Genomic DNA, 57,671 nt, shown 5'->3' with positions numbered 1-57,671 from the left:
AGGTCAGTTCGTATTACGACCCGCTGCTGGCCAAGGTGATCAGCGCGGGCGAGAGCCGAGCCGACGCCTTCGCCGCGCTGCGCACCGCGCTCGGCGCGACCCGCGTCTACGGTGTGCAGACGAATCTGCCGCAACTGCGCCAGGCCGCGGCCGACGGCCGGGTCCTGCGCACCGAGCACACCACGACCACGCTGGCCGAGATCCGCCCGGTCGGCCGCCGCATCGACGTGCTGCGCGGCGGAACGATGACCACGGTGCAGGACCATCCGGGCCGGATCGGCTTGTGGGAGGTCGGCATTCCGCCGTCCGGTCCGATGGACGACCTCTCCTTCACCCTCGCCAACACAGCGGTCGGCAACCCGGTGGGCGTCCCCGCGCTCGAATGCACCTTGCAGGGACCGCAATTGCGCTTCTCCGACACCACGGTCGTGTGCGTGACCGGTGCGCAGGCTCCGGTGACGGTGGACGGCCGCCCGGTGGCCATGTGGGAGCCGGTCACCGTGGCCGCGGGCGCGGTGCTGGACATCGGCGCACCGGCCGACACCGGCCTGCGCACCTATCTGGCGGTACGCGGCGGCATCGACGCGCCGCTCTATCACGGCAGCGCGTCCACCTTCACCCTCGGCGGATTCGGAGGTGTGACCGGTAAGGCGGTGGCCACCGGCGACGTGCTCGGAATCGCCCCGGCGCCCGCCGACACGCTCGGCGCGCCGGCCGCGGTACCGCCGGGTGACCGGCCCGAGTTCACCCACGAGTGGCAGCTCGCGGTCGGTGTCGGTCCGCAGACATCGCCCGCGTACTTCACCGACGCCGACATGACCCAGTTCTGCACGCACCCATGGCGGGTCGGCAGCCACGCCAACCGCACCGGCATCCGGCTGGAGGGCCCGAAACCGGCCTGGTCGCGCACCGACGGCGGTGAGGCCGGGCTGCACCCGTCCAATCTGCACGACAACCCCTACAGCGTGGGCGCGTTGAACGTCTCCGGCGACACGCCCATCCTGCTCGGTCCCGACGGCCCGAGCCTCGGCGGCTTCGCCTGTCCGCTCACCGTGGTGTCCGCGCATCGCTGGCGGATGGGCCAGTTGCGTCCCGGCGACTCGGTGCGGTTCGTGCCGGTCGACGACGACAAGGCGGCCGCGTTGCGCGCGTCCAACGGCAGCCGCGTGCCGGATCTGGTCACCGATACCCGCGCCGCCCTGCGTGATCGCGGCGTACTCGGCAGTGTCGAGGCGTCGCAGGACCGCCCGCGCGTGCGCTATCTGCGCGGCGGGGACGACAACGTGTTGGTCGAATACGGGGAGATGGTCCTCGATCTGGGGCTGCGCATGCGGGTGCACGCACTGGCCGAAGCTCTCGCGGCCGTGCGGCTGCCCGGCATTCTCGACGTGACTCCGGGCGTCCGGTCGCTGCACGTCCACTTCGACCCGGAGGTGCTGCCGCAGCATCGGTTGCTCGGGACGTTGGCCGAACTCGAACTCGACCTGCCCGCCACGACCGACCTGGTGGTGCCGAGCCGCACCATCCGGCTGCCGCTGTCGTTCGACGATCCCTCCATCGCCGAAGCGATCGACCGCTACCGCAGCGGCGTGCGCGACGCCGCGCCCTGGCTGCCGTCGAACATCGAGTTCATCCGCCGCATCAACGGGCTCGACAGCGTGGACGATGTGCGCGCCACCGTCTTCGACGCCGAGTATCTGGTGCTCGGCCTCGGAGACGTGTATCTCGGTGCGCCGCTGGCGGTTCCGCTCGATCCGCGGCACCGCCTGGTCACCACCAAGTACAACCCGGCGCGCACCTGGACTCCCTCCGACGCGGTCGGCATCGGCGGCAAGTACCTGTGCGTCTACGGCATGGCATCACCGGGCGGTTACCAGCTGATCGGCCGCACCGTGCCGATCTGGTCCAGCTACCGGCAGTCCGCGCCGTTCGAACCGGGCACGCCCTGGCTGTTCCGGTTCTTCGATCGCATCGTCTGGGAACCCGTCGGCGCGGAGCAGTTGCTCGAACACCGTGCCGCGGCCGAGGCGGGCAGATTCGACGCCGAGGTCAGTGAGGGCAGTTTCGCGCTCGCCGACCATCTGCGGCTGCTGCGCACGGAGGCCGATTCGATCGCCGAGTTCGAGACCAGGCAGGCCGCCGCGTTCGAGGCGGAGAAGGAAGCCTGGCGGGCGGCGGGTGAGTTCGAACGCGGCACCGTCGCGCCCGTCGCCGCGCCGATCGAAGACCCGTTGGCCGGGCTGCCCGCCGACGCGACGGTGGTGTCCGCGCCGATGATCGGCAATGTGTGGCGCGTGGAAGTCCAGCCGGGGCAGCGCGTCACGGCCGATGCGCCGGTTGCCGTCCTGGAGGCGATGAAGCTCGAACTACCTGTGCACAGCCCGAGCGCGGGCACCGTGCTGAAGGTATTGACCGCGCCCGGCGCCAAGGTGGAGCCGGGCACGCCCCTAGTAGTGATCGGAGTCGACTGAATGCCCGTTCCAGGCAACACGGCAGCCGACCCCGTCGAACGCGTCGCGGCCGCCTATCGGCGGATCGTCGAGGTCGATCGGCCGGAGGTGTGGATCACCCTGCGACCGGAGCACGAGGTCGCCGCCGAAGCGGCCGCCCTCGCGCGACGGCTCGCCGCCGGAGAGATCTTGCCGCTGGCGGGAGTCCTGGTGGCGGTGAAGGACAACATCGATGTGGCGGGGCTGCCGACCACCGCGGCCTGCCCCGAGTTCGCCTACCAGCCGGAGGTGACCGCGGCGGCGATCGAGCGGTTGCTCGCGGCCGGGGCGCTGGTGCTGGGCAAGACGAATCTGGACCAGTTCGCCACCGGGCTGGTCGGGACGCGCAGCCCGTACGGCGCGGTGCGCAACGCTTTCGATCCGGAGTTGGTGTCGGGCGGGTCGAGTTCCGGTTCCGCGGTGGCGGTCGCGCTCGGCATCGCGGATATCGGAATCGGCACCGACACCGCCGGATCCGGCCGCGTGCCCGCCGCACTGCACGGGATCGTCGGCATCAAAGCCACGCTGGGCGTGATCCCGGCGCACGGGACCGTGCCTGCCTGCGCGGACTACGACGCCGTGACGGTCTTCGCCGCCGACCTCGCCTCGGCGGTGGCCGCGGCGGCGGTGATGGCGGGCCCGGAGCCGCGTGACTCGCGCAGCCGAAGCTGGCCCGCCGACGTCCGGTTGGCCGCCCCGCTCGCGCCGCGCATCGCCGTGCCGCGCCCCGAGGACCTGGCCGCGCTCAGCGAGCCATATCGGGAAGCGTTCGCGCGCACCGTCGCCGCTGTCGGCGAAACCGGTGCGAAGACCGAGGAGATCGACATCTCCGCCCTGCTCGACGCCGCGCTGTTGCTCTACGACGGCGCGCTCGTCGCCGAACGCTATGCCGCGGTGGGCGCGTTCCTGGACACCGCCCCCGCGGGCGCCGATCCCACGGTCGCCGCCATCATCGGCGCGGCGCGGCACAAGACCGGTTCCGCGTTCGCCGCCGACCTCGACACCCTCGCCCGCGCCAAGGCGGCGGCCGCCGAACTCCTGCACGGCTTCGACGCACTGCTGTTGCCGACGACCACCGAGCACCCGAGCATCGCGGCGGTGCGGGCCGATCCGATCGGCATCAATCGGCGAATGGGCACGTACACCAACTTCTGCAACCTGCTGGACATGGCCGCCGTCGCCGTCCCCGGCGCCCCTACCGCCGAGGGCGCGCCGTTCGGCGTCATGCTGGTCACTCCCGCCTTCGCCGATCAGGTGGCCGTCGATCTCGCCGCCCGTCTGGTCGGTCTCGACAGCGCTCCGCTGTTCGTCGATCGCGGTGTCGACCTGGCCGTCTTCGGCGCGCACCTGCGCGGGCAGCCGCTGCACTGGCAGCTCGAGCAACTGGGCGCCCGCTTCCTCGGTGACATCCGGACCACCGACGCCTACCGCCTGACCGCACTGGACACCACGCCGCCCAAGCCGGGCTTGGTGCGACACGGACCCGGCCGCGGCGCTCCGATCGAAGGGGAACTGTTCCGCGTCTCCCCGGCGGGGCTGGGTGGCTTCCTCGCCGAGTTGCCAGCTCCCATGGCGCTGACCAGCATCGAACTCGCCGATGGCCGCGACGTCGTCGGGTTCGCCTGTACCTACGACGCCGCGAGCGCCGCAACCGACATCACCCACCACGCGAGCTGGCGCGGATACCTCCGACACCGCGCCTAGCTCCTGCGATCCACCAGTGGCCCATGGCCGCGAGAACCCCCTCGCCGCCATGGGCCTTTCTCATACGGGGCCGTTTAGACATTTGTACTAGACATTCGTGCAAGTGCTGTGTTAGACATATGTCTAAGACATTTGGACAAACCCCATGGGAGTCGAGGAAAGTCATGAGCGCCAAGTCCGTAAGCAGCCAGCTCCGCGTGCTCGTCGCCGGCGGCGGCATCGGCGGCAATGCCGTCGCGCTGCAACTGCTCCGGTCCGGCATCCGGGCCACCGTGGTGGAGCGCGCCGCGGCGCCGCGACCGGGCGGGCAGGCCGTCGACCTGCGCGGACCCAGCCGCGAGGTGGCCGAGCGGATGGGCATGATGCCCGGCATCCGCGATTATCAGCTCGACGAGCGCGGCATGAAGTACGTCGACGACGCGGGCCGCGAAATCCTCCGCATGCCCGCCGAACTCTTCGACGGCAAGGGCGCCGTCGCCGAAATCGAGATCACCCGCGGGGACCTCAACCAGGTGCTGCTCGACCTGCTCGACGCCGAAGGCGGCGTCGACTACCGCTACGGCGAGTGGATCACCGACATCCGGCAGGACGACGCGGGCGTCGACGTGACCTTCGCTTCCGGAGCGGCCGGGCGATTCGACATCGTGATCGGCGCGGATGGGCTGCACTCCGCTACCCGCGGAATGGTGTTCGGCCCCGAGGAGCAGTTCGCGACGTACCTGGGCGGATACATGTCGTTCTTCACGCTGCCGCGACCGGAAGACCTGGAACCGCACTGGTTCACGATGCATTCGATGGTCGGAGCCACCGGCTTGGGCATGCGCCCCGACGCCGACCCGGCCACCTGCAAAGCGCTCGTCGTGATCCGCGCGGCGGCGGATCCCGCGCTGCGCCGGGACGTCACGGCACAGCAGCAGTTCATCCGCGAGCGCCTGGCCGGCGGCGGCTGGGAGTCCGCTCGCATCGCGGCGGCGATGACCGATGCGCCGGACTTCTACTTCGACGAGCTGGCCCGCATCGACATGCCGAGCTGGGTCCAGGGCCGGGTGGTCCTGCTCGGCGACGCCGGGTACTGCGGTTCCCCGCTCACCGGGCAGGGCACCGCGATGGCACTGGTGGGCGCGTACGTGCTCGCCGGTGAACTCGCCGCGCACGCCGACAACCCCGGACAGGGCCTGGCCCGCTACGAGGAGGTCCTGCGCCCCTTCGTGAAGACGGCCCAGCAGTTGCAGCCGGGCGGCTTGAACGCGATGACGCCCAAGTCGCGCTTCGGTATCCGCGCGGGCCACACCCTCAGCAAACTGATGCTTTCGAAGGCGATGCGACCGGTCATGATGCGGATGCTGAGCAAGACCGAGACCTACGACCTGCCCGACTACTCGGCAGCGACCGTCTGAACCCGTGGCCCGCGCTTCGACCGGAGTCCCGTAGGGCTCCGGTCGACGACCGGCGTCAGTCGATCACGGTCCGGTCGTCGAGCAGGAACGGCAGCACGAAGGTGCGCAACATCGCCCGTTCCTCGTCTTCTCCCGCGCCGGGCAGCGTCAGCAACGACACCATCGCGCGCACCACCCACCGGCCGACGCGCTCGGCCGCGAGCGGGGGCAACCCAGGACGGAATCCGGCGACGAAATCCGTGGCGAGCGCGTCGACCACACCCGGCGAATTGGCCAGCTGGGCCACGATTCCCGCGTTGGACGGTTCCAACCAGACCGCCAGATGCGGCGTCTTGCGCACCTCGGCCAACAGTGCGGTCAACGTGTCGAGCAGTTGCTCCCCCGGCTCCGCGCTCGCGGACTCCGCCCGGTCCCGCCAGACCCGCTCGACCAGCTGCCGCGCCTCCCGGCCCGCGAACGCCACGTAGAGCGCCTGCCGATTCTCGAAATAGCGATACAGCGTCGCCCTGGAACAGCCCGCGGCGTCGGCGACTTCGGCCATGCCGACCCCGCTGACGCCCTTGTCGATGAACAGCGCGCGCACCGCGTCGAGAATGCGCTCACCGGCCAGTTCGGCGCGACCGTCGGCCAGCCAATCGCCACTCATGCCGTGTCCCTTCCGGCGCGAACGAGGTCTTCCGTGGTCACGCCCCGCACCGGAACGGCACAGTAGTCGGCCTGCGGACGTACGGACCGCTCGCGTACTCGACCGCGTCGACGTCGACGGCGTACTCCGGGAAGCGATCGAGCAACTCTTCGAGCGCGACACGGGCTTGCATCCGCGCGGCCGCCGCGCCGAGACAGTGATGCGGCCCGTGCCCGAAGGTGAGGATGCGCTGCGGATTCCGGTCGATATCCAGCTCGGCGGCGTCGGCGCCGAACGCCCGCTCGTCCCGGTTGGCCGACCCGAACACCAGTAACACCTTCCGCCCCGCGGGCACCGTCTTCCCGGCCAGTTCCACATCGCGCGTCGCGGTCCGCGCCAACCCTTGCACCGGTGCGGTGAGCCGGGCGAACTCCTCCACCGCGACGCGAATGCGATCGGGTTCCGCGGCGAGCGCCGCGCGCTGGTCCGGGTGCTGTTGCAGTAGTTGCACGGCGCCGCCGAGCAGGCCCGTGGTGGTGTCGTTGCCGCCCGCGACCATGGTCCAGGCGTAGGCGAGGATCTGGATCAACCCGCGCACGTCCGTGTCGTCGGCCGCCATTCCCGCCTGGACCAGCAGGGACACGGTGTCGTCGCCGGGGTCGGTGCGCCTGCGTTCGATCAGCTCGGCGAAGTAGCCCATCATCTCCGCCGACGCCGCCTGCGCCTTGGTGTTCGTCCGGTCGATGCTGCCCGCGACGACGGCATCGGTCCAGCCGTCGAACCTCGCCCGGTCCTGTTCCGGCACCCCGAGGTAATACGCCACCACCATGCTCGGCAGCGGCTTGAACAATTGCTCGACGATGTCCCCGCCGCCCTGGGCCGCGATGGCGTCGAGCCGGTCGCGCACGAAGCGGCGGACCACCGGCTCCACCTCCTCGACCTGGCGCGGGGTGAATCCGCGAGCGACCAGTTTGCGGAAGTCGGTGTGCTGCGGCGGGTCCTGCATCACCAGCGGAGGGTTGTCGGTCAGGCCGAGTTCGTCGAGCTCGCCGTATTCCACCGTCAGCCCGTCGCGGGAGGAGAACGCGTCGCTGTCGCGCGCCGCCGCGTAGACGTGCTCGTGCCGGGTGAGCACCCAGTAGTCGTTCTCCGGTCGCGCGGCCGGTACGACGTGCTGCACCGGATCGTGCTCACGCAGTGCCGCGTACATCTCCCACGGCGAGGCCCAAGTAGGACCGGAACGAAGTTCGAAAACCGGAGCCGTCCGATACGCAACATCCGCCATGTATCGACCGTAAGACAAATTAAGCAACCTGTCTAGAACTGGTTTCAGGTCGACCGGCCGGTCACCATTCACTACCAGCCCAGCCGCGCCTGCCTCGCGTCGGGCCCGGCGCCGCACACTCGTGGGTTACCTTCGGCAGCGGCAACACCGTCTCGTTGCCGGTCAGCTCCAGGAAGAGCCAGCGCGAGCGACCGCTCCGCGTCCCGCGTCCGCCGGGCCGGCCACCCCTCGTAGACCGGCCCGGCGGACACCACCCCCGAGTCCCGACCTGTCACCCCTCGAGACAGGTCGTTCCTCGGTTCGCACCTGCGGTGCTGGGTATGTCCCTCCCGCGAGACAAAGAATGCAGGGGCGGGCTTGGCGCGCACTTAAGAACACCTTGCAAGATCGAAATCGCAGATGAGCGGGTTGACCGAGCGGTGACCCCGCTAGCGCCTATCGCCCGGCCCCGGATCGCGGGATGATGGTCATAAGTGCGCCAAGAAGATTGGGAGCGACGATGGAAACCGTGGTGGTCTGGATTCTGGCGACCCTGCTCTACTGGTGGGGCCTGCTGTAGCTGACCGGAGCCTGGCCGCCCGATCCGGCCAGGTCTACTACAAGTCGTCGTAATCTTCGTCCTCCGGACGCCACCGAGTTCGTCCTCGACGAGCCGAGGGTGCCGCCACGGTCCCCGTCCCCGGCCTCGCTATCGGCGTCCGCTTCGGCCGACACACCCGGCGAGTGTCACCGGAGCCGGTCTACGGCCACCTTCGTCACTTCCGCCAGCAGGTCGTTGTTCACCTCGGCGTCCTCGGCCGGTTTGCGGCTCATGATCGCGATCACGATCGGCGCCCGCCCGCCTTCGGGCCAGACGATCGCGACGTCGTTGGCGGAACCGTAGGAGCCGGTGCCCGTCTTGTCGCCGGTGACCCACTCGGCGGGCAACCCCGCCCGGATGCGCTTGCCACCCGTCGTGTTCGCCTTCAGCCAGACGGCCAACTGGTCGCGTTCCCGGGCGCCGAGCGCGTCGCCCAACGCCAAGACGCGGTAGTCCGCGGCCAGTGCGGCCGGAGTGGTGGTGTCGCGCTCGTCACCGGGGATCGCGGTGTTGAGTTCGGTCTCCCAGCGGTCGAGCCTGCTGGTCGGATCACCGAGCGTGCGAAGAAACGCCGTGAGCCCCGCCGGGCCGCCGATCTCACGCAGCAACAGGTTGCCCGCGGTGTTGTCGCTGCGGGTGATCGCGGCCTCGGCCACGCGCGCCAGCGTCATCCCGTCGGCCAGTTCGGCGCTGGTCACCGGCGAGTTGTCGACCAGATCAGCCTCGTGGAAGCGGATCACTTGATCGAAGTATCCCGTGTCGAGCGGATGCGCTCGCAGCACCGCGGCCGCCGCGAGCGTCTTGAAGGTGGACAGGAACGGGAAACGCTCGTCGGCGCGGTGGGTCACCGTCCTGCCGGTGCCGGTGTCTACCGCGAACAGCCCGATCTGCGCCCCGTACCGAGCCTCCAGATCCGCCACGCGCGCGTTCGCGGCGGGACCGGCCTCGACGCTCGTCGTGATCGGCTGCGTCGCATCGGTTTCGGCACCGCAACCGGCCAGCAGCGCCAATGCGGCGGCCAGCGCCACCCGGTAGTCGCGTGTCAGCCGAGACATGTCTTCACTCTGACATCCGAGCACCCACCGGGCAAACAGGATCGGCCGGACACGCCGAAGGCAGGTGCGCGACGCCACACACCTGCCTTCGATGCGGATTTCTCAGCTCTGCGAGCCGTCGAGCCCCGCGCGCACGCCCTCTTCGACACGCTTGCCGAGATCGGCGTCCACGTTCTTCCAGTACTGGAAGACCCGGCTCAGCACCGGCTCCCGAACACCGCCGAGTACGTGGCCGACGATGTTGTCCACCAACCGCTTCCGCTGCGCGTCATCGAGTACCTCGCGCACGAGAATGCCCGCCTGGGTGAAATCGCCGTCCTCGGCATGCTGGAGGTAACCGGCTCGCACGATGGCCGGATCGAAGTCCCAGATGCCGTCGTCCTGAGACTTTTCCGGGTCGGCGTGCGGTCCACCGAACGAATTCGGTGCGTACACCGGCACATTCGGTTCGTTGTAGTAGTACCGCATGGCGCCCTCCTTGGAATAGGAGTTCACCTCCGCCGCCCTTGCCTGGTTCGGCGGCAGCTGCGCGTAGTTCGTGCCGATGCGGTAGCGGTGCGCGTCCGCGTAGGCGAAGACGCGGCCGAGCAGCATCTTGTCCGGCGAGAAGCCGATGCCGGGAACGACATTCGAGGGCTCGAACGCGGCCTGCTCGATGTCGACGAAGTAGTTGCGCGGGTTGCGGTTCAGCGTCCACTTGCCGACCTCGATCAGGGGGTAGTCCTTGTGCGACCACACCTTGGTCAGGTCGAACGGGTTGAACCGGTAGCCCTCGGCCTCCGCCACCGGCATGACCTGCACGTAGACCGTCCAGCTCGGGAAGTCGCCGCGCTCGATCGCCTCCCACAGGTCCTTGCGGTGGTAATCGGCGTCCTCCCCCGCGATCCGGTCGGCCTCGGCCTGGGTCAGGAACTCGATGCCTTGGTCGGTCTTGAAGTGGTATTTGACCCAGAAACGCTCGCCCGCGGCGTTGATCCACTGGTAGGTGTGCGAACCGTAGCCGTTCATGTGCCGGTAGCTCTTCGGGATGCCGCGATCGCCCATCAACCAGGTCACCTGGTGCGCGGTCTCCGGACGCAGGGTCCAGAAATCCCACTGCATATTGTGGTCGCGAAGCCCGTTACCGGGCAGGCGCTTCTGCGAGCGGATGAAGTCGGGGAACTTGATCGGGTCCTTGATGAAGAAGATCGGCGTGTTATTGCCGACGAGGTCGTAGTTGCCGTCCTCGGTGTAGAACTTCACCGCGAATCCGCGCGGATCACGCCAGGTGTCCGGGCTGCCCTGCTCACCGGCCACAGTGGAGAACCGCGCCAGCGACTCGGTGCGCGCACCGGGCTGGAACAGCTTCGCCTTGGTGTATCGGCTGACGTCGTTGGTCACGACCAGCTCACCGTATGCGCCCGAGCCCTTCGCGTGCACGATGCGTTCCGGCACCCGTTCGCGGTTGAACTGGGCCAGCTTCTCGATGAGGTAGTGGTCGTGCAGCAGGATCGGGCCCTGCGCGCCCGCGGTGAGCGATTCGTCGTCGCTTTGGACCGGGATGCCGGTGTTCGTGGTTGTCGGTTCGGTCACAGGAGACTCCTCGGCTGGTGAACATCGTTTCCCGGGATGGGACCGACCCGGGTGTATGGACCGCTACTCGGAACGGCAGGACGGGCACCGTCCCCAGAAGACGACCTCGGCTTCATCGACCACGAACCCGTGCGCGTCCGAAGGGGCCAGGCATGGGGCTCGGCCCACGGCGCAGTCGACATCCACGACCGCACCGCAGCTGCGGCACACCAGATGGTGGTGATTGTCGCCGATGCGGGTCTCGTACAGCGCGGACGAACCCGCGGGCTCGATCCGCCGCAGGATTCCGGCGCGCACGCAAGCGTGCAACACGTCGTAGACAGCCTGAGTGGATACCGAGCCGAGCTTTTGCCGGACGGTGGCGGCTACCGCGTCGGCATCCGAATGCGGGCGTGCCGCGACCGCGTCCAGTACCGCGAGCCGCGGGGCGGTGACCCGCAAACCCGCTGCTCGCAACCACTCGCGGGGAGCAGTGCCGTTGGTGTGCATACTTCGATTCTGGCCGCTTTCTGGAATCAGTCAAGAAAAGCGATTGGAATCACTCCAGAAAATTGCTCCACAACGGGTGGCACCGCGCGGCACACCACATCGACGCATCGAGTGGCGAGCGTCACAAAATTCTCCCGGAATAGCTTCCGCGAGTGCGTGGTTGAACCCCCTGTCGGCGTCCGGACAGCCCCGGGCCGCACCCTTTGTCGCTGCGAGCGACCACCCGCCGAGAGGCGCTTGTGGGGCGTCGACACCCACCGTCGGCGTCCGGACAGCCCCGGGCCGCACCCTTTGTCGCTACGAGCGACCACCCGCCGAGAGGCGCTTGTGGGGCGTCGACGGTTACAGACACCAGCACGGTGTCCCAGCCCACAGCGCCGCCAGGTCATTCCGACCTGGCGGCGCTGTCGCTTCCAGCGGTCTCCACCCCACGAGTGGGACATGGTTGTGCGGGCTTCTCGCGTTCTGCCGCGACCATGTGCCACTCGCGGAGTCGCGCTGCGAGGGCGGGGGTGGTGAGGGAGGATGCGGTGATGGCGTCGCGAGATGGGGTTTTGCGTCGACGGCTCGGGCTCGCCGATTCGGTGGTCATCGGGTTGGGGGCGATGGTGGGTGCGGGGATATTCGCGGCGCTCGCGCCTGCGGCCGCGTCGGCTGGGAGTTGGTTGCTGGTGGCGCTCGCGGTGGCGGCGGTGCTGGCGTATTGCAACGCGACGTCGTCCGCGCGGCTGGCGGCGCGATACCCCGTTTCCGGCGGCACCTATGTGTATGGGCGGGAGCGGCTCGGACCGTTCTGGGGATATCTCGCGGGGTGGGGGTTCGTCGTAGGGAAGACGGCCTCTTGTGCGGCGATGGCGCTGACGGTCGGTAGCTATGCCTGGCCCGAGCGGGCGCACGCCGTGGCGGTGGGCGCGGTGGTGGCGATCACCGCGATCAATTACACGGGCGTGCAGAAGTCGGCGTTCGCGACTCGGGTGCTCGTCGCGGTAGTGCTCGCGGTGCTCGCCGTGGTGGTCGTGATCGGGCTGTTCGGAACGCATTCGGCGGCAACCGCCTTGCCCGGCCGGGTCGGTCCGCGCGACGTGCTCACGGCGGCGGGACTGCTGTTCTTCGCGTTCGCTGGGTACGCACGCATCGCCACGCTCGGTGAGGAGGTGCGCGAACCGCAACGCACCATCCCCCGCGCCATCATGATCGCGCTCGCACTCGCGCTCGCGGTCTACACGCTGGTCGCGGTCGCGACGCTGAGCGTGCTCGGCTCCGCCGGACTAGCCGAGGCGGCCGACCCGCTGGCGCGAATGGTCAGCGCGGCGGGCGTTCCCGCTGCCGCGCCGGTGGTGCGAATCGGCGCGGTGCTCGCGGCGGCCGGATCGCTGCTCGCCCTGATCCTCGGCGTATCCCGCACGATGCTGGCCATGGCGCGGGACCGCTATCTGCCGGGGGCGCTCGCCGCCGTGCATCCGCGGTTCGGGGTGCCGCACCGCGCCGAACTGGTGGTCGGCGCGATCGTCGCCGTGGTCGCCGCGCTCTTCGATGTACGCGCGGCCATCGGGTTCTCCTCGTTCACGGTGCTCTTCTACTACTTGATCGCCAACCTCTCCGCCGCCACACTGACCGTCGAGGAGAATCGGCCGCCCCGGTGGATTCCCGTGGTCGGCGCGGTGGGGTGCGTCGTCGTCGGATTCGCGCTGCCCCTCGGCTCCGTTCTCTCCGGGCTCGGCGCGCTCCTCGTCGGCGCGGCGCTGTATGTGCCGGGCAAGCGCTACCGCTGAAGATCGGGCCGTCCACCGAGCCGCTCGACTGGCCCGCCGACCTCCCTTGGCCTTGCGCTGTAGACATCGGGTGAGCACCACCGCCGAAACGGCCGCACAGCGGGCCGTCGTCGCCCAACCATGGCGAATGGCGCGATATGCCAGTCCCCTACCGATAGCTTGCCGACCGGAGAGACGCGACGCAGTCGACCGAGCCATCCGACCGACAACGGCTCCTCGCGCCCGGCTCGGCAGGCTCCGCTTGTGCCGCGCCCCATCTGTCCGGCACCGACCCGGCAAGCGCCCCTGTCCCGTCAGCGTCTCGTTGCGAAGATCAGATGTCCAGTTCCCCGCCTGTTTACCGCGTGAACAGGCCAAAGGGCGCTAGCCTTTTGCACATGGGGCGTTTCGGTGGATTCCTGGCGGGAATCGCGGCGGTTTCGCTGGTGGCGGGCAACGTCTTCGCCGGAGGCGCGGCCGCCGCGACCGGCGACGAGGTGCGGTGCGCGGTCACCTCGGGGCGCGATCTGGAGCGGGCGGCACCCGAACAAGTCGGTTTGGATTCCGCGAAACTGCGGGATGCGCTGACCTTCGCGAACGGCCGAAACCGCTTCAATGTGCAGGTGTTCCGGCACAACTGCCTCATCGGCGAGGGACCGACGAACGACCAGACCGGCAACGTGGCGTGGAATATCTGGAGTGCGACCAAGAGCGTCGTCTCGCTGCTCGCCGGAATCGGATGGGACCAAGGAAAACTCGATCTCCACGCGCCCATCGACCGCTATCTGCCCGCCGGGCTCGGTGATGCGGAGCACCGGTCGATCACCGTCGAGAATCTGCTCACCGAGACCTCGGGCATGCGGGTCGGCGTGCTGACCGAGGGCGTCACCGGCGTGATCCCGGTCGACCCGGACAGCGCGGTGCAGGCGCTGGGCGTGCCGCTGGACAACCCGCCGGGCACCGTCTTCACCTACAGCCAGCGCAATGTCGATCTCTTGGCCTACGTGCTGGAGCTGGCCGTCGGCGAACCTCTGCAAGATTTCGCGCAGCGCGAACTGTTCGATCCGCTCGGAATTCCTCGCGGGGACTATTACTGGGCTCAGGACCGATCCGGGCACACCTACGGCTACGCGCACTTGATGATCCCGCCGAACGATTTCGCGAAGCTCGGACTCCTGGTGAGCAACGACGGGCACTGGGGAGCGCAGCAGATCGTCTCCCGCGACTACCTGCGCAAGGCGCGCACGCCCTCACCCACGAACGCGTGCTACGGCTACCTGTTCTGGCTCGGTGGCGGTTGCGCCGAAATCGCCGACTTCCTGCCCCACGACGTGTACGCGATGGCCGGCCTCGGCATGCAGAACGTCTTCGTCATACCCAGCCTCGACCTCACCGTGGTGTGGACCGGCGTCTTCGGGAACGTCAGCAGCCAGGGCGTGTCCGGAGTCGTGCAGAACACCCAGGAATTGCCCTACGAGTTCTTCCGCAAAGTGTTCGACGCGTTCTACGACCGGCCGGTACCCGACCCGGGACCGTACGTCGAGCCGCCGCTGCGGCTGGACCCACGCCGTTTCGTCGACACGGACATCCTGATCGCGGTATTCGGCCTCGGTCCCGCCGCCTATCCGGGCTGCAACGTCTTCGCTTGCCTGAGCCACCCGCTGGATCCGCCGTTCGCGGACGTCCCGCCGGGCTGCGCCATCCTGGTCTGCCTGGGACCCGACCCGCGCACCCCGGCCATCCGCTGAACGAGCCGCTACCTGGTCGCGGACAGATCCGTGACCCAGCCGTGCACGTCGTCGGTGCGCAATGCCGCATGGTGGCGTTTGCGCAGCGCCTGGGAGATCGGGCCGGGGACGCCCTCGGCGACCAGGCGGCCGTCCACCTCGACGACCGGCGCGGCACCGGATGATGTGCCGGTGACGAACACTTCGTCGGCGATGTACAACTCGGTGAGATCCACGGTGCGTTCCACCACCGGGATGCCGTCCTCCGCCGCCAAGGTGAGAACGGTCCTGCGGTTGATGCCGTCGAGGATGTCGCAGGAGACGTCGGGCGTGATCAACGTGCCGTTGCGGACCAGGAAGATGTTCGCCGCGCTGAGTTCGCAGACGTGCCCGTTGCCGTCGAGGAAGACACAGTCGTCGTAGCCGCTGTCGATCGCGTCCTGCTTGGCCAGCACCGAGTTCACGTACGCGCCGTTGACTTTCGCGCGGGAGGGAATCGCGTTGTCCGGAATGCGCCGCCACGGACTGGATTTCAGGCGCATACCGTCCTGCGGCACGATGGGCACCGCGTCGTAGACGAAGATGCTGACCCGAATGGCGCAGCCCCGCACCCGCGTGCCCGGAATGGACTCGACCACGTGCACCGTCGCACGCACGAAAACGTCCTCACGCGGAGCATTCGCGGCGATCAACTCCACGACGGCCGCACGGAAACGCGCGTAATCCCACTCCTGCGCGAATCGATCGATCCCGATGATCTTGCAGGACTCCTCGAGCCGACGGAAATGGTCGTCCAAACGAAACGCCGTACGCGCTGCCCCATCGACGTGCACCGGGAACACGGTGTAGACGCTGAGTCCGTACAACACCGCCGACGATGCGACGCCCACCGTGGCCGCTTCGGCCGCGACGATCCGGTCGCCGAGATACACGTGAGGATGAGGATTCGCCATCGGCGCAGGCTAACAGCCCCGCCCCGCGCCGAGCGAGGCCTTTTCGGCGCGCATGCCGACATCAGTCGTAATGCTTGCCGACCTTGGCGATCCAGACCGCATCGTCGACGACTCGGTAAACGATGCGGTGCTCCTGCGTGATCCGGCGTGACCAATACCCCGCCAGGTCGTGCTTCAGGGGCTCAGGCTTACCGATGCCGTCGAATGGGTCGGAAAGAATGGCTTGGATCAGCACATTGGCCTTTTTCAGCACGAGACGGTCACGCTGCGACCACGCCGAGTATTCCTCCCACGCGGATTCAGAGAATACGACCTTCATTCGATGAGGTCGCGTTCGACGCCGCCACCGCCCTCGAGTTCTTGAATCGATCGGCGTAGGCGCGCCCCGTCACGCCCGCTCAGCAGCTCCACGGTCGTCATCAGCGAGTCGTAGTCCTCTTTGGACATCAACACCGCGTTCCCCCCTTTCGACACGATCTCGATCGTGTCGTGATCTTCGTTGACCTTCCGGACCAAAGGAAACAGGTTTTTACGCGCCTCGCTCGCAGTAATCGCAGCAGCCATGATTCCTCCAGCCAGTAGTACGACATATGGTACCACCAGCCCGACGGTCGCCCACGAGCTTGGACGCGCAGACAGCGCCGTTCTGCCGAGCGCGAGTTCAGTCCGCGGCCAGGCGGGCGAAGCGGGCGGTGTCCATGTAGTCGCGGAAGAGCACCACTTGGCCGTCGCGGACCCGGACGACGTTGACGGAGGTGCGCCTTCGGGCGCGGCCGGATCCAGGAATGGTCATGTCGACCTCGTTCTCCACGAGCAGCACTTCGGGATCGGTGGTCTCGTAGACCTGCGGGTGGATCGCGTGCACTTCGATTCCGGACAGGCCCGACCATCGTTGCGCCAGGTGCTCGCGGATCGCTTCGCGGCCCTCCAAGTGGGTCGGGTGGCCGGGGATCGCGAACGGGATTTCGAACACCGCGTCGGGAGCGAGCAGCGCGACGAACGCATCGGGGTCACGGGCCGGTAGCTCACCGAACAACCGCTCGATCAACTCGCGCGGGCTTCGCACGGACGAATCAGCAGCCATCACAAACCTCCAGATAAGCGGAACGCAGGACCCGCTTATTTTCGGAACGAGCGCCCCGTTTGTCAACAGTAGACTCGGTCCTCGTGACCGAACCCGAGCGCCGACCGCTGCGCGCCGACGCTCGCCGTAACCGCGAGCGGGTCCTGGCAGCCGCGCAGGAAGCGTTCGCGGCGGAAGGACTCTCGGTGCCGCTGGACGAGATCGCGCGGCGGGCCGGCGTAGGCGCGGGCACCGTCTACCGACACTTCCCCACCAAGGAAGCGCTGTTCGAGGCGGCGATCGTGGATCGGGTCGACCGGATCATCGCGCTGGCAAGGGAATCGGCCGACGCCGCGGAACCGGTGACCGCGTTCTTCGACTTCTTGGCCCGGCTCGTGGCGGAGGGCAGCGTCAAGCGTGATCTCGCCGATGCCGTAGGCGGGCAGGACGCCCCGGAATATCTCCGGCCGGTGCACGAACTGAATTCGGCCATCGGCACGCTGCTCACCCGCGCGCAGGAGGCGGGCGGCGTGCGCACCGACATCGAGGTCGAGGACCTGATGCGCCTCATCAAGGGCGCCTTCCTCGCCACCCACGGCACCGCCGCTACTCCAGCGCAGCGCGAACGCGCCTTCGCCGTCGTCTTCGACGGACTGCGGGCCCGCTGATCCGTCGCCGAAGCGCCTCCGGCAGGCCGCTCGATCGGCCGACCAGGACAGCGCGGATACCAGCGACATGAAGCCGCCCACCGCACCGGCAGCATCATCCACGCTGGGCGCGGTCGCGCGAATGCGGGAAACGACGAACGGGCCGCGGAAAGTCCACGGCCCGTTCGATCGAGAAACGTCTCAGCGGTCGCTGAGCAGTACCTCGGCAATCTGAATGGTGTTGAGCGCAGCGCCCTTTCGCAGGTTGTCGCCGGAGATGAACAGCGCTAGCCCGCGACCGTCCGGCACGCCAGGGTCCTGGCGGATGCGGCCGACGAGCGAATCGTCGACGCCCGCCGCGGCGAGCGGGGTAGGCACGTCGACCAGCTTCACGCCGGGAGCCTTGGCCAGGATCTCCTTGGCGTGCTCGACCGAGAGCGGCTCGGCGAATTCGGCGTTCACCGAGAGCGAGTGGCCGGTGAAGACCGGCACGCGCACGCAGGTGCCGCTCACCGCGAGATCCGGGATGCCGAGGATCTTGCGGCTCTCGTTGCGCAGCTTCTGGTCCTCGTCGGTCTCGCCAGAGCCGTCGTCGACCAGCGAACCGGCGAGCGGAAGCACGTTGAACGCGATCGGCGCGACGTACTTGTTCGGCGCGGGGAAGTCGACGGCGCGGCCGTCGTGGGTCAGCTTCTCGGCGTCATCGATCACCGCGCGGGCCTGGCTCGCCAGCTCTTCGACACCGGCCAGTCCGCTGCCGGAGACCGCCTGGTAGCTGGAGACGATCAAGCGGCGCAGACCGGCGATGTCGTGCAGCGGCTTGAGCACCGGCATGGCGGCCATCGTGGTGCAGTTCGGGTTGGCGATGATGCCCTTGACCAGGTTGCGCGCCTGCTCCGGGTTGACCTCGCTGACCACTAGCGGGACCTCGGGATCCTTGCGCCACGCCGAGGAGTTGTCGATCACCGTGACGCCCGCGGCGGCGAAGCGCGGCGCCTGCACGCGGGACATGGTGGCGCCCGCGGAGAACAAGGCGATGTCCAAGCCGGACGGATCGGCGGTCTCGGTGTCCTCGACGACGATCTCGCGGCCGCGCCAGGGCAGCGTCTTGCCCGCCGAACGAGCCGAGGCGAAGAACCGCACCTCGTCGGCCGGGAAGTTGCGCTCCTCCAGCAGTTTCCGCATCACGGCGCCGACCTGCCCGGTCGCGCCGACGACTCCTACGCGAATACCCATGACCTATCGCCCCGTTCCCGCGTGGACCACCGCGACCTCGTCGCCGCCCAGGTCGAACGCCCTGTGCAGCACCTTGACCGCCTCGTCCAGCTCGGTGTCCTTGACCAGCACGGAGATCCGGATCTCGGAGGTGGAGATGAGATCGATGTTGACGCCCGCCTTGGCCAGCGCCTCACAGAACGTGGCGGTGACGCCGGGATGGCTCTTCATGCCCGCGCCGACCAGCGACACCTTGCCGATGTGGTCGTCGTAGAGCACCTGGGAGAAACCGATCTCGGACTGGCGCTTGGTCAGCATCTCGACCGCGCGGGCGCCCTCGGTCTTCGGCAGCGTGAAAGTGATGTCGGTCTTGCCCGTCTCGACCTTCGAGATGTTCTGCAGGACCATGTCGATGTTGATCTCCGCGTCGGCCACGGCGCGGAACACCTTGGCGGCGTAGCCCGGTTCGTCCGGCAGGCCGACCACGGTCACCTTGGCCTCGCTGCGGTCGTGCGCGACGCCAGTGAGGATTGCTTGCTCCAAGGGGATGTCCTCCATCGATCCGTAAACGTAGGTGCCCTGCTTGTCGGTGTAGGACGAGCGCACATGCACGGGCACGTTGTAGCGGCGGGCGTATTCGACGCAGCGCAGCATCAGCACCTTGGCCCCGCAGGCCGCCAGTTCCAGCATCTCCTCGTAGGAGACCTGCTCGAGCCGCTGCGCGTCGGGCACGATCCGCGGGTCGGCGGTGAAGACGCCGTCCACGTCGGTGTAGATCTCGCAGACGTCCGCGTCCAGCGCGGCGGCCAGCGCGACCGCCGTGGTGTCGGAGCCACCGCGGCCCAGCGTGGTGACGTCCCTGCTGTCCTGGCTCACGCCCTGGAAGCCTGCGACCAGCACCACGAGGCCCTCGTCCAGTGCGTCGCGGACGCGGCCGGGGGTCACGTCGATGATCTTCGCGTTGCCGTGCGCGCCCGTCGTGATCACGCCCGCCTGCGAGCCGGTGAACGAGCGGGCCTCCGCGCCGAGGGAGTGGATGGCCATGGCGACCAGCGCGTTGGAGATGCGCTCACCCGAGGTGAGCAGCATGTCCATCTCGCGGGCAGGCGGCGACGGCGCCACCTGCTGAGCGAGATCGAGCAGCTCGTCGGTGGTGTCACCCATGGCGGAGCAGACCACCACCACGTCGTGGCCTTGCTTCTTGGTCTCCACGATCCGTTCAGCGACGCGCCGGATCCGCTCGGCGGTCGCTACCGAGGATCCTCCGTACTTCTGAACCACGAGAGCCACGACAGGGTCCTCCAAGATCGACAACAAACTGGTAACAGTCATCCAGGGTACCGGCCGGGGCCAGCGGTTTTGCCGCTACCTACCCGGCTTGTGGAAAAGCACACAGCCGCATCCGATCCCGATCGCGCCGCGCGGGCCGCCGCGGATGGGGGACGATGGGCGCATGAAGAGCACGCTGCTCGAGGTGAGAACGGGCCACAGTGAAGTGGTACAGGACATCACGCCGCAGTGCGCGACATTCGCGCGAGAAGCGGGCGGTGACGGGCTGCTGCACGTCTTCGTGCCGCATGCCACGGCCGGAATCGCGATCATGGAACTCGGCGCGCGCAGCGACGACGATCTGCTGGCCGCGCTGCGTGATCTCCTGCCCGCCGACGACCGGTGGCGGCACGCGCACGGCTCGCGCGGACACGGGCGTTCGCACGTGATGCCCGCCCTCATCCCGCCCTACGCGACCGTTCCGGTACTCGGCGGAAAGCTCGCCCTTGGTACTTGGCAGTCGATCGCGCTGGTCGATCTCAATGTCGACAACCCGGACCGGCAGGTGCGGCTGTCGTTCCTCACCGACGCGAGCTGACCGGGCCCCTCCGGCCGAGGCGACGAATGTCCGGGGCAGACCGCGGCCCGGACAAGCCCATCCCCGGCGTGATGACCCGGCCCGACTCCGCCGGGCCGACGTGTGGCCGCGCGGGCGTGGGCAGCGTCCCGGGGGGACTCCGCCGCAGCGCTTGACACGTAGTACTACAAGCGGAGTTCTTTCAACTGCCGAGCGGTCCGCCGTGGTCACCACGGAGCGGAGCCGGGCACTGATCGAAGCCGCGGTCGACCGTGTGATGAGCGCGGATGACCGTGATCGGATCCCGTGCGCCTTCGCTGAGTGGTTGTGACGCGCAGCACTCCGTTCGATAATGGGGCGATGATCGCACATGTAGGAGATCGACTCTGCGTGCACGGACACGTGGTGGGAGAAGTGGATCACCTGGCCGAGATCATCGAGGTCCGCGGGCCGGACGGGACGCCGCCCTACGTGGTGCGCTTCTCCGACGGTCACGAGTCACTGGTGTATCCAGGGCCCGACGCGATCGTCGAGCCCGCCACGTCGGAATGACCGCCGCGCCGGACCGAGCGCTGGGCGGCCTCGCCCGCGCCCGGCCCGGCGCTCACCGACGGGGAACTGCGCCCGCCTCGCTCAGGCGCTTCGTTTGGCGCGCCGGGCCAGCGCGAAAGCCAGGATGGCCGCGATCAGCACCTTGCCCGCCGTCTCGATGATCGCGTTGACGTCGACGGCCGGATGCCAGGTCAGCCGACCATCGCGCAGCACGTAAGCGCCGACCGGCTTGGCGCCTACACCGAACGCCACGCCTTCGCCGGAGCCGTCCCCGTCGGCGCTGTTCCCGGTACCGCCGCCGCCACCACCGCCACCCCCGACCGAGGCGGCGGGAATGACTATCGCGCCGCCGGATTCGTAGGGGTCGCCGTAAACCCGGCGCACCGTGATCGCGTCGCGCGCCTGCGCCAGCAGTTCGGCGTATTTCATGACATCCTCCCGCCCGTACCGAAGGCGCCGGATCCCGGCGCCCATTCGGATCCGATCGTAGGCGCGCGAACCTCGGCCGAGCCCGTCCTTCCGGACGGAAGTTGTTCCGGCGGTTGCCCGATCGCCGATCTCGAGCAGATAACGGCACGTTATCCCGGTAACCGAGATGTGGTCTGGCACAGTCAGGTTGACGAACCGGACAAATCACGGAGACAATCGGCCGGACTTGTCCATCCGGGTGTCGGAGGTATGCCATGCGCACCAAAACGGATATCCGATTCTTCGTCGACACCGATCCCGGACAGGTCATGGACGCCCTGACCGACGTCGAAGCGCTTCCGGAATGGTCGTCGTCCTACAGCGACGTCCGGGTCGCGACCCGCGACGCACGACGCAGACCCCGGCGGGTCTTCCTCAAGGCGGAGCTGCTCGGCAGCTCGGATTTGCAAGTGCTGGAATATGATTGGACCGACGACCGGTCCTCCTGGATCGTCGCCGACAGCACCAGGGGCGTGCGGGGCGGCGGTTTTTTCGAGGTGACCGACAGCGTCGACGGCACGCACGTCTGGTACCACGTCGAGCTCTATCTGCCCCTCCCGGTTCCCGGATTTCTGCTCAAACGCACTTTCCGCAAGGCCAACGAGGTGGTCGTGGAGTGCTTCATAGATTTCGCCGAGCGGTTCCCCGAAACGGAGACCTATCAACCCGTATAGCGCGGACGGCTGCGCTCTGCGCGAAATCGGCCGCCGGGCGAAGCAGCGGACCGGCGCGGAATCGGCCGGGGTGCGACGATGAGCGCATGATCGGTTCCAAACGGGTGCGGTTCCAGCCGATGGCCGAAGGCGCGTCGGTGACCCAGCTCGAGTTGTTCTTCGACCTGGTGCTCGTCTTCGCGTTCACCATGGTCACCGGCTTGGTCGCGGAGGAGACCAGCGCGAAGAACATGCTGCGCGGGCTGCTGGTGCTCGCGGTGATGTGGTGGCTGTGGATCGCCTATTCCTGGCTCGGCAACGTGGTCCGCGCCGACGAGGGCATCGCGCGGGTCGCGATGTTCGCCGCGATGGGCGGCGCCTTCCTCGCCGCGCTCACCATCCCGGAGGCGTTCCGAGATCTGGCCGGAGGATGGTTCGGTCCGCTGGTCTTCGCCGTCGCGTACCTGATCGTGCGGTTGGTGCATTTCGGGATGTTCTGGCTGGCCAGTTCCGAGGATGCGCAATTGCGCGGCCAGCTGCTGCGCTGGGCGCTCGGGTCGATCACCCTCGGCACCACATTGCTCGTCGTCGCCGCCATGACCACCGGTCGCGTGCAGATCGCGCTGTGGATAGCCGCGATCGCGGGCGACTACCTCTGGACACTGTTCGCGGGCACCGATTGGCGGTTGAATTCGGCCACCCATTTCGTCGAGCGATACGGGCTGATCATCATCGTCGCGCTCGGTGAATCGATCGTCTCGATCGGTATCGGGGTGGCCGGCCTGCCGATCTCCTGGCCGATCGCGCTCGGCTCGCTGCTCGGCCTCGCCATTTCCGGTCTGCTGTGGTGGGCGTATTTCGACGTCGCGGCCCTGGCGGTGGAGCACGAACTGGTCCACGCCGAGGGCAAGCGGCAGATCAAGATCGCGCAGGCGTCCTACACCTTCTGGCATTTCCCGATGATCGTCGGGATCATCGCGCTGTCGCTGGGGCTGAAGAAGGTCCTGTACTACGTCGGGGATTCCGCACACCACACTTTGAAGGACGCGCTGTACGGAATTCCGCTCTACGCCCTCTACGGCGGCGTCGTGCTGTATCTGATCGCGCTGGTGGGTTTCAAGCACTACGCCACGCGCACCGTCACGGCGCCGCGCGTGGTCGCCATCGTGGTGCTGCTGGCGCTCATCCCGTTGGCCTGCGCCTTGCCCGCGCTGGCTTCGCTGGCCCTGCTGTGCGGCGTCATGGTCGCGCTGATCGCTTGGGAGACCGTGCGTTTGGCACAGCCGCGGGACGCGATCAGGCACGCGGTACCTGATTGAGCCGATGCCGCACGCAGTCCTCGTCGGGCGTGGGCCCGTACGCGGACGGCGGCACCCGCACACCGTCGCGAACCGCGTCGCGGATCTGATCGATGTTCTCCCGCAGCACGTCCGCGACGAGTTCGTCGGTGCGCGGATCCTCCAGCACCTGGAACACGATGCGGAACGTGGTGTCGGCGATCAGCCGGATGATCTCGTCGTGGAACGGGATGTAGCGCACCCGTCCCGCCTGCGGGTCCTTCTTGATCAATTCCACGATCATCTCGTCCAGTTCGGCGCGGTTCTCCTCCAGGGCGGCCGCGATGTTGCGGGTGTAGTGGCCGGTGCGCAGCACCTCGGCCACCTCGTCCATCACCGCGATCGTCATCGGACGGCGGATGGTGTCGACGATGGTCGCCACGAACCGGTTCACCACCGCGGCGGTCACCCGGTCGCCGAACACCCGGTCGGCCACCCGGGCCAGCCGGACGCCGATCACCACGACCCGCAACAATCGGAAGCCGCGGAAGAACGGGCTGGTCACCGGGATCATGCCGACGACCTCGTACCAATAGATGAACGGGAAGGTCCACGGCCAGCCCGCGCGGCGCCAGCGCCACAGGAACTCGATCGCGAACACCCCGCACAACGTCCAGTCGACGACCACGACCACGTGGTAGGTGTGCCCGGAGACCGGGAAGAAGGTGATCCAGGCGACCAGCGCCACGGACACGATGGCCAGCGCCAGCATCAGGAAATCGGTCCAGAGCATGGGCGGCTTGCGCGGATAGTCCTGTGGCTCCGGCGCGTCCCGCAGACCGTATCGCTCGACGGAGGAGCTCTCGATACCCGAGCTGGGAGCGGACACTGCGGTTCCCTTCGACGCCGAACGGTGCCGCCGACATTAGTACGCGGAAAGCACGCTCGGCACGGTTGGCGATACCCCCGGGAAGGACGCCGGGCGAACGCTTCGCCCGGCGCAGGCGGATTTCAGCGACCGGTGCGAACGATCGCCTCGATATTGCGTTCGGCCAGCGCGGCGATGGTCAGCGACGGGTTGACCGTTCCGGTGCTGCCGGGTATCGCGGCGCCGTCCATCACGTAGAGGCCGGGGTGACCGTGCACCCGGCCGTAGCCGTCGGTGGCGCGCCCGAGCACCGCCCCACCGAGTGGATGCGCGGTGAACAGCGCGTTCGCGTCGTAGCCGAGGGCGCTGTACTCGACGAGGGCGTCCGCGCGTTCGGCGATCCGGTGGTCGACCGCGCGGGCCAGCGCGACCGTCTCGTCCCGGTTCTTGACCGACCAGCTCAGCCCGACTCGGTTCGTGGCCCGGTCGTAGCCGAACCGGGTGCGGGTCGAGTCGAGCACCATGCCGAGCGAGGCGAGCGCGCCGGTCTCGAACGGGATGCCGGGGATGTACCAGCTCTCCAGGGTCAGCGGCACGGCGGACTCGTCGAAGATCCGGCTCGCGCTCGGCACGCCTTGCCCCTGACCGGCCAGCGCGCTGGCCCCGCGAGCCAGGACCACGTCACCGTTGGTGCCCCACCCGTCGCCGACGTGTTCGTTCAGGTTCGGTAGCGCGCCGGTGGCCTGCGCACGGACCAGCAGTTCGGAGGTACCGATCGACCCGGCGCCGAGGAAGAGCCGATCACAGGTGAGGGTGCGGGTGGACAACACGTCACCGGTCGGCGACAGCTTCGCCACGGTGACCGCGTAGCGGCCGCCGGATTCCTGCGCGATGGCGTCGACTCGGTGGCCGGGGAAGACTCCGCACCGGCCGGTGCCCTGTGCGTATGCCAGGTAGTTCTGATTCAGGTCGAACTTGGCGCCGTTGGAGTTGCCCAGATTGCTCCTGGCCGCCGTCGCGGAAGCCCTTGACGCTCCGGCTAATTCGGCGCGCAGGATGTCCCAGTTGAAAATCGAGTCGTTGGCCTGGGGTTGATAGCCTGCCTTGCGCACCTGGTCGTCCCAGGCGCGGGAGTGCGCGAACGGCGAGGAGTTGTAGATGTCCGCCGGCATCGGGCTCAGCCGCAACATCTGGCGCACGCGCGGGTAGTAGACGCGCTCCATCTCGCCGTAGTCGACGCCGCCACCGAAGACGTGGTCGAAGAAGCGACGCTCCGGGGCGATCATGGCGCCGCTGAAGATCACCGAACCGCCGCCGACGGCAGCCGCGCGCCAGACGTCGATGCCCGGATACTCGGTGCAGTCCAGCACGCCGCCGAAACTGGCGAAATGCATCGGCACCTTGGTGACGCCGGTGAAGTTGGTGCGGTGCCAGAAGCCGCGACCGTCGGGGAGGTCGTCGCCGGTGAAGATCTCCCGCCACGGGTCGTTCGGCCAGCGCGAACCGCGCTCCAGCACGGTGGTGGCCACCCCGGCCTCGGCCAGGCGCAACGCGGACACCGCGGCGCCGAAGCCCGAGCCGACGACGATCGCGGGCGAGTGCTCCGGCGGGTCGGGAATCGGGGCGAAGATCTCCGGAACCCAAGCGTGGAACAGGGCCTCCCACATCGGATCCGCGGACGCCGCACCGGTCCCCGTCATCGATCCCACAGCACCGAGCAGGGCGGCCGTGCCAGCCGCCTTGAACAAGGCACGTCTACGCACCGGTCACCTTCCATCATCAGGCTTAGCGTGCGCAGATTACCGGTATTCCCGATTTGTGAACAGATATCCGTTTTCGCTATCGCTCGAACGGCAGCTCGTCCGCGCGACAGGTCGCTCCCGGGGCGGGCAGTTGCAAGTCGACGAGATAGCGCTCGCGCAGTTTGCGTGTGCATTCGCCGAGCACAGCGTGCCCGTAGCCGCCTTCGACGACGACCAACCGTGCGTTCACCAGTTCCCGCTGCGCGCGCCGCGCGGCGCTGAGCGGGGTGACCGGGTCGAATCGGTTGTTCACCAGCACGGCTGGGGTGTCCGATCGCAGGATCCACGGCCCGGCGTATCGCTGGGCATACCCCTCGGGCGGCGACGGCCAAGAGGCGCAGGCCTGGTGCAGCCACAGCCAGAGCGGGCCGTAAGTAGAGCTGACACGCGCCAGATCCTTTGCAAGCGAAGGCCATTGGGACGAGTCACGGGGAAAGTTGTTGTCCGCACAGGAGATCGCCGTGAACGAGTCGAGGAAGTCATACGGTTGCGTTGTGGCCGAGAGGATCCGGCCGACCGTGTCGGGATCGCCCGACGGGCCGCGCTCCAGTTCGGCGAGCAGTTGAGCCAAGGCGGGCCAACCCTCGTCCGGGTCGTACAACAACAGCGCATGCGACGACAGCGCCTCGGCGTAGGTGACCGTGCGCGCTCGCTCCCCGGCCCCCACCACCAGCGGCGCGTCGCGAAGACGTTGCAGCACAGCGTCATTGCGAGCGCGAAGGTCAGTGGAGCGGCCGGGATCACCCGCGCCGCCGTCCGGCGCCGCGAAGGCACAGCGCTCCCGGCCCGCGTCCGCGCACAACCGCAGGAATTCATCGAGCACTTCCTCGGTCCCGGCCGCGGTGGTCTCGATGGCGCTGCGCGTGTCGTTGGTGTAGGCGTCCGGGTCGATCATCGACGCCAGGTGCAGGGCGCGCACCCGATCGCCGAACAGCGCGCCGTACATCTGGCCCAGGTAGCTCGCGTAGGAACCGCCTTCATAGGTCAGCTGGGGGTCGCCGACGGCCCGGCGCAGCAGGTCCAGGTCGCGCGCCGCGTCGACGGTGGTCAGGTGCCCGAGCAACGCGCCGCCGTGCGCCGCGCAACCGGCGGCCAGCTCGCGGCTCGCCGCGTCGGCCGCGCGCTCCTGCTCCGGACGCACGGGCGGCAGCGGGGCGCCGGACCAGAACCGCCGCTGCTGCTCGGTGTCCGCGAAACACCGCACCTGCCCGCTGCGGCCGACGCCGCGCTGGTCGAAGGTGACCACGTCGAAGCGGCGCGCGAGTTCGCCGCCTAACAGTTCTCCCTTCGCCGCCCAGCGCAGCCCCGAGCCTCCGGGACCGCCGACGGCGGAGAACAGCGTGCCGATCCGCCGCTGCGGGTCGGCGGCCTGCTGACGCACCACCGCCAGCCCGAGGGTCGGGCCGTCGGGGTGCGCGTAGTCCACCGGAACTTGCGCGGTCGCGCACTGGAACCGGCTCAGCTCCGGCTCCGCGCACCCCGCCCACTCCAGCCGGGGCGTCGGCGCGGCGTCGGCCTGGGCGACCAGGTCCGCGACCGCCGACTCGTGTCGGCTCGGCGGGCCGCCGCAGCCGCTCACCACGGGCAGCAGCGCGGCGAGCGCGGCGACGATGACGATTCTCCAGCTAGGCACGGCATTCATCCTGGGCTCCGTGCCCGGTGGCCGTCGTCACCCTGAGGATTGACATCCGGCTCTAGGACGTCACCAAACGGATCACCGCGATCAGTCCGACCACGACGATGACCGCCCGCAGCAAGGTCGGCGGCATCCGCCTGCCCAACCGCGCGCCGAGTTGCCCGCCGATGATCGAGCCGAGCGCGATCAGCACCACCGCGCGCCAGTCCACGTCCGCAACGACGATGAAGATCAGCGCGGAGACCGCGTTCACGATCAGGGCGAGCACGTTCTTCGCCCCGTTGAGGCGCTGGATGTCGTCGTGCACGAAAACGCCGAGCAACCCGATCAGCAGCACGCCTTGCGCGGCCCCGAAGTACCCGCCGTAGACACCGGCGGCGTAAACCGCGGCGAGCAGGATGGGCCCCCCGTGCTCCGGCACCGGGGCGCCGTCGTTCTCCCGGCGGCGCTTGACCCAGCTCGCCAGCCGTGGCTGCACGACGACCAGCACCAATGCCACCATGATCAGAATGGGCACGATCGCCTTGAACGCTTCGGCGGGCAGCACCAACAGCAGCACCGCACCGGTGATGCCGCCGAGCAGCGAGGCGGTGCCCAACCGCAGCAGCCGCTCGCGCTGCCCCGCCAGTTCGCGGCGGTATCCGTGCACGCCACTGATCGAGCCGGGGACCAGACCGATGGTGTTGGACACATTCGCGGTCACCGGCGGCAGGCCGAACGCGAGCAGAACGGGAAAGGTGATCAGCGTGCCGGAGCCGACGATCGTATTGATGCCGCCCGCCGCGATGCCCGCACCGAAGACGGCCAGTTGCTCCAGCCAGGTCATTGCCAATCCTTCGACGTCCCGTCGGACCCTGGGCCCGTACAAGCGTGGTTCACTGCCGGACCGAACGGTAGCGGGGTCGTCGGATCACCCGACGACGGGACCACCCTTCCCGGCAGTATCTCCGCACGGTAAACTCGCGGACATCATGCAGCGGGCACTTCTTCTCGACCGCCGCGACGGGGTCTGATCGGACCGGCTCCCGTCGCGGGGTTTTGCCGCGCCGGTCGACCAGCCCCATTGGGAAAAACGACATCCTCGGGAGAACCGCCCATGTCCCCTGCTGACGCATTTGTGTCCGGCGCGCGCACCATCACCGCGCCGAGCAGACCAGCCCCCGCCGACCAGCCCGGCTGGAACAAACAGAAGAACTCCTCGATGCCGACGTTCCGTTACCGGCCCTTCGCCGAGGAGGTCGAGCCGATCACGCTGCCCGACCGCACCTGGCCGGACAAGGTCATCGACCGGGCGCCCGGCTGGTGCGCGGTCGACCTGCGCGACGGCAACCAAGCGTTGATCGACCCGATGAGCCCGGCCCGCAAGCGCCGCATGTTCGACCTGCTGGTGCGGATGGGTTACAAGGAGATCGAGGTCGGCTTCCCCTCGGCCAGCCAGACCGATTTCGACTTCGTCCGCGAGATCATCGAGGACGGCGCGATCCCCGACGACGTCACCATTCAGGTGCTCACCCAGTGCCGCCCGGAGCTGATCGAGCGCACGTTCGAAGCCTGCGCGGGCGCGCAGAACGTCATCGTGCACTTCTACAACTCCACCTCGATCCTGCAGCGCAAGGTGGTCTTCCGCGCCGACCGCGACGCGGTCAAGAAGATCGCCACCGACGCCGCCGCGTTGTGCCTGGAGATCGAGCAGCGCTACCCGGACACCAATTGGCGTTACGAGTACAGCCCGGAGTCCTACACCGGCACGGAGCTGGAGTACGCCAAGGATGTCTGCGACGCGGTCTCGGCGATCATCGCCCCGACGCCGGAGAAGCCGCTGATCATCAACCTGCCCGCCACCGTGGAGATGGCGACTCCGAACGTCTACGCCGACTCGATCGAGTGGATGAGCCGCAACTTGGCCCGCCGCGAGGCGATCGTGCTGTCGCTGCACCCGCACAACGACCGCGGCACCGCCGTGGCCGCCGCCGAGCTGGGCTACCAGGCCGGCGCCGACCGGATCGAGGGCTGCCTGTTCGGCAACGGCGAGCGCACCGGCAACGTGTGCCTGGTCACGCTGGGGATGAACCTGTTCTCCCGCGGCGTCGATCCGCAGATCAACTTCTCCGACATCGATGAGGTCCGCCGCACCGTCGAGTACTGCAACCAGTTGCCGGTGCACGAGCGGCACCCGTACGGCGGCGACCTGGTCTACACCGCGTTCTCCGGCAGCCACCAGGACGCCATCAACAAGGGTCTGGACGCGATGAAGACCGCGGCCGACGCCGCCGAGGCGGACGTCGACGACATCGTCTGGGAGGTGCCCTACCTGCCGATCGACCCGAAGGACGTGGGTCGCACCTACGAGGCGGTCATCCGGGTCAACTCGCAGTCCGGCAAGGGCGGCGTCGCCTACATCATGAAGACCGACCACGGGCTGGCGTTGCCGAGGCGGCTGCAGATCGAGTTCTCCCAGGCGATCCAGAAGATCACCGACGGCGAGGGCGGCGAGGTGACGCCCAAGGAGATGTGGGACGTCTTCCACGAGGAGTACCTGAGCCCGATCCGGCCGCTGGAGCGGATGCGCCAGAAGGTCACCGCGTCGGAGACCGACGGCGGGGTCGACTCGATCGTGGCCGTGGTGAAGGTCGACGGCGTCGAGCAGGAGATCACCGGCAAGGGCAACGGACCGCTCGCGGCGTTCGTCGACGCGATCGCCGCCGTCGGTTTCGACGTCGAGGTGCTGGACTACTCCGAGCACGCCATGTCCGCGGGTGACGACGCGCAGGCCGCCGCCTACGTGGAGTGCGCGATCGGCGACAAGGTGGTGTGGGGCGTCGGCATCGCCACCTCGATCACGACCGCGTCGCTGCGCGCGGTGGTGTCGGCGGTGAACCGGGCGCACTGACAGCGCATCTCGGCAAGTACGCGGACGGGCGCCGCGCGGGTTCCACCGCGCGGCGCCCGATCTCGCTGGGACAGACCATTTGTCGCGGGCATTCGGCTCCCCAAGCCCGGCATGCCTACCGCGACACGGGGTAGCGAACCCCGTGCTAGCGTTGGATTCGCACTCCAAGCGCCGAGCTCTCTGCTCGAACTCCCGAGCAGATGGGGGAACCGTGACAACAAACGACCACAATCCGACCTCTCCACCCTGGCTGCAGAGTCATTCCGTGGATACGGCCGAAGTCAGCGACGTGGAGTCATCGGCCAAGGACCCGTCGGCCGAGCCGGCCGGCGGCACGGAAGCGAAGGAAACCGACGTGTCGGCCGGGTCGGCCCAGCCGGACGCCCAACCCGAACAGCCCGAGCCGCACGGCTCGACGGAGCAGACCACGGCCTACCCGCAAGCCGCCCCGGTGGCGCAGGCATGGGCTCCCCCGCAGGCCGGACCGGCCGAGCCCTACGGCTCGTACGCCCCGCCGAACGCGGGCGCGTATCCCCCTCCGTCGCCCTTTCCAGGAGAGCCGTTCACTACCGGCACCTTTCAGCCACCATCGGGCCATAGCGGTAGCCACCCGATAGCCCCGCCTCCGGACGGACCTCATCCCGGTTACGGGGAGTACCGCCAGGAGATCGGCGGCGACGGCCTGACCCGGCATGTGCCCATGGATTCCGCGCAGCCCGAATCTCCTGCGCCGCAACTCGATCAGCCCAGCGGCCCGATCTACAGCTGGGCGCCGCCGCCTCCGCCGGTGACGCACCAGCCTCCGCCGCCCGCCTATCAACCGCCGCCTCCGCCGCCGCTCGGGCAACCGCAGGGGCCGGGCTGGCAAGGCGGGCCGGGTCCGCACCATTCGGTACCGCCGTTCCAACCGCAGCATGTGCCGCAGCCCGGCCAGCCGGGACATTCGGTGAACGACCTGAATCTGCTCCGGCGCGCCCGCAGGGCGCCGCGCAGCGGCTGGCGTCGTGCGGTGCACAAGGTGTCCGGCGGCATGATCAATCCGGGCGAGTCGGCGGCCGACATCGTCTACCAGGACCTCGCCGACCGGGTGAACCAGCCGGTGCGCGGTGACTACCGGATCGCGATTCTTTCGCTCAAGGGCGGTGTCGGGAAGACCACCACCACGGTCGGTCTCGGCTCCACCTTCGCTTCGCAGCGCGGCGACCGGGTCATCGCGATCGACGCCAACCCCGACCTGGGCACGCTCGCGCACCGGGTGCCACGGCAGACCCGCTCCACCGTGCGCAACCTGCTCGAGGATCAGCACATCACCAGGTACTCCGACGTGCGGGCGCACACCTCGCAGGCGCCGAGCCGCTTGGAAGTGCTCGCCAGTGAACAGGATCCGGCGGTCTCCGAGGCGTTCAGCGAAGCGGACTACCGCAAGGCGATCAGCATTCTGCAGTCGTTCTACAACATCATCCTGACCGACTGCGGCACCGGCTTGATGCACTCGGCGATGGCGGGCGTGCTGGACATGGCGAGCTCGCTGGTGCTGGTCACCTCGCCCGCCATCGACGGCGCGCGCAGCGCGTCGGCCACGCTGGACTGGCTCGACCACCACGGCTACGGCAAGCTGGTGGAACGAACCGTCGTGGTGGTGAACGCTTCCCGGCGCGGCGCGTCCACCGTCGACCTCGACCAACTGCGCAAGCTGTTCCTCGATCGCACCCGCGCGGTGCAGGTCGTGCCGTTCGACGATCACCTCGCCGAGGGCGCGGAAATCGATCTGGAACTGGTGAGCAAGCCGACCCGGCGGGCGCTGCTGGAGCTGGCGGCGATGGTCGCCGACGACTTCGGCTACGTCAGCTCGCAGGCCCAGCATCCCTACCGGCACCAGCCACCGCACGGATTCTGATCGTCGCGCGGAATCATGCTCCTGCGGCGGAACCCTTTCCGTGCGCAGAGTCGGCCGTCGCGAGTGCGGCGGCCGACTCGAACGCCGCGAGCACGGCCGCGATCGCCGGACGGGCCTCGGCCCGGGGCCGGGTGGCCAGTTCGTATATCCGAGCGGCGCGCACGCCGGACAGCCGTAGCACCGCCAGATCAGGGTGGCCGACCGCGTAGCGAGGCATGAGCGCGACACCGTAGCCGGTGGCGACCAGCGTCTCGATGACGCGGAAATCGTTGAGGCGCTGCGCTATACGCGGCTGCACGCCGGTCACGGTGGCGATCGAGCGCAGTACGTCGTCGACGGGAAAACCGCCCCGCACGCTGAGCCAGGTCTCGTCGGCCAGTTCCTCCGGCGCGACGGCCGAACGGCCAGCGAGCCGATGCGTCGGCGCCGCGACCACATCGATCGGCTCGCGCATGAGCACCCGGGTCGCGACGCGCGGGTCGGCGATAGGTGCGGCGCGCTCGTCGCGATGGGTCAGCACCACGTCGTAATCGGCGAGCAGTCGCGCCACTTCCGAGGGCGGCACGTCTTCGTCGCGCGCGATCACCTCGACTCCGCTGTCCACCATGCCGGGCAGCACATGCGGCAGCAGCAACGCACCGCCCGAGGGAAACACCGCGACGCGGACCCGTCCGCGCGGCGAGCCGCGATAGTGCGCCATCTCGGCGACCGCGCGATCCATTGCGGCGAGCACTTCGTCGGCGCGCACCACCAGTGCACGACCCGCGTCGGTGAGCCGCACGCGTCTGCCGTCCGGTTCGAGCAGGGCCACGCCCGCCTCCCGCGCGAGCACCTTGAGCTGCTGGGAAACGGCGGAGGGCGTCATGGACAGTGCTGCCGCCACGGCGGCCACCGTGCCGCGATCGGCCAGCTCACGCAGCACACGCAACCTCTCCAGCGCCATGGGCGGGCCGGCCACGACCGGTGCGGAACCGAAATTCATTAAGTGAAGCTACATCATTGATCCATAATTATTCGATTGTTCTGATCTTTAGCAGACCGCACGATGAAGGCGTGACCAACCGCGACCGCCTGCTCGGCCTGACCGTCGTCCTGCTCTGGGGATTGAATTTCCTCGCCATCCGGGTCGGGCTCGACCACTTCCCCCCGTTCTTCTTCGCGGCGCTGCGCTTCGCCGTGCTCGCGGTGCCCGCGCTGCTTTTCATCCCGCGCCCTCCGGTGCGGATGCGGTGGATCCTTCTGTACGGCACCGGTTTCGGCATCCTGCAGTTCGCGTTCCTGTTCACCGCGATGCGGGTGGGCATGCCGACCGGCCTGGCCTCGCTGGTACTGCAATCCTCGGCGCCGTTCACCGTGCTGCTCGGCACGCTGCTACTGGGCGAGCGGATCCGCCCGGTGCAGATCGCGGGCATCGCCGTCGCGGTGGCGGGCATGGCGGTGATCGGCTGGGACCGGCTCGCCCACGCCACCCTGCTTCCGGTTCTGCTGACCTTGGCGGGTGGGTTGGGCTGGGCGTTCGGCAATATCGGCGCACGACTGGCCGGTACCGAGACTCCCGGCGTCAACCCGCTGCACCTGATGCTGTGGACCACCGCCATCCCGCCGGTGCCGCTGTTCGCGCTGTCGGCGTTCGCCGAGGGGCCGACCACGGGAGCGCGGGCTTTGGCCGAAGCGTTCACACCGGCGGGCCTGCCCGCTCTGCTGGCGCTCGCCTATATCGCCGTCCTCGCCACTGTGGTCGGCACGGGGTTGTGGACCTATCTGCTCGGTCGCTATCCGGCCGGCCTGGTCGCGCCGTTCTCCCTGCTCGTTCCCATCGTCGGCATCGCCGCGGCGTGGACTTTCCTGGGCGAGACTCCGACCACGTTGTCGCTGATCGGCGGGGTGGTGGTGCTGGCGGGAGCGTTCGCCGCCACGTCGAGCAGGCCACGCGCGACTACGGTGAACGCCCGCATCGAGCCATCGGGAACACCCGCGATGGCAGGTACCGGTCGCCCGGCCTAGCGGGCCGTACCCACGTTCGGTGTGCATTCCGTCACGAAATTCGCATTCCGCACCGGCCGCTGTACGGGGTCGGTGCGAATCGATCGGCTTGCCGCTTTACAGTAGTGCCCGGCGTGGAAGTTGGTCCCTAGGCTAGGCAGCAGAGCGGCGCATGGCAGACAATCAGTGGACCGTATCGCGAAGAGCACTGCTTCGTAACACGGTCGCGGCGGGGGTGGCTACGGCGGGGGCACTGACGGCGGGTGCGCTGAAACCCACGCCTGCCGCAGCGAATCCCGGCGGCAAAAGGGTCGCGGTACTCGGCGGCGGTGTCGCGGGCCTGACCGCGGCACACGAGCTGGCGGAACGCGGTTTCCAGGTCACCATCTACGAGAAACGGGCATGGGGCGGCAAAGCCCGCAGCGTCGGCGTGCCCGGCACCGGAACGGGTGGACGGCCGGATCTGCCCGGCGAACACGGCTTCCGTTTCTTCCCCGGCTTCTATCAGCACGTGCCGGACACGATGCGCCGAATCCCGTTCCCCGGCAACGCGAACGGCGTGTGGGACAACCTGGTCGCGGTGCCGGAAGCACGATTCGCCCGGCACGGCGGCGACGACTTCCGCGTCCCGCTCGGTCCGCGCGCCCGCGCCGAGTTCTCCCCGGACAGTTTCCGCGAAACGCTCGGCGCGGCGCTGTCGACCGCACTCAAGATGCCTTCCAACGAGGGCGTCTACTTCGCCGAACGCCTGCTGGTCTTCAACACCAGCTGCGACGCCCGCCGCCTCGGCCAATGGGAGCGCACCTCCTGGCACGATTTCGTCGGCGGCCACGCGCGCTCGCACGAGTTCCGCGCGCTGCTGTCGCGCACGCTGACCAGCATCATGGTCGCCGCGAAAGAGAACATCGCGAGCGTGCGCACCATCGGCACGATGGGCGAGCAGTTCCTCGGCAATCCCTTGGGGATCGGCAACGACGGCAGCCTGGACCGGGTACTGAACGGTCCGACCAACGCGGTCTGGATCGAGCCGTGGACGCGGCGGATCCGCGAACTCGGAGCGGATTTCGTGCTCGGCGCCGAGGTGCGCGAGCTGGAGGTGCGCGACCGCAGGATCGTCGCGGCCCGGGTCGTGGACGAGACCGGCGCGCAACGCACGGTCGAGGCCGACTATTTCGTCGTGGCGTTGCCCGCCGAACGCGCGCGCACGCTGTGGTCGCCGCAAGTACTCGAGGTCAGGCCCGATTTGGCCGGGATGGACAACCTGTTCACCGACTGGATGAACGGCATCCAGTTCTATCTGCGCCGACCGGCCGACATCTCGCGCGGTCACACCGCCTACATCGACGCGCCGTGGTCGCTCACCTCGATCAGCCAGAACCAGCTGTGGCGCCGCAAGCTGACCGAGTTCGGCGACGGCGGCGTGCAGGACTGCCTTTCGGTGGACATCTCCGACTGGAACACCCCAGGCATCGTGTTCGGCAAACCCGCCAAGGAGTGCACCCACGAGGAGATCGCTCGGGAGGCGTGGGCCCAGATCAAGGCCCATTTGGACGATCGCGGCGAGGTGCTGCGCGACGCCGACCTGCACTCCTGGTTCCTCGATCCCGGCATCACCTGGCAGGAGGGCGAGCGGCGCAACGCCAACGCCGACCCGCTGCTCATCAACACCGCCGGGTCGTGGGAGTACCGTCCGCAACCGCACGGCGCACTGGAAAACCTCTTCCTGGCAGGCGATTACGTGCGCACCAACGTCGACCTGGCCACCATGGAGGGCGCCAACGAGTCCGCGCGCGCCGCGGTGAACGCCCTGCTGGACGTGGCCGGTTCGAACGCGGAGCGCTGCCGGATGTACACCCTCTACCGCGCCACCGAACTGGAACCGCTGCGCCGCATCGACGCCGACCGCTACGGGGCCGGCCAGCCGAACATGTTCGACGTCCCCGCGTGAATCGCGATCGATCCGCGCGGCAGGGTGATAGGTCTGGCGTCAGGGGCGAATTCTGTTCTCCGAGTCATTGCGCTGACCGAATCGAAAGGATAGTCTCTGACCATGCATGGGGAAGAGGGGGAACTCAAAACGCGGGGAAAAATTTGGCGCTGGAACAGCAAGCGCGCGACTGGGATCGTTGAGTCGCTCACCGGAGATCACATCTGGTTCGGATTGGACTCGTTACGTGGGAGGAATTTCGATGACATCTCGATAGGAGACGTCGTCGAGGTCGAGTACGAATTCGCCCAACAAGACTCCCACACCCTGCGCGCAGTAAGAATTGACTGGTTGTAGATCACTCTTTCAACTGGGGGGATAATGAAACTTTTGCGGCGGCCCTCGCCACTGCCGCGGTTCTATGCATGCCGTGCTTCGCTGCCGCTGAACCCGATCCGGCAGACCTCGAATTCACGGCGAATTCCGCATATCGAGAGTATCAGAACAATATCGCAAAGTTCACCGGACAGGTGAACTACAGTTCGAACAATTTTGCATGGTCGCTGAAGCTACTGCCCGCGACTCAAAGCGTCGTGTACGGCAGCATGAGTTGCCATACAACTATAGGTGGGATTTCCGGGTACTCCGACGATCATCAAGACATTCCGCGCGACTACCTCCTCCATTCGAGCGTGAAAATTGATCGAGGAAGATGGTACAAGCTGCGCAGTCGATGCGATTTCAAGGTGCTGACCGACACTGGAATGCAGCCGGGAAATGTGGAAACGGCTGTCGACTTCATCGCCAGGTGATCGACTCCTGACCTCGTGAGGAATCTCCGAGCCGGACCGGCGCAAGAGTGCGTGCATACGAACGCACCCACAGCTGAAGGCCACGCTGTGGAATCCGCGCGCCGGATTCGACGCCGACCGCTACGCGGCCGGCCACCTAACATGTTCGACGTCCCCGTCTGAGCGGATGTGATCGATCTCCCTTCGCCGGAGCCGAATTCGATCGCCATCCCCCAGGCCGCGGTGCTTGAATCGAACTATGCGTGAGAGCACCGCCTCCGACGAGATCACCGACCCGGCAGACCTGCGGGCATTGCTCGGCGAGGTGGCGCCCCGCGCGGCCACCAAGGAGCGCCCTGTCCTGCATGCCAGGGACCGGGAGTGGATCGCGCTCTCCCCGTTCCTGGTGATGAGTACGAGCGACGCGGACGGCAACTGCGACGCCTCGCCGAAAGGCGATCCGGCGGGGTTCGTGCGGGTGCTCGACGACACCACCCTCGCCATCCCGGAGCGCCCCGGTAACCGCCGCGCCGACGGCTACCTCAACATCCTGGCCAACCCGCACGTCGGCCTGCTGTTCGTGATCCCGGGACGCCGCGAGACGCTGCGGATCAACGGCCGCGCCCGGCTGGTGCGCGACGCGCCGTATTTCGACGACATGGTGGTGCGCGGGCACCGCCCGATCCTCGCTGTCGAGGTGGAGATCGACCAGATCTTCTTCCACTGCGCCAAGGCGTTCATGCGCAGCCATCTCTGGGAGCCGGAGCAGTGGCCGGAGGACACCCTGCCGAGTCCCGCCTGCCTGGTCAAAGAGGTGCAGACGAACGTCGCGGAGACGGTGGAGGAGCTGGAGCGCTACTACTCACCGGAGAACTACGCGGCCAAGCTCTACCGCGACTGACCCGCGTGGCCCACGCCACCCGACCGCGGCGCGCCCGGATCGCGCGTCGAACATAGACTCGCGACGTGGCAGAACTATCGGTGCGCGGACGGCTCGCGCTGGCGGCGGCGGCCGCGGCGTCCTGGGCCTCGCAGAAGGCGGGTCGTGGTAAAGGGTCGATGATCGGCGGACTGATCGCGTTGAAGATCGATCCGACCGTCATGGACCAGCTCGGGCAGCGGCGGCGCACCGTGCTGGTGACCGGCACGAACGGCAAGTCGACCACCACGCGGATGACCACCGCCGCGCTCAGCACCCTCGGCGCGGTCGCGACCCAGGCCGACGGCGCGAACATGGACGCGGGCATCGTCGCCGCGCTGAACGCGCACCGGCGCGCGCCGCTGGCCGCCATCGAGGTCGACGAACTGCACCTGCCGCACGTCACCGATTCGCTGAACCCCTCGGCGGTGGTGCTGCTGAACCTCAGCCGCGACCAGCTCGACCGGGTCGGCGAGATCAACATGATCGAGCGCAAGCTGCGCGCGGGCCTGGCGAAGCACCCGGCCACCGTGGTGGTCGCCAACTGCGACGACGTGCTGGTCACCTCCATCGCCTACGACCATCCCAACGTGGTGTGGGTCGCTGCGGGCAGCGGCTGGGCGATGGACGCGACCAGCTGCCCGCGCAGCGGCGAGCCGATCGTCTGGGAGGGCGCGCACTGGCGCAGTACCGGAGCGGATTTCCAGCGTCCCGAACCGGACTGGTGGCTCGACGGGGACGATCTGGTCGGGCGGGAGGGCAAGCGTTTCCCGCTGCGGCTCGCACTGCCGGGCCGGGCCAACCGCGGCAACGCCGCACAGGCGGTGGCCGCCGCGGTCGCGCTGGGCGCCGACCCGGAGCAGGCCGTCGCGGCCGCGGGCACGGTCCGCGAGATCGCGGGCCGCTACCGCACCGTGCAGGTCGGCGAGCACGACGCGCGTCTGCTGCTGGCCAAGAACCCGGCCGGCTGGCAGGAGGCGCTGTCGATGATCGAGCCGACCTCGGCGGGCCTGGTGATCGCGGTGAACGGCCAGGTACCCGACGGCGAGGACCTGTCCTGGCTGTGGGACGTGCGCTTCGAGCATTTCGAAGGCGTGCAGGTGGTGGCGGCGGGCGAACGCGCCACCGACCTGGCGGTGCGACTGACCTACGCGGGCGTGGAGCACACCCTGGTGCCCGATCCGGTCCGCGCCATCGCGTCGTGCCCCGCGGGCCATGTGGAAGTGCTGGCCAACTACACCGCCTTCCGTGATCTCAACCGTGACCTCGAGGAGCGGGCTTCATGACCGAGTCGACCTTCCGCATCGGCCTGGTGCTGCCGGACGTGATGGGCACCTACGGCGACGGCGGCAACGCGCTCGTGCTGCGGCAACGACTGCGCATGCGCGGCTACGACGCCGAGATCGTCGAGATCACGCTGTCGGAGCCGGTGCCCGATTCCCTGGACGTCTACACCCTGGGCGGCGCGGAGGATTCCGCCCAGCGTCTGGCCACCCGGCACCTGCAGCGCTACCCCGGCTTGCAGCGCGCCGCCGGGCGAGGCGCTCCGGTGCTGTCGATCTGCGCGGCCATCCAAGTCCTCGGCCAGTGGTACGAGACCTCGGCGGGCGAGCGAGTCGACGGCGTCGGCCTGCTCGACGTCACCACCTCGCCGCAGCACAAACGCGCCATCGGCGAGGTGACCACCACTCCACTGCTCGACGGGCTCACCGCACCACTCACCGGCTTCGAGAATCACCGGGGCGGAACGAAACTCGGCGGCGACGCGCAGGGTCTGGCCCGTGTCATCCGCGGCGTCGGCAACGGCGTCGGCGACGGGCTGGAGGGCGTCGTCCAGGGTTCGGTGATCGGCACCTACATGCACGGCCCGGCGCTGGCCCGTAACCCCGAACTCGCCGACCTGCTGCTGATGCGCGCCCTCGGCGTCACCGAACTGGCGCCCCTCGACCTGCCCGAGGTCGACCAGCTCCGCCGGGAGCGCCTGCGCGCCTGAGCCTGTTCCCGCCGGTCAGGTCGCCGGAGTAGCTGAATTCGCGGCAATCCGGATCGAAGCGATGAGTTCGGGCGTGTTCGCCGGTACATACCGGTGCACAGCCACACCATCGAAAGGAATCCGGTCATGAGCGTCATCGTCTGCGAGTTCGTCACCCTCGACGGCAGAGTGTCCGACCCCGACGGCCGCGGCGGCACCGCGACCGGCGGGTGGGCCTTCCGCTACGGTCCCGAAACCGTCGGCGGTGACAAGTTCCGCCTGGCGCATGCCCTCGATGAGGGCGTGCTGCTGCTGGGCCGCCGCACCTGGGAGTTGTTCGCCACCATCTGGCCCGGACGCGACGATCCCTTCGCCACGCGCATGAACAAGGCCGCGAAACTGGTTGTCTCGCACACGCTGGCGGACACGTCGAGCTGGACGAATTCCACGCTTGTCGAAGGCGACCTCCATACGGCGGTGGAGAACGCACCCGGCGACGTCATCGTCACCGGCAGCCTGACCATCGTTCGCGCATTGCGGGAAAAGGATCTTGTCGACGAGTACCGACTGCTGATCTTCCCCACGGTCCTCGGTAGCGGTGACCGTTTGTTCGCCGATGGCGAGCCGCCCGCGGACCTCGAGTTGCTGTCGGTCGACACGGTCGGCGCAGCCGTGCTGACCCGCTACGTCCGAGCCGGGCGCTGACGACCGACGTCCGGCCGGATCGCGGACGGCGTCAACCGGACGGTCCGACCATCCGTCACCCCGCGCCACGGGCCCGAGCCGATTTGCCTGGGTTGTTCGCCTCGCCGCCGTGCCAGTCGGCGCGGTGGGCGCTCGACCTCGTCGGCGATCCGGGACCATGCCTTCACCGGCCGTATTCGCGAGCCGCGGGTAGATGGCCTGGTACACCCACCTCGGTGACGTCGACGGAGACGGTGATCGTGCTGTCCTTCGCGTCGGTGTAGATGATGCCGCGCAGCGGAGGGACGTCGGCGTAGTCGCGGCCCCAGGCGGCGGTGATGTAGCGCTCGTCGCCGAGTTGGTCGTTGGTGGGGTCGAGGTCGATCCACCGGCCCGAGCGGTCGGGTCCGTCGGCGCCGGGCACCCATACCGCCGCCCAGGCATGCGTGGCGTCGGCGCCGACCATGCGCTCCTTCCCTGGTGGTGGATCGGTGGCCAGGTAGCCGGACACGTACCGGGCGGCGAGGCCGTGCGACCGCAAGCAGGCGACCGCGAGGCGCGCGAAGTCCTGGCAGACGCCTGCGCGGGCCGCGAACACGTCGGCCACCCGGGTGGACACCGTCGTGGCGCCGGACCGGTAGGCGAAGTCGGTGTAGATCCTGGTGTTCAAATCGACCACCGCATCCAGCAGCGGCCTGCCCGGTCGGAGGGATTCAGCCGCGTACGCGACGATCTCCGACGTGATCTCCTGCGGGTGCAGGTCGAGAGCGAACTCCACGGCGAACGGCCCGTTGGCCCCCGTCGGGCGCGCGCGTTCCCACGGCTCGGCGGCCGGGCCCGCGTCGTCGCGGGCGGGCGCGTCGACTTCGACCAGCGATTCGCCGACGACCGTCAGAGCACGATGCTCGGTGGTGACGTGGAAGTAGGACGTGATGTTGCCCCACACATCCGCGCCGACCGACCGGTCCGAGGGGGCGGGGTCGATCCGGATCTCGTGCGCGAGCAGACGCTGACCGGGGAGATCGCGCGGCGTCAAGTACGCGCGCCCATAGGAGTTGATGACTTCGCCGGAGTACGAGTACTTGGTGCGATGCTCGATCCGGTAGCGCCGGACCGCACGGCCGGTCATCCGACGACCTGCGCGCTGCCCCACAGCGGCTGGATGTCGACCGGGAGCGACAGCGTCGTGGTCTCGAAGGACTCGGATACCTTGCGCAGGCGCACGTGCACTCCCTCCAGCAACTCCGCCAGTTCGGTGCGCCGTTCGTTCGCGTCGGTGACCTCGAGATCGTCGGGATCGAGGCGGCGCAGCATGCGCCGCGCGTCCGCGAGCAGCCGCTGCGGACGCGACGAGCCGGACGCACCGGGCAGCGCCTGGAAATCGGCGTGCAGGCGGCCCAGCTGATAGGCCAGCGATCGCGGATTGGCGGTGTCGAACAGCAGGAGCTCGGCGACGTTCGCGATCCGCACCGAATCCTGGTGGCGCCGACGATAACTCACCGAGGACTCGGTGGCGCGCAGCACCCATTCGGTGACCTCGCGTTCGATCTCCTCCGGATACCGTTGGGTCAGCGCGGCCGACAGCAACGCGGTCAGGGCGAGACCGCGCTCGATCCGCTTACCGATGTCCCTGACGTGCCACCCGGTGTCGCGGATCAGCGACTCGCCGTCGATCCCGGACAGCGCGAGCAGCCCGGCCAGGGTTCGCGAATGCACATCCGACAACTCCGCCTCTTGGTCGTCCACCGCGGCGGGGTAGCACGCCAGCGCGCGCTCGACCGAGCCGAGGATCATCCACGTGTCCACCGACAACTGGTCGCGCACGGCGCGCGCGGCGCTGCCGTACCGGTCGATCGCGAAGGCCAGCGATCCGGGCAGCTCGCGGTCTATCGTCAGTGCGACGAGGTAGTCGTGGCCCGCGCGGGACGCGCCCGGCACCCGGTGTACCGCCGGAGCGCTGTCCTGCGCCGCACCGGTGGCCACGCCGTCGTCCGCCCCTTCGGCGACGGCCTCCACACCATCCGTAACCTGTTGTCGCGCTCCGGCTCCGGCCATCGCTTCGTTCCGGGCCACGGCATCGTGATGCTCAATGTGCTTCGAACCAGTTTCTCCCCCAGCGTCTTCCGGCATTCCCGATCCGGATGGCGCGGCAGCCGAGAATTTTTCGTCTGTCCCGTGGCCGGAAAATCGTGACCGGACCGGCACCGAATTCCCCTGCGCGCACTCGCCCGCACCGGGCGATGCCGGAGCATCACCAGAATCCGGAAACGATCCGGCCGCAGCGTGCGACCGCTCGTCGCCGTACTGCGCCACACCTTCGTCGACGCCGGCACCCGACGGAGCGAGCAGGCCGCGATCGACCGAACTCTGCTGCGGCGCAAAGGCTCGCACCTCGGGACCGAACAGCCCGTCGGTCGGAGCCGCGGTGGCGGTGGTCCGTCCGAGGGCGGCCAAGAGGATCGGTAACGCGCCCGCGCCTTCCAGCCAGGGGCGATACCGGAACTCTTGGTAACGCTCGTGGGTGGCGATCAAGAGACGGGCGGTGTCCTCCGCGCGCTCGCCGTAGCGGCCGATCCAGAACAGGTCGTTGAGCACGCGGGGGGAGCTGATCCCCGCCACGACCGGAGCGGTGCGCCGCGGCTCGCGCGACGGCTCGGTGCTGATCGCGGCGGCGGCCGTCGGCGCGGCCCGCACCCAGATGTCCTTGGCGGCGACTTTCCGCGCGGCGCGATCGGTCGTGCGCTGACGTAGCTGGCCGAGACCGCCGGACATCACGGTGTAGCCGCGCCGATGGGCGAGCGAGAACAATCGCATGCCGACCGGAGCCGCGGCGAGTCCGTCGTGCTCGCGGATGGCGGGCGCGACGGAGAACTGCGCCGGTTCCTGGCCAACCCATTGCCATCCGTGCGCATCGATCCGCGCCTTCATCTCGTCGCGCTGCCGCCGACTCAGTTCAGGGCCGAACAGCGTGGCGCCGTCGACCGCCGAGCGAACGATCAGCTTGTCCAGATTCGCGATCAGATGTCCGCGCTCCCGTTCATGACCACCCCAGTACGACGGCGCGTTCTCCAGCAACAGGTCCGCACCGAGCAGTGCGCGCGACAGGGCGGGCAGGAATCCGGCCAGCGCGGGATTCTCCAGCAGCCCGCTGCCGAGCGTGTTCACCACCGTCACCGCGCCGCGGCGCAGCACCTCGACCAGTCCCACCACGCCCAGCCGCGAATCCGGCCGCAGGTCCAGCGGATCGGAGAATTCGGCGCCCACCCGGCGCAGCACCACGTCCACCCGCTTCAGCGTGCCGAGCGACCGCATCCACAGCGCGCCGTCGCGCACCACCAGATCGGCGCTCTCAACCAGCGGAAAGCCGAGTGTGGAGGCGAGATAGGCCTGATCGAACGCGGTCTCGGAATGCACGCCTGGACTGAGCACGACGACCACCGGTTCGTCGTCGTCGGTCTGCGCGGATTCGATCAGCATCAATCGCATCGCCCTGGCGAAGGGTGTCAGCGGACGCGGATTCGCGTGCTCGAATGCCTCCGGGATCGCGGTCGACACGACCCTGCGGTCGGCCAGCGCGTATCCGGCGCCGGACGGCGCCTGCGCCCAGTCGGCGAGCACCCGGAACCGGCCGTCGCCCCAGCGACTGAGATCGCAGGCGTGCAGGAAGAGTTGGTGCCGCCCCGGCACGGTGATGCCGTGCGCGGCTCGTACGTAGCCGCGATTACCGAACACGACTTCCGGCGGGAGCAGTCCCGAGGCGAGCGTCCTGCGTGGACCGTAGATGTCGGTGAGCACCTCGTCGAACACGCGGGAGCGCTGTTCCAGCCCGGCCTCCAGCCGGGTCCAATCGTCCGCGGCGACCGGCAAGGGAATCGGATCGAGGCGCCACGGCGCAGGCGTGTTCTCGGCCGACGCGCCTGCCTCGAGGTAGGTGATGCCGTCGTCGTCGATCAGCCTGCGCACCCGGCTGTCCAGCTTGCCCAAACCGTCCCCGCCGAGTTCGGCGAAGTCGGCGGACAGTTGCGACCACACCCGGCGCACCTTGCCGTCGGCGTCGACCAATTCGTCGTAGTAGCCCGCGACCGGCGCGCCGCACTCGTCGTAGGCGGCGGTGGCAGAAGCATCTTCGCGGTAGCGCGCGACCTGTTCCCGCACGGTGGTCGCGGTATCTCGCCGCTCATCGCGCAACGTCACCGCCGACCTCACTTCCGCCATCCATGCCCAACGGTCGCCGAATGCTTCCCGTGCGGTCCGGAAACCTTGTGCCGGACACCCGCATCAGTGGTCTTTGCGGCCATTTTCGCATGTAGCAGGGGCCATAACGGGTAAAACGCTGTGCGGCGACAACTGTTTGCCCAACATTTGCTCAACATCGGGCGCGGCGACACACGGTCCCGGGTCCCACCGTGGCGCCCGCACCGGTGGTATCACCGAACGACGACAACGATCTCGTCAGGAGGTCATTATGCGTAGATCAGACTGTTCGTCTTGCGAATCCGCGTTCGACCACTGCCACGGAACCCTGATCGTGCACGTGAGCCGGATCGCCGAATGCACCGACGAACACTGCCTGGAGCTCAGCCACGCCAGGCACGCCTTCGTCCTCGATTGCCGAAACCTCGCGGGCGGCTGCCGGTGTGGCGACGGCCAGACGGCCCGGCGCCGCGCCTGAGCGGTTCCGTACCCTGGCCCGGTGAGCTATGACCACGTGTTGCTGCCGTCCGGTGTCGCATCGTCGATCGCGGAGGTCGACGCCTACCTGAGCACCCAGCAGGGCGTCCCCCAGTCGGGGGCGGTCGCGCAGATCGCGGCCGAACTGAACAGACGCAACGCGGAACTGCCCGAGGAGGACAACTTCCTCAGCACCGTGCCGGTCGGCGGCGCGGCCACCGGTGCGGCACTGCACGTGCCGTGCCCCTACGACGCGGTCGGCTTCGTCCGCCACTTGCTGTTCGAACTCGCCACACCGCTGAACTATGCCGTCTACGACCCGCAACTGGCCTGGCTGATCGATCCCGCCGAGCACGTCGAGGCCATCGTCACGCACGGCGGCGCGGGCGAGTTCCCGTACCTGACCGAAGCGCTGGTCCAGCAGTGGATTCCGGAGCTGGCCCCGCCCAACCCGTACCTCGTCGTCGAACGCGGCGAGCAGTTCTACATCCAGACCTACCGGGAGAACTCCGGCGCCTACACCGTGGAATACCGGGACGGCTCCCCCGACAAGCATTTCGGCACAACCATCTCCGATCCCGCCACTGTAGCCGCCCTCATCTGGGGCTGGGCCAACGACGACCGCAGCCGGTTCCCCGGCCTGCCCTGGTCGCGCGTCGACCTCTGAACCCGGTCACTGGTTCTGGGTGGCCAACCGGCCCGCCAGCGCGAGGAACGACGCGCCGAAGACCCGGCGCATCCAGGTGACCACGACGGGACGGGAAATGGCCTGGTCGCGGACGGCGGCGGCACACGCGCCGTACACCGCGAACACCACCAGGGTGGCGAGCATGAAGATGCCGCTCAGTTCGAGCATGCGCGCCAGTGCGTTCGGCGCGCCGCCGGGCACGAACTGCGGCAGGAACGCGAAGAAGAAGATGGTCAGCTTGGGGTTGAGGAGGTTCAGCAGCACCGCCGAGGTGATCACCTTCCGCGCCGAGGGTGCGGTGCGCCCGGTCTGTTCCGGCACGGCGAGCGCGCCCTTGTCCCGGAACGTGGTCCAGGCCATGTACACCAGATAGCCGACGCCGAGGTACTTCAGCGTCTGGAACGCGACCGCGCTGGCGTTGAGCAGCGCGGCCAGACCCGTGATCGCCGCGATCATGTGCGGAACGATGCCGAGCGTGCAGCCGAAGGCCGCGATCACCGCGGCGCGCACACCGCGAGACAGTCCCGCCGCCAACGTGAACAGCACACCGGTGCCGGGGGTGGCGACGATGACGAGCGTCGTCAGCACGAATTCGATGCTCATCCCCGACACGGTAACGCACGCCCGGCGCGGCGCAATCCCCGTCGCGGGAGGCGTTTTCGCGAGCTATAGCGCGCGGCGGCCGGACAGCGCGCGCCCGAGGGTGAGCTCGTCGGCGAATTCGAGGTCGCCGCCCATCGGCAGGCCCGAGGCCAGCCTGGTCACACTCAGACCCGGGAAGTCGCGCAGCATCCGGACCAGGTAGGTGGCGGTGGCCTCGCCCTCGGTGTTCGGGTCCGTCGCGATGATCACCTCGCTGACGTCGACGCCGTCCTCCTGGTTTCCGATACGCGCCAGGAGTTCCCGGATCCGCAGCTGGTCGGGGCCGATACCGCTGAGCGGATCGAGCGCGCCGCCGAGCACGTGGTAGCGACCGCGGAACTCCCTGGTGCGCTCGATCGCCTGCACGTCCTTGGGTTCCTCGACCACGCAGATCATGGTCCGGTCCCGGCGCGGGTCGGCGCAGATGCGGCACAGCTCGCCGTCGGACACCGTTCCGCATGTCACGCAGAACTGCACCCCGTCACGCACCTTCTGCAGCGCGGCCTGCAGCCGATCGATCTCCGGCGGCTCCACCTGGAGCAGATGAAAGGCGATGCGCTGCGCGCTCTTCGGACCGACGCCGGGCAGCTTGCCCAATTCGTCGATCAGATCCTGGACCGGACCCTCGTACAACTGCTGCCTCGGCTCAGAAACCGGGCAGCGAACCGCCGCCGCCGAAGCCACCGGACAGGGGTCCGAGCCGTTCGGCGGCGATGCGCTGCGCGTTGGCCATCGCGTCGTTGACCGCACCGATGACCAAATCCTGCAATGTCTCGACATCGTCGGGATCCACGGCCTTCGGGTCGATGGTCAGCGACACCACCTCACCGCTCGCCTTCAGCCTGACCTGCACCAAGCCACCGCCGGCAGCGCCGTCCACCTCGGTCGCCGCGATCTCGGCCTGGGCTTCCATCACCGCCTGCTGCATCTGCTGCGCCTGGGCGAGCAACTGTTGCATATCGAACTGGCCACCTGGCTGCACGGGAGCGTCCTCTCTGAAGAAGGTGTCACGGGCCAGCCTAGTCCTGCCGCGGCCGGTCCCCGGCGCGGCCCGACGGTCCCAGGTCCGCGGCGCAGGACGGATAACAGCGCGCATGGCGGATAACAGGTTGGGTAGTTCCGATCGGAACCGACCATGCGCGCCTTACCATCGACACCGAGTCGGAAAGCGGTGTGCAAATCTGGAGCCAATGATGATCGCAGTTCGTGCACGTTTCCTGAGCACCCTGGTGCTCACGCTCGGTGTTCCCAGCATCTTTCTCGGCGCAGCGGCGTCCGCGGATACGGAGATCACCGACACGCCCGGAGTGATCGACACGCAAGGGGCAGACGAGCCCCAGACGACCCCGGCGGTCGCCGACTACGGGGGCGGCTGCGTCCTCTACCCGGACGACAAGGCCGCGACGCTCGATTCGCTGCGTTCCCGGTGCTCGCCGGAGCAGCAGGACGCGATCTTCCGCGCCGCACCGCTCGGCGCCGTTCCGGTCGGCGTGAAATCGGGCTGGGTCACTCGGCCGCCGATCATGCAGGCCATCGCGCCCCCGCTGTGGATCGGCAAGACCTTCTACACCGGCCCGGACGGCGGCTTCCTGATGAACCGCCTCACCGGTGCGGGCTTCGAGGCCTGGGGCGCCGACGTCTACGTCGCGCCCGCCCTGACCGATGGGCAGCCGACCTGGGCACTGAACTACGCGCCCTCGCCGACGCCGCAGGTCTACGACGAGATCCGGGAAGTCACTCCCGGTGTGTGGTTCGGCTACTCGTGGTGGCGCGGCATGTTCCAGACCACCCTGCTGCTGACCTTCGCGCTCGCCTGAACAGCGGGTGTCGTTTGACCCTCCCGTCACTGGAGGGTGTTGGCTGGTGCCATGACGGCCACCGTCCCCATCGGGGAATTCTCCAGGCTGAGCAATCTCAGCGTGAAGACGTTGCGCTACTACCACGAGATCGGTCTGCTCGCTCCGGCCGGCATAGACGCGAGTTCGGGCTATCGGCGGTACGCGACGGCGCAGGTGACGCAGGCACAGTTGATCCGGCGGCTGCGCGAGCTGGACATGCCGGTTCCGGAGATCCGCGCCGTGCTGGCCGCGCCGGACGAGAACACCCGTGACGCCACGCTGCGGGCGCATCTGGAGCGCATGGAAGCCGAGCTGACCCGCACCCGCGCGGTCGTGGCCTCGTTGCGCGCGCTGCTGACGCCATCGGCTCCGATCGCCGTGGAGTATCGCGTGGTCGGGGCGTTCCCGGCGGCGGCGATCGGCGCGACGGTGGCGCGCGAACACATCGGCGAGTGGTGCGCTTCGACGTTCCAGGCGTTGTACGAGTCGCTGGCCGCCGCGAGCATCGCGCCTGCGGGCGTCGCCGGCGCCACCTACAGCACCGACTTCTTCGAGCAGGACGAAGGCGAAGTAGTCGCGTTCGTCCCAGTCGCCGACACGGATGTGGTGCTGCCGGCAATGCTTTCACTCATCGAGCTACCCGCGCGCCGTTTCGCCGTCGCCGTGCACGAGGGCCCGTTCGACGATTTCGACCGGACCTACGGCGCACTGGGCAGTCACGTCGCCGAACACGCTGTCGCGCTGCCCGAGCCGATCCGCGAGATGTACCTGCTCGGACCGGACACGTCCGATGAACCCGCCGGCTACCGGACCGAAGTGTGCTGGCCCGTCGCCCAACCATAAAAGGAGATATCCATGACGATCTCGATCGCCCACGTCACCATCGATTGTGCGAACGCGGGCGCGCTCGCCGAATTCTGGTCACAGTTGCTGGAGACGCCCGTCGATCCCGACCCCACCCCGGAGTTCGCCACCGTCGGCCGGACCGCGGACGCCGCGACCCCGCTGATGTTCATCCGCGTGCCCGACAAGAACCCCGGCAAGAACGTCATCCACCTCGACCTGCTCGCTTCCGGCCGGGACGAGGTCGCGCGCGCGATCGATCTCGGCGCGAAGCACGTCGCCGACTTCGACGAGTGGGGCATGAAGTGGACGACGCTGGCCGATCCCGAGGGGAACCTCTTCGACATCGCGGCCGAATAGACCGAGCAGACCGCGACGACGGCCATGGCCGTCGTCGCGGCCGTACGATCAGGCCAGTTCGCGCTGGAGGTTGCCGAGCACCTCGGCCTGGATCTTCTTCAGGCCGAGCGGCGCGAAGATGCCCTCGAAGATGCCCGCGACGCCGCCCGCGCCCTTCCACGTGGTGCGCAGCGTGACTCGCGCGCCCGCGCCCTCCGGGGTGACGGTCCAGGTGTTCACCAAGGTCGAATTCGAGTCGCGCTCGGTGACAATGGAATCGGACACCGAGACGACCGCGTGCACGTTGCGCGAGCGCTTCTCGGTGGCCTGCAACGTCCATTCCGCGACGGTGCCCGCGCCCTTGCCCCCTTCGACCACCTTGTAGTCGCGGTAGTGCGACGAAAGGATGCGCGGACGCACCGTGTCGTAGTCGGCGATGGCCTCCAGCGCGCGCTGCGGATCCGCCGCCACGTCGATCGAACTACTGGCGCTGACCTGTCCCACAATGAGCTCCTTGTCCGGATGCGGTGTCTCGACGGATCTCCATCCTGCCCTGTCGGCCCCGGATGATAACGGCGAGGGCGGAGCGTGTGGCGAACTTCTCCGGACGATTCGGTATTCCATTTCGCAACATATGCGTGACATTTCTCCACGACCGAGACCTCGCGGTGGCCCCGCCGTATGGTCCGTACTAGCGTCGAGGGGTGGCAGTGAGTCTGTTGGGGAAGGCCGGACACGCACCGGCCGCACGCGAATCAGGATTTGCCGCGCATCGAGCCGGCGTGGATCGCCTTCTGGCGAGTTACCGCGCCATACCCGAGCACGCCAACGTCCGTTTGGCCAAGAAGACCTCGAACCTTTTCCGCGCCAGGGCGAAGAACACCGCGCCCGGCCTCGATGTCTCGGGGCTGACCAGGGTGATCGCGGTCGACCCCGTGGCGAGGACCGCCGACGTCGCTGGCATGACCACCTACGAGGAGCTGGTCGCCGCCACCCTCCCGTACGGGCTCGCGCCGCTGGTCGTTCCCCAGCTCAAGACCATCACGCTGGGCGGAGCGGTCACCGGCCTCGGCATCGAGTCCACCTCCTTCCGCAGCGGTTTGCCGCACGAGTCGGTGCTGGAGATGGACGTGCTGACCGGCGCGGGCGAGATCCTCACCGCCACGCCGGACAACGAGCACGCCGATCTGTTCCGCGGCTTCCCGAATTCCTACGGGACGCTGGGTTACACGGTCCGGCTGAAGATCGAGCTGGAAGAAGTACAACCGTACGTCGCGCTGCGGCACGTTCGCTTCCGGGACCTGCGCGAACTGGAGGCCACCCTCGCGACGATCGTCACGGATCGGGTCTATGAGGACGAGCCCGTGGACTACCTCGACGGCGTCGTCTTCTCCGCCGAGGAGAGCTATCTGACGCTGGGCCGCCGCACCGACGAGCCGGGCCCGGTCAGCGACTACACCGGGATGGACATCTACTACCGGTCCATCCAGCACGAGGGCGAAACGCCCAAACGCGACCGCCTGACCATCCACGACTACCTGTGGCGCTGGGACACCGACTGGTTCTGGTGCTCCCGCGCCTTCGGCACGCAGAATCCGAGGATCCGCCGGTTCTGGCCGAAGCGCTATCGGCGCAGCAGCTTCTATTGGAAGCTGGTTGCGCTCGATCACAAGTACGACATCGGCGACAAGCTGGAGGCTCGCAAGGGCAACCCCCCGCGTGAGCGGGTCGTGCAGGACATCGAGGTGCCGGTGGACCGCACCGCCGACTTCGTGGAGTGGTTCCTGCGCGAGATTCCGATCGAGCCGATCTGGCTGTGCCCGCTGCGTTTGCGCGAGACCGGCCGCACGCAGCGGCCCGGGGAACGCGCTTGGCCGCTGTATCCCCTGGAGCCGGACCGGACCTACGTGAACGTCGGATTCTGGTCGGCCGTGCCCACCGCTCCCGGGCAGCAGGAGGGCGCGGCCAACCGCGCGATCGAGCACAAAGTGACCGAATTCGACGGTCATAAGTCGCTGTACTCGGATTCCTTCTACGACAAGGATGAGTTCGCGGCGCTCTACGGCGGAAACACCTACACCGAACTGAAAAAACGCTACGACCCGAACCAGCGCCTGCTGGATTTGTATTCGAAGGCGGTGCAACGCAAATGACGACATTCAAGGACCGTTCCGATGTCTTCGCCGATCTCGGAACCAAACTCAGCATTGCCGAGATCTTCGAGACCCTCGTCGAGGGCGAAGTCCCGATCCGGTTGACGGCCTACGACGGCAGCGCCACCGGACCGGAGGACTCGGAGTTCGCGCTGGACATCCGGACTCCGCGTGGCATCAACTACCTGGCCACGGCCCCCGGCGACCTGGGCATGGCGCGCGCCTACATCGCAGGCGACATGACCGCCAGCGGGGTGCACCCGGGTGATCCGTACGCGATCCTGAAGGCGATGGACAGCTTGAAGTTCCGCCGTCCGTCCGCGCTGGCCCTGGTGACCATCGCGCGCTCGCTGGGCTGGGAGCGGCTCAAGCCGGTCGCCCCGCCGCCGCAGGAGACGCTGCCGCGCTGGCGGCGGATCGCCTTCGAGGGACTGCGCCACTCCAAGACGCGCGATGCCGAAGCCATCCACCACCACTACGACGTCTCGAACGCCTTCTACGAGCATGTGCTCGGCCCGTCGATGACCTACACCTGTGCGACCTACGGCGACGAGAGCTGGACGCTCGAGCAGGCGCAGGAGAACAAGTACCGCCTGGTGTTCGAGAAGCTGCGCTTGAAGGAGGGTGACCGGCTGCTCGACATCGGCTGCGGCTGGGGCGGCATGGTGCGCTACGCCGCCAAGCGCGGCGTCAAGGTCATCGGCGCGACGCTCTCGGCCGAGCAGGCGGATTGGGCGCAGAAGAAGATCGCCGAGGAGGGCCTGGCCGAGCTGGCCGAAGTGCGGCACTCCGACTATCGCGACGTGCCGGAGGGCGAGTTCGACGCGGTGTCCTCGATCGGGCTCACCGAGCACATCGGGGTGCACAACTACCCGTACTACTTCGACTACATCAAGAACAAGCTGCGCGACGGCGGCCTGTTCCTGAACCACTGCATCACTCGCCCGGACAACACCCGCACCACCAAGGCGGGCGATTTCATCGACCGCTACGTGTTCCCGGACGGCGAGCTGATCGGCTCCGGCCGGATCATCTCCGAGATCCAGAACATCGGGCTCGAAGTGCTGCACGAGGAGAACCTGCGCGAGCACTACGCCCTGACTCTGCACGAATGGTGCAAGAACCTGGTCGCCAACTGGGACGCCTGCGTCGCGGAGGTCGGCGAGGGCACCGCGAAGGTGTGGGGCCTGTATATGGCGGGCTGCCGACTGGGCTTCCAGCGCAACGTGGTGCAGCTGCACCAGGTGCTCGGCGTCAAGTTGCCCGCCGACGGCGACTGGACCGTACCGCTGCGCCCGTGGTGGCAGCCGTAGACCGGGACGTTCAGAAGGCGTTGCTGCCCGCCTCGTTCAGGAGTTCATCCAGGAACGGGGCGGGCAGTTCGACGTCGCCGACCTGCGCGGAGGCGGGCAGGTCGGCGCGCAGCACGCGCAGGATGCCGACCACGCCGGGGCCCGCGTCCAGCAGCGGCCTGGTCCAGCCGAGGTCGGCGCAGGTCGCGACGGCGGGCAGCAGCAGGTTGGTGGCCTCACCGACCCAGCCCGCGGTGGCCAGACATTCCGCGAGGAGCAGCGCGGCGTCCAATTGAGCGCGCGGGCGGTGCTTCTGGCGGGTGTGGTCGGACAGCGCGCGGGCGCGGCGCACCGCCCGGTCGTCGGAGCCGAGCCGGCGTTCGGCGAGCAGTGCGCGGATGGCGGCGAGTTCCTCGGCTTCGGCGGTGAGCAGGGCGGCGCCGGTCAGCCGATGCGCCGCCTGGAGCGGCGTGGATTCACTGAGGTCGGTGTAGCGGCGATCCGCGGACTCCAGCGCCATGCCCAGACGCAGCCGTTCGGCCCGGATATGGGCGGCCAGCCGGGGCAGTCGGTTGTCGGCGGCGATGCGCGCGCCCTCGTCCAGCCGCGTTGCCGCGGTGAACAGATCTCCCCCGACCGCCTTGACCCGGGCGCCGACGACGAAGGTGGAGATCAGGAAGTCCACCGGACCGACCCGGGTGACCAGCTCGTGACTTTCGTCGAGCAGCCGGTCGGCGGTCGCCAGATCGCCCCTGCGGTAGCTCATCTCGCCCAGCAGCGCCGCGGCGACCCGCACCGCGTGCGAGCGCGGTCCCGAGCGTTCCCGCGCGAAGTCCCAGGCCTGCTGGAAACAGCGCGTGGCGGTGTCCACGTCGAGTTGCTCGTAGGCGGCGGCGCCCTGGCCGCAGCGACCGAACACCAGGCCGAGCGAATCCTTCGAGCGTTCGTGGTACTCCTCGGCCCACTCCTGGATGTTCCTCGCGCCCTCGAAGTCGAACTCGCACAGGCGCACGAAGGATGTCAGGTTGGCCGCCGTCGAGACCGTCCACACGGGTAGATCGTCCGGCTCCCGCAGACAGTCGGCGACTCGATCCAGCACGCCATCGGTGTGGTCGCGCGCGATCTGGTCGGAGGCGGCGAGCACGGCCGCCTGGCAGCGCTGCACCCGCACATCGGCGTCGCCGGTGGACCCGCGGGCCAAGATGTTGGACAGCCTGCCCAGGGCGTTGCGCGCCGCGCCGGACTGCTGCAGGTTGACGTTCGCCCTGGCCACCGCCATCAGCAACTTCGAGCGCGACGCCACCTGCTGCATCGGCAGCTTCGACACGCTGCCCAGCAGTGTGGCGAGCCGGGAACCGTCGATCAGGTCCATCCCGCCACCCTCGAGCAGGTCCAGCGCCATCTTCAGATCGGTCGCGGCCAGCGCGTGGTCGACCGACTTGCGCAGCAGCTGGTGTTCGGCGTACCAGCGCGAAGCCTTGCGGTGCAGCGACTTCAGCTTCCCCGGGTGGACGCGGTCGAGCCGGGTCCGCAGGTGCTCTGCGAACAGCGGCTGCATCCGGAACCACTCGGGGTCGTGCTCGATGCGCCGCAGGAACAGCTCACGCTGCTCGGCCTGCTCGAGCAGCTGCTCGGCATCCGGCTCCCCGGACAACGCCGCGGCGAGCGAACCGCACACCCGCTCGGTCACCGCGATCGACATCAGGAACTCGAGCATCTTCGGTTCCAAAGTGTCCAAGACGTTCTCGGCGAGGTATTCGCGAATGCCGTGGTTGCCTTCGGAGAGGGTGGCGATCAGCTGAGCTGGGTCGGCGTTGCCACGCAAGGACAGGCCCACCAATTGGATAGCCGCGGGCCAGCCGTCGGTGGCGGTGTGGATTTCGGTGACCTGTTCCGGCGTCAGGTCGAAGCCGTTGCGCTCCACCAGGATCTGCCTGGTCTCCGCCTCGTTGAGGCGCAGCGCGGCCGAGCCGATCTCGACCAGTTCGTCGTGCACTCGCATGCGGCTGGTCGGCAGGCCGGACTGTTCCCGGCTGGTCACGACGAAACGCAGGTGGTGGCAGCAGTTGTCCAGCAGAGCTTCCATCGCGCGATGCGCGCCCGCGTCGGTGATCCGCTGCCAGTCCTCGACGATCACCACGACCGTCCTGCCCGCCGCGTGGATCTCGTCGATGAGCGTGGGAATCACGAAAGCGGCCGCGTCGGCGGGCCGTTCCTCCAGTACCTGGTCCAGACCGGCGCCGACGTCCGGATGCACCCGGCGGATGGCCTGGATCAGATGGGCGAGCAGCCAGATCTCGTTGTCGTCGTCCCGGTCGATGCCGATCCAGGCGACCGCGGTGTCACCTTCGCTGAGCTCGGCGCGCCACTGCGCGGCCAGCGTGCTCTTGCCGAAGCCCGCGGGCGCGTGGATCACTGCCAACCTGCGCCGCCCGCCCGCGCGCAGGATGTCCAGCAGACGCGGCCGTGGAATCGGCTCTCGCGTGGGCGTGGGCGGCCAGAACTTGGTCACGGCCGTCGGCGGCGTCGCCGGCACGACCGCCGGATGCTGGGAGACGGCGGGCCGTAGCGTCAACGGCCAGCTGCGCCGCGCGGTGACCGCGGGACGGGAGGCGGTCCACACCGCGGTCGGTTCGCCCACGGCTGCCGGGGTGGTCGTTTCGGGCTCCGGCGTGGTCTCCAGCAGCGCCATCTCGTCCGGCAACTGATCGTGGCCGCGCTGCACCGCGCGCAGCATTTCGCCGAACTCGTAGGCGCTGGCCGGGCGATCCCGCGGATTCGGGGACATGGCCTGTTCGATGACGCCGGCGACATCCGGCGGAATGTCCTGTTCACGCAGATCGGGCACCGGCTGGGTGGTGATCCGCAGGAACTGCGCGACCACCCGCTCGCCCGCCTGCCGCTCGAAGGCCGCGTGCCCGGTGAGCAAGGCGAACAACGTCGAGCCGAGGCCGTAGACGTCGGAACGGATGGTCGGCTCGTCACCTTTGAGGACCTCCGGCGCGGTGAACGCGGGCGAGCCGGTGATCATGCTGCTGGACGTGCGGAACCCGCCCGGGATGCGGGCGATGCCGAAATCCGTCAGCTGCGGCTCGCCGTAACCACTGAGCAGCACATTCGCCGGTTTCACGTCGCGGTGCAGGATTCGGGCGCGGTGCGCGCTCTCGATGGCTCCTGCCAGCTTGACGCCTGCTCGTAGCGAGTCCGCCCAGGTCAATGGGCCTTGATCGCGAATCAGCTTTTCCAGTGACCCGTGGGTGCAGTAGGGCATGACGATGAGCGGCATTCCGGTTGCCGTCACGTCCACCTGGAGTATGTCGACGATGTTCGGGTGGCCGGAGAGCCTGCCCATGGCCTGTTCCTCGCGCAGGAACCGCTCTCTGCTCTCCTGGTCGATCTCCGAGGGGAGCACCTTCACCGCGACCACCCGGTCCAGCGCGGTCTGGATGCAGCGATACACCACCCCGAATCCGCCGCGGCCGATCTCCACCGCACCGGACAGGCCCATCGCCTCCAGTTCGTCGGCGATGTCGACGGGCGGCTGCCGTTGCGTCTTCGCCTCGGCCGCAGGGGATTCGGGGCGCACCCGGCCCGAACGCGTCTGTGGATTCATGTGATCACCTCGAACACTCACATCGAATCGGCGACATCGGCGACCAACTCCGCGCCGACCGCCGGACGCCGTGTCCGATATGCCTGCGCATACTCCAACGTAGCGCGGTGCGGTATCACGCGGGTGACGTTTCCGAACAGGTCGGGTGTGTTCCGAATCCGCGTGTTTCGCGCCGCTGAGCGGTTTCGGCGCCGATGCCGCCTTGGTTGTGACCACCGCCACTTCAGGTCCACATGAGCGGATACCCCGAGGCGATTCGACCAACCACCTCGGCTACGGGAACCCGGGTCGGCGCGGTGGTGACCTGCCGTGATATTTTACTTCTTCAGAGATCTTTCTTCTTTGTAGAACTATCTTTATACGAGCAGACATTAGGTGCGGAGGAATACCCGTGTCGACACCTGAACCCGACCGCGAGGCCACGGCGCCCGGACTCCGCGCCGACGCCCGCGAGATCTACCGGCGCTACCTGAGCGCGGTCATGCTGCACGGACAAGCCGGGGCGCGGGCGGTCGATCTGGGCGCCACCGATCTGTACGCGCTCAACATCCTCGAACTGGCCGGGCCGATGACGCCGGGCGAACTCGGCGCGCGCAGCGGTCTGACCACCGGCCCGACCACCCGGCTGATCGACCGCCTGGAGGACGCGGGCTACGTGCGCCGCGCGCCGGTCCCCGGCGACCGCCGGAAGGTGATCGTCGAATTGATCGGCAAGCCAGCCGATCTCGACGAGGTGCTCGCTCCCGCACGGCAGCGCATCGGCGAGATCATCGGCGGCTACGCACCCGAACAGCGCGAGGTGCTGTTCGACTACTTCACCAGGGCGGCTGCCGCGTACCAGGCCGCCGCCGAGGAGCTGCGTGGCACGGACTAGG

51 protein-coding genes (1 of these 51 running past the window's edge) are annotated in these 57,671 nt (G+C 68.5%); 27 read left to right on the top strand and 24 right to left on the bottom strand.

Features of this window, described 5'->3' with window-relative positions; genetic code table 11:
* The 3 genes from uca to ACL03I_RS31500 all read left to right on the top strand — a co-directional run.
* Positions 1-2,471: the 3' portion of an urea carboxylase gene (gene uca, locus ACL03I_RS31510; protein ID WP_412807664.1), read on the top strand. Its footprint begins 1,081 nt before the window's first position; 2,471 of the gene's 3,552 nt are visible here — the last part of the coding sequence; its start codon lies beyond the left edge, outside the window; its stop codon occupies positions 2,469-2,471.
* A complete protein-coding gene (gene atzF / locus ACL03I_RS31505) occupies positions 2,472-4,193 on the top strand; it encodes an allophanate hydrolase (protein WP_412807652.1) in 1,722 nt (573 codons plus the stop codon).
* A 164-nt stretch (positions 4,194-4,357) separates the two neighbouring features.
* Positions 4,358-5,590, top strand: a complete 1,233-nt coding sequence (locus ACL03I_RS31500) for an FAD-dependent monooxygenase (protein WP_379250062.1) — start codon at positions 4,358-4,360, stop codon at positions 5,588-5,590.
* Between the two features lie 55 nt (positions 5,591-5,645).
* On the opposite strand, the gene ACL03I_RS31495 is transcribed toward ACL03I_RS31500, so the two are convergent.
* The 5 genes from ACL03I_RS31495 to ACL03I_RS31475 all read right to left on the bottom strand — a co-directional run bounded on the left by ACL03I_RS31495 (position 5,646) and on the right by ACL03I_RS31475 (position 11,196).
* Entirely contained in the window at positions 5,646-6,236 is a 591-nt protein-coding gene (locus tag ACL03I_RS31495) for a helix-turn-helix domain-containing protein (protein WP_355078690.1), read from the bottom strand.
* A gap of 37 nt (positions 6,237-6,273) precedes the next feature.
* Entirely contained in the window at positions 6,274-7,500 is a 1,227-nt protein-coding gene (locus ACL03I_RS31490) for a cytochrome P450 (protein ID WP_355078691.1), read from the bottom strand.
* Positions 7,501-8,226: 726 nt separating this feature from the next.
* Positions 8,227-9,135 (bottom strand): class A beta-lactamase, encoded by a 909-nt coding sequence (gene bla / locus ACL03I_RS31485; RefSeq protein WP_356963449.1) that lies wholly within the window; start codon positions 9,133-9,135, stop codon positions 8,227-8,229.
* A gap of 102 nt (positions 9,136-9,237) precedes the next feature.
* Positions 9,238-10,707: a catalase gene (locus ACL03I_RS31480; protein WP_412807651.1), complete on the bottom strand. Its 1,470-nt coding sequence runs from the start codon at positions 10,705-10,707 to the stop codon at positions 9,238-9,240.
* Positions 10,708-10,770: 63 nt separating this feature from the next.
* Positions 10,771-11,196 (bottom strand): Fur family transcriptional regulator, encoded by a 426-nt coding sequence (locus ACL03I_RS31475; protein ID WP_364435864.1) that lies wholly within the window; start codon positions 11,194-11,196, stop codon positions 10,771-10,773.
* Between the two features lie 533 nt (positions 11,197-11,729).
* Here ACL03I_RS31475 and ACL03I_RS31470 point away from each other — a divergent pair.
* Positions 11,730-12,968: an APC family permease gene (locus ACL03I_RS31470; protein ID WP_412807650.1), complete on the top strand. Its 1,239-nt coding sequence runs from the start codon at positions 11,730-11,732 to the stop codon at positions 12,966-12,968.
* Positions 12,969-13,345: 377 nt separating this feature from the next.
* Positions 13,346-14,695 carry a serine hydrolase domain-containing protein gene (locus ACL03I_RS31465; RefSeq protein ID WP_355078696.1) on the top strand — a complete coding sequence of 450 codons (1,350 nt, stop codon included), beginning with the start codon at positions 13,346-13,348 and terminating at the stop codon, positions 14,693-14,695.
* Positions 14,696-14,703: 8 nt separating this feature from the next.
* On the opposite strand, the gene ACL03I_RS31460 is transcribed toward ACL03I_RS31465, so the two are convergent.
* The 4 genes from ACL03I_RS31460 to ACL03I_RS31445 all read right to left on the bottom strand — a co-directional run bounded on the left by ACL03I_RS31460 (position 14,704) and on the right by ACL03I_RS31445 (position 16,711).
* On the bottom strand, positions 14,704-15,627 hold the full coding sequence (locus ACL03I_RS31460) for an aminotransferase class IV (RefSeq protein ID WP_355078697.1): 924 nt from the start codon (positions 15,625-15,627) through the stop codon (positions 14,704-14,706).
* A 61-nt stretch (positions 15,628-15,688) separates the two neighbouring features.
* A complete protein-coding gene (locus ACL03I_RS31455; RefSeq protein WP_355078698.1) occupies positions 15,689-15,946 on the bottom strand; it encodes a Txe/YoeB family addiction module toxin in 258 nt (85 codons plus the stop codon).
* The gene (locus tag ACL03I_RS31450; protein ID WP_043718282.1) at positions 15,943-16,191 is read right to left on the bottom strand and encodes a type II toxin-antitoxin system Phd/YefM family antitoxin; all 249 of its coding nucleotides are present in this window, start codon (positions 16,189-16,191) and stop codon (positions 15,943-15,945) included. The genes ACL03I_RS31455 and ACL03I_RS31450 overlap by 4 nt, the downstream gene beginning before the upstream one ends.
* A 97-nt stretch (positions 16,192-16,288) precedes the next feature.
* Positions 16,289-16,711, bottom strand: a complete 423-nt coding sequence (locus tag ACL03I_RS31445) for a nuclear transport factor 2 family protein (protein ID WP_412807649.1) — start codon at positions 16,709-16,711, stop codon at positions 16,289-16,291.
* An 83-nt stretch (positions 16,712-16,794) separates the two neighbouring features.
* Between ACL03I_RS31445 and ACL03I_RS31440 the strand changes: the two genes are divergently transcribed.
* The gene (locus ACL03I_RS31440) at positions 16,795-17,358 is read left to right on the top strand and encodes a TetR/AcrR family transcriptional regulator (RefSeq protein WP_355078700.1); all 564 of its coding nucleotides are present in this window, start codon (positions 16,795-16,797) and stop codon (positions 17,356-17,358) included.
* Between the two features lie 180 nt (positions 17,359-17,538).
* On the opposite strand, the gene ACL03I_RS31435 is transcribed toward ACL03I_RS31440, so the two are convergent.
* Both ACL03I_RS31435 and ACL03I_RS31430 read right to left on the bottom strand, forming a co-directional pair.
* Entirely contained in the window at positions 17,539-18,573 is a 1,035-nt protein-coding gene (locus ACL03I_RS31435) for an aspartate-semialdehyde dehydrogenase (RefSeq protein WP_355078701.1), read from the bottom strand.
* 3 nt (positions 18,574-18,576) lie between these two features.
* On the bottom strand, positions 18,577-19,842 hold the full coding sequence (locus ACL03I_RS31430) for an aspartate kinase (protein ID WP_356963440.1): 1,266 nt from the start codon (positions 19,840-19,842) through the stop codon (positions 18,577-18,579).
* A 163-nt stretch (positions 19,843-20,005) separates the two neighbouring features.
* Here ACL03I_RS31430 and ACL03I_RS31425 point away from each other — a divergent pair, with 163 nt between their 5' ends.
* On the top strand, positions 20,006-20,419 hold the full coding sequence (locus ACL03I_RS31425; RefSeq protein WP_355078703.1) for a secondary thiamine-phosphate synthase enzyme YjbQ: 414 nt from the start codon (positions 20,006-20,008) through the stop codon (positions 20,417-20,419).
* 339 nt (positions 20,420-20,758) lie between these two features.
* Positions 20,759-20,950, top strand: coding sequence for a DUF1918 domain-containing protein (locus tag ACL03I_RS31420; RefSeq protein WP_039794508.1), 192 nt, complete (start codon positions 20,759-20,761; stop codon positions 20,948-20,950).
* Positions 20,951-21,031: 81 nt separating this feature from the next.
* On the opposite strand, the gene ACL03I_RS31415 is transcribed toward ACL03I_RS31420, so the two are convergent.
* Positions 21,032-21,379: a sporulation protein gene (locus ACL03I_RS31415; RefSeq protein ID WP_355078704.1), complete on the bottom strand. Its 348-nt coding sequence runs from the start codon at positions 21,377-21,379 to the stop codon at positions 21,032-21,034.
* A 254-nt stretch (positions 21,380-21,633) separates the two neighbouring features.
* Between ACL03I_RS31415 and ACL03I_RS31410 the strand changes: the two genes are divergently transcribed.
* Entirely contained in the window at positions 21,634-22,092 is a 459-nt protein-coding gene (locus ACL03I_RS31410; protein ID WP_355078705.1) for an SRPBCC family protein, read from the top strand.
* Between the two features lie 86 nt (positions 22,093-22,178).
* Positions 22,179-23,390, top strand: coding sequence for a low temperature requirement protein A (locus ACL03I_RS31405; protein WP_356963438.1), 1,212 nt, complete (start codon positions 22,179-22,181; stop codon positions 23,388-23,390).
* Here ACL03I_RS31405 and ACL03I_RS31400 read toward each other — a convergent pair.
* From ACL03I_RS31400 to ACL03I_RS31385, 4 genes are all read right to left on the bottom strand, one after another.
* A complete protein-coding gene (locus ACL03I_RS31400; RefSeq protein ID WP_355078707.1) occupies positions 23,368-24,237 on the bottom strand; it encodes an ion transporter in 870 nt (289 codons plus the stop codon). The genes ACL03I_RS31405 and ACL03I_RS31400 overlap by 23 nt on opposite strands.
* A gap of 122 nt (positions 24,238-24,359) precedes the next feature.
* Positions 24,360-25,979, bottom strand: a complete 1,620-nt coding sequence (locus ACL03I_RS31395; protein WP_355078708.1) for a GMC oxidoreductase — start codon at positions 25,977-25,979, stop codon at positions 24,360-24,362.
* Positions 25,980-26,055: 76 nt separating this feature from the next.
* Complete coding sequence (locus tag ACL03I_RS31390; RefSeq protein ID WP_412807648.1) at positions 26,056-27,660, bottom strand: alpha/beta hydrolase; 1,605 nt, start codon at positions 27,658-27,660, stop codon at positions 26,056-26,058.
* Between the two features lie 52 nt (positions 27,661-27,712).
* On the bottom strand, positions 27,713-28,480 hold the full coding sequence (locus tag ACL03I_RS31385; protein WP_412807647.1) for a sulfite exporter TauE/SafE family protein: 768 nt from the start codon (positions 28,478-28,480) through the stop codon (positions 27,713-27,715).
* A gap of 270 nt (positions 28,481-28,750) precedes the next feature.
* Between ACL03I_RS31385 and leuA the strand changes: the two genes are divergently transcribed.
* Positions 28,751-30,544, top strand: coding sequence for a 2-isopropylmalate synthase (gene leuA / locus ACL03I_RS31380; RefSeq protein WP_355078711.1), 1,794 nt, complete (start codon positions 28,751-28,753; stop codon positions 30,542-30,544).
* A gap of 265 nt (positions 30,545-30,809) precedes the next feature.
* Positions 30,810-32,441, top strand: a complete 1,632-nt coding sequence (locus ACL03I_RS31375) for a MinD/ParA family ATP-binding protein (protein WP_412807646.1) — start codon at positions 30,810-30,812, stop codon at positions 32,439-32,441.
* Positions 32,442-32,454: 13 nt separating this feature from the next.
* Here the strand turns inward: ACL03I_RS31375 and ACL03I_RS31370 are convergent, their stop codons facing one another.
* Positions 32,455-33,384: a LysR family transcriptional regulator gene (locus ACL03I_RS31370; protein WP_355078738.1), complete on the bottom strand. Its 930-nt coding sequence runs from the start codon at positions 33,382-33,384 to the stop codon at positions 32,455-32,457.
* Positions 33,385-33,494: 110 nt separating this feature from the next.
* Between ACL03I_RS31370 and ACL03I_RS31365 the strand changes: the two genes are divergently transcribed.
* The 7 genes from ACL03I_RS31365 to ACL03I_RS31335 all read left to right on the top strand — a co-directional run bounded on the left by ACL03I_RS31365 (position 33,495) and on the right by ACL03I_RS31335 (position 40,738).
* A complete protein-coding gene (locus tag ACL03I_RS31365; RefSeq protein ID WP_355078713.1) occupies positions 33,495-34,445 on the top strand; it encodes an EamA family transporter in 951 nt (316 codons plus the stop codon).
* Positions 34,446-34,596: 151 nt separating this feature from the next.
* On the top strand, positions 34,597-36,372 hold the full coding sequence (locus ACL03I_RS31360) for a hydroxysqualene dehydroxylase (RefSeq protein ID WP_412807645.1): 1,776 nt from the start codon (positions 34,597-34,599) through the stop codon (positions 36,370-36,372).
* A 404-nt stretch (positions 36,373-36,776) separates the two neighbouring features.
* Positions 36,777-37,163, top strand: coding sequence for a hypothetical protein (locus ACL03I_RS31355; RefSeq protein ID WP_355078715.1), 387 nt, complete (start codon positions 36,777-36,779; stop codon positions 37,161-37,163).
* A 238-nt stretch (positions 37,164-37,401) separates the two neighbouring features.
* The gene (locus ACL03I_RS31350) at positions 37,402-38,043 is read left to right on the top strand and encodes a pyridoxamine 5'-phosphate oxidase family protein (protein WP_355078716.1); all 642 of its coding nucleotides are present in this window, start codon (positions 37,402-37,404) and stop codon (positions 38,041-38,043) included.
* 65 nt (positions 38,044-38,108) lie between these two features.
* The gene (locus ACL03I_RS31345) at positions 38,109-39,347 is read left to right on the top strand and encodes a Mur ligase family protein (protein WP_355078717.1); all 1,239 of its coding nucleotides are present in this window, start codon (positions 38,109-38,111) and stop codon (positions 39,345-39,347) included.
* On the top strand, positions 39,344-40,054 hold the full coding sequence (locus tag ACL03I_RS31340; RefSeq protein ID WP_412807644.1) for a type 1 glutamine amidotransferase: 711 nt from the start codon (positions 39,344-39,346) through the stop codon (positions 40,052-40,054). Before ACL03I_RS31345 ends, ACL03I_RS31340 begins: the two co-directional genes overlap by 4 nt.
* Positions 40,055-40,180: 126 nt before the next feature.
* Complete coding sequence (locus ACL03I_RS31335) at positions 40,181-40,738, top strand: dihydrofolate reductase family protein (protein WP_355078719.1); 558 nt, start codon at positions 40,181-40,183, stop codon at positions 40,736-40,738.
* Positions 40,739-40,901: 163 nt separating this feature from the next.
* Here ACL03I_RS31335 and ACL03I_RS31330 read toward each other — a convergent pair whose 3' ends face one another.
* Both ACL03I_RS31330 and ACL03I_RS31325 read right to left on the bottom strand, forming a co-directional pair.
* On the bottom strand, positions 40,902-41,846 hold the full coding sequence (locus ACL03I_RS31330) for a transglutaminase family protein (RefSeq protein WP_412807643.1): 945 nt from the start codon (positions 41,844-41,846) through the stop codon (positions 40,902-40,904).
* Positions 41,843-44,932, bottom strand: a complete 3,090-nt coding sequence (locus tag ACL03I_RS31325; RefSeq protein WP_412807642.1) for a circularly permuted type 2 ATP-grasp protein — start codon at positions 44,930-44,932, stop codon at positions 41,843-41,845. Before ACL03I_RS31325 ends, ACL03I_RS31330 begins: the two co-directional genes overlap by 4 nt.
* 250 nt (positions 44,933-45,182) lie before the next feature.
* Between ACL03I_RS31325 and ACL03I_RS31320 the strand changes: the two genes are divergently transcribed.
* The gene (locus tag ACL03I_RS31320; protein WP_412807641.1) at positions 45,183-45,389 is read left to right on the top strand and encodes a hypothetical protein; all 207 of its coding nucleotides are present in this window, start codon (positions 45,183-45,185) and stop codon (positions 45,387-45,389) included.
* Between the two features lie 21 nt (positions 45,390-45,410).
* Positions 45,411-46,055, top strand: a complete 645-nt coding sequence (locus tag ACL03I_RS31315; RefSeq protein WP_412807640.1) for a hypothetical protein — start codon at positions 45,411-45,413, stop codon at positions 46,053-46,055.
* A 6-nt stretch (positions 46,056-46,061) separates the two neighbouring features.
* On the opposite strand, the gene ACL03I_RS31310 is transcribed toward ACL03I_RS31315, so the two are convergent.
* From ACL03I_RS31310 to ACL03I_RS31300, 3 genes are all read right to left on the bottom strand, one after another.
* Complete coding sequence (locus ACL03I_RS31310) at positions 46,062-46,679, bottom strand: LysE family translocator (RefSeq protein WP_412807639.1); 618 nt, start codon at positions 46,677-46,679, stop codon at positions 46,062-46,064.
* A gap of 63 nt (positions 46,680-46,742) precedes the next feature.
* Complete coding sequence (gene recR, locus ACL03I_RS31305) at positions 46,743-47,351, bottom strand: recombination mediator RecR (protein ID WP_067799767.1); 609 nt, start codon at positions 47,349-47,351, stop codon at positions 46,743-46,745.
* 13 nt (positions 47,352-47,364) lie between these two features.
* Positions 47,365-47,700, bottom strand: coding sequence for a YbaB/EbfC family nucleoid-associated protein (locus ACL03I_RS31300; RefSeq protein WP_355078724.1), 336 nt, complete (start codon positions 47,698-47,700; stop codon positions 47,365-47,367).
* A gap of 208 nt (positions 47,701-47,908) precedes the next feature.
* Here ACL03I_RS31300 and ACL03I_RS31295 point away from each other — a divergent pair, with 208 nt between their 5' ends.
* Genes ACL03I_RS31295 through ACL03I_RS31285 form a run of 3 tightly spaced genes read left to right on the top strand, consistent with a single transcriptional unit; the run spans position 47,909 to position 49,759 of the window.
* Positions 47,909-48,535, top strand: a complete 627-nt coding sequence (locus ACL03I_RS31295; protein WP_412807638.1) for a hypothetical protein — start codon at positions 47,909-47,911, stop codon at positions 48,533-48,535.
* Positions 48,536-48,586: 51 nt separating this feature from the next.
* Positions 48,587-49,399: a MerR family transcriptional regulator gene (locus ACL03I_RS31290; RefSeq protein WP_364435920.1), complete on the top strand. Its 813-nt coding sequence runs from the start codon at positions 48,587-48,589 to the stop codon at positions 49,397-49,399.
* A 12-nt stretch (positions 49,400-49,411) separates the two neighbouring features.
* Positions 49,412-49,759, top strand: a complete 348-nt coding sequence (locus tag ACL03I_RS31285; protein ID WP_355078727.1) for a VOC family protein — start codon at positions 49,412-49,414, stop codon at positions 49,757-49,759.
* Positions 49,760-49,807: 48 nt separating this feature from the next.
* Here the strand turns inward: ACL03I_RS31285 and ACL03I_RS31280 are convergent, their stop codons facing one another.
* Positions 49,808-50,242, bottom strand: coding sequence for an SRPBCC family protein (locus tag ACL03I_RS31280; RefSeq protein ID WP_355078728.1), 435 nt, complete (start codon positions 50,240-50,242; stop codon positions 49,808-49,810).
* A 206-nt stretch (positions 50,243-50,448) separates the two neighbouring features.
* Here ACL03I_RS31280 and ACL03I_RS31275 point away from each other — a divergent pair, with 206 nt between their 5' ends.
* A complete protein-coding gene (locus ACL03I_RS31275) occupies positions 50,449-51,891 on the top strand; it encodes an FAD-binding oxidoreductase (protein ID WP_412807663.1) in 1,443 nt (480 codons plus the stop codon).
* Positions 51,888-53,204, top strand: coding sequence for a class I SAM-dependent methyltransferase (locus ACL03I_RS31270; RefSeq protein ID WP_355078729.1), 1,317 nt, complete (start codon positions 51,888-51,890; stop codon positions 53,202-53,204). The genes ACL03I_RS31275 and ACL03I_RS31270 overlap by 4 nt, the downstream gene beginning before the upstream one ends.
* Before the next feature lie 10 nt (positions 53,205-53,214).
* Here ACL03I_RS31270 and ACL03I_RS31265 read toward each other — a convergent pair whose 3' ends face one another.
* Positions 53,215-56,796 (bottom strand): protein kinase domain-containing protein, encoded by a 3,582-nt coding sequence (locus ACL03I_RS31265; protein ID WP_355078730.1) that lies wholly within the window; start codon positions 56,794-56,796, stop codon positions 53,215-53,217.
* A gap of 391 nt (positions 56,797-57,187) precedes the next feature.
* Between ACL03I_RS31265 and ACL03I_RS31260 the strand changes: the two genes are divergently transcribed.
* Entirely contained in the window at positions 57,188-57,670 is a 483-nt protein-coding gene (locus ACL03I_RS31260) for a MarR family winged helix-turn-helix transcriptional regulator (RefSeq protein ID WP_356963420.1), read from the top strand.
* The last annotated feature ends 1 nt before the right edge of the window (position 57,671 follow it).

Origin of the sequence: Nocardia sichangensis, from assembly GCF_047200615.1 — a bacterium.
Classification (GTDB): domain Bacteria; phylum Actinomycetota; class Actinomycetes; order Mycobacteriales; family Mycobacteriaceae; genus Nocardia; species Nocardia sichangensis.
Note: the sequence above shows the minus strand (reverse complement) of the source record. Positions and strands in the feature narration are given on the sequence as shown.

Bases quoted from the DNA above. Each gene is read 5' to 3' on its own strand.
- atzF (WP_412807652.1), top strand. From the start codon at position 2,472: ATGCCCGTTCCAGGCAACACGGCAGCCGACCCCGTCGAACGCGTCGCG.
- ACL03I_RS31500 (WP_379250062.1), top strand. From the start codon at position 4,358: ATGAGCGCCAAGTCCGTAAGCAGCCAGCTCCGCGTGCTCGTCGCCGGC.
- ACL03I_RS31495 (WP_355078690.1), bottom strand. From the start codon at position 6,236: ATGAGTGGCGATTGGCTGGCCGACGGTCGCGCCGAACTGGCCGGTGAG.
- ACL03I_RS31490 (WP_355078691.1), bottom strand. From the start codon at position 7,500: ATGGCGGATGTTGCGTATCGGACGGCTCCGGTTTTCGAACTTCGTTCC.
- bla (WP_356963449.1), bottom strand. From the start codon at position 9,135: ATGTCTCGGCTGACACGCGACTACCGGGTGGCGCTGGCCGCCGCATTG.
- ACL03I_RS31475 (WP_364435864.1), bottom strand. From the start codon at position 11,196: ATGCACACCAACGGCACTGCTCCCCGCGAGTGGTTGCGAGCAGCGGGT.
- ACL03I_RS31470 (WP_412807650.1), top strand. From the start codon at position 11,730: ATGGCGTCGCGAGATGGGGTTTTGCGTCGACGGCTCGGGCTCGCCGAT.
- ACL03I_RS31465 (WP_355078696.1), top strand. From the start codon at position 13,346: ATGGGGCGTTTCGGTGGATTCCTGGCGGGAATCGCGGCGGTTTCGCTG.
- ACL03I_RS31460 (WP_355078697.1), bottom strand. From the start codon at position 15,627: ATGGCGAATCCTCATCCTCACGTGTATCTCGGCGACCGGATCGTCGCG.
- ACL03I_RS31455 (WP_355078698.1), bottom strand. From the start codon at position 15,946: ATGAAGGTCGTATTCTCTGAATCCGCGTGGGAGGAATACTCGGCGTGG.
- ACL03I_RS31450 (WP_043718282.1), bottom strand. From the start codon at position 16,191: ATGGCTGCTGCGATTACTGCGAGCGAGGCGCGTAAAAACCTGTTTCCT.
- ACL03I_RS31445 (WP_412807649.1), bottom strand. From the start codon at position 16,711: ATGGCTGCTGATTCGTCCGTGCGAAGCCCGCGCGAGTTGATCGAGCGG.
- ACL03I_RS31435 (WP_355078701.1), bottom strand. From the start codon at position 18,573: ATGGGTATTCGCGTAGGAGTCGTCGGCGCGACCGGGCAGGTCGGCGCC.
- ACL03I_RS31425 (WP_355078703.1), top strand. From the start codon at position 20,006: ATGAAGAGCACGCTGCTCGAGGTGAGAACGGGCCACAGTGAAGTGGTA.
- ACL03I_RS31420 (WP_039794508.1), top strand. From the start codon at position 20,759: ATGATCGCACATGTAGGAGATCGACTCTGCGTGCACGGACACGTGGTG.
- ACL03I_RS31415 (WP_355078704.1), bottom strand. From the start codon at position 21,379: ATGAAATACGCCGAACTGCTGGCGCAGGCGCGCGACGCGATCACGGTG.
- ACL03I_RS31410 (WP_355078705.1), top strand. From the start codon at position 21,634: ATGCGCACCAAAACGGATATCCGATTCTTCGTCGACACCGATCCCGGA.
- ACL03I_RS31405 (WP_356963438.1), top strand. From the start codon at position 22,179: ATGATCGGTTCCAAACGGGTGCGGTTCCAGCCGATGGCCGAAGGCGCG.
- ACL03I_RS31390 (WP_412807648.1), bottom strand. From the start codon at position 27,660: ATGAATGCCGTGCCTAGCTGGAGAATCGTCATCGTCGCCGCGCTCGCC.
- ACL03I_RS31385 (WP_412807647.1), bottom strand. From the start codon at position 28,480: ATGACCTGGCTGGAGCAACTGGCCGTCTTCGGTGCGGGCATCGCGGCG.
- leuA (WP_355078711.1), top strand. From the start codon at position 28,751: ATGTCCCCTGCTGACGCATTTGTGTCCGGCGCGCGCACCATCACCGCG.
- ACL03I_RS31370 (WP_355078738.1), bottom strand. From the start codon at position 33,384: ATGGCGCTGGAGAGGTTGCGTGTGCTGCGTGAGCTGGCCGATCGCGGC.
- ACL03I_RS31360 (WP_412807645.1), top strand. From the start codon at position 34,597: ATGGCAGACAATCAGTGGACCGTATCGCGAAGAGCACTGCTTCGTAAC.
- ACL03I_RS31355 (WP_355078715.1), top strand. From the start codon at position 36,777: ATGCCGTGCTTCGCTGCCGCTGAACCCGATCCGGCAGACCTCGAATTC.
- ACL03I_RS31350 (WP_355078716.1), top strand. From the start codon at position 37,402: ATGCGTGAGAGCACCGCCTCCGACGAGATCACCGACCCGGCAGACCTG.
- ACL03I_RS31340 (WP_412807644.1), top strand. From the start codon at position 39,344: ATGACCGAGTCGACCTTCCGCATCGGCCTGGTGCTGCCGGACGTGATG.
- ACL03I_RS31335 (WP_355078719.1), top strand. From the start codon at position 40,181: ATGAGCGTCATCGTCTGCGAGTTCGTCACCCTCGACGGCAGAGTGTCC.
- ACL03I_RS31330 (WP_412807643.1), bottom strand. From the start codon at position 41,846: ATGACCGGCCGTGCGGTCCGGCGCTACCGGATCGAGCATCGCACCAAG.
- ACL03I_RS31325 (WP_412807642.1), bottom strand. From the start codon at position 44,932: ATGGCGGAAGTGAGGTCGGCGGTGACGTTGCGCGATGAGCGGCGAGAT.
- ACL03I_RS31320 (WP_412807641.1), top strand. From the start codon at position 45,183: ATGCGTAGATCAGACTGTTCGTCTTGCGAATCCGCGTTCGACCACTGC.
- ACL03I_RS31310 (WP_412807639.1), bottom strand. From the start codon at position 46,679: ATGAGCATCGAATTCGTGCTGACGACGCTCGTCATCGTCGCCACCCCC.
- ACL03I_RS31295 (WP_412807638.1), top strand. From the start codon at position 47,909: ATGATGATCGCAGTTCGTGCACGTTTCCTGAGCACCCTGGTGCTCACG.
- ACL03I_RS31290 (WP_364435920.1), top strand. From the start codon at position 48,587: ATGACGGCCACCGTCCCCATCGGGGAATTCTCCAGGCTGAGCAATCTC.
- ACL03I_RS31285 (WP_355078727.1), top strand. From the start codon at position 49,412: ATGACGATCTCGATCGCCCACGTCACCATCGATTGTGCGAACGCGGGC.
- ACL03I_RS31270 (WP_355078729.1), top strand. From the start codon at position 51,888: ATGACGACATTCAAGGACCGTTCCGATGTCTTCGCCGATCTCGGAACC.
- ACL03I_RS31265 (WP_355078730.1), bottom strand. From the start codon at position 56,796: ATGAATCCACAGACGCGTTCGGGCCGGGTGCGCCCCGAATCCCCTGCG.